The sequence below is a fragment of the Streptomyces candidus genome, from assembly GCF_014207445.1.
Lineage (GTDB): Bacteria > Actinomycetota > Actinomycetes > Streptomycetales > Streptomycetaceae > Streptomyces > Streptomyces candidus.
The window spans coordinates 115,343-172,666 of sequence record NZ_JACHEM010000006.1 but is presented as its reverse complement, the minus strand read 5'-3'; the positions used below and the strand labels follow the sequence as shown (position 1 = coordinate 172,666).

Genomic DNA, 57,324 nt, shown 5'->3' with positions numbered 1-57,324 from the left:
CCCGTCGCAGGGCCCTTCGCCCTGGGCGCACCACCCCCGGACCGCCCCGGTGCAACCGGCGGCGCCGGCGGCTCCGCCCGTAGAGCCGACCGGGTCCGGGCAGGTGCACGAGCCGCAGCCGACCGCCCCGCAGACCGGTGTCCAGACCGCCGCGGGCGTCCAGCAGATGCAGGTAGCGCCGGTTCCGGCGCAGGCCCAGCCGCAGGACCGGTCGCAGGGCGGCGCGGAGGGCGCGGTCGCGCAGGCGACCTCCGACCAGGCCGCCCCCGCGCAGGCGGAGACGCACCTGCAGAACGGGATGCAGCCCGGTGCCGTGCCGCCGCAGGCCCAGCCGCCTCAGAACTCGCAGGGCTCCCCGGCCCCACAGGACGCGCAGAGCCCTCAGGGTGCCGCAGCAGAAACGGTCGTTCCGGAGGTAGGCATTCCGGATCAGGGTGTTCCGGGGCAGGTTGCGCCGGAATACGCCGCTCCGGATGCGGGCGCGTCGGCAGCGCTCCCGGCTGAGGCCGTGCCGGATACGGGAACGGCCGAGGTGCCGGAAGCTGCCCACCAGGCGGTTGCTCACCACGCGGTTGCCCACCAGGCGCCGACGGCCCCGGTGGGCACGGCTCCGAAGGCTCACAGCTCGGAGGAGGCCGCTTCGGACGCTCACGCTCCGGTAGCCGAGATTCCGGAAGCCGTCGCAGCAGGAGCGCCCGCGTCGGCAGCCCCGGCAGTGGAATCCCCGCTGGCAGGGGCTGCTGCGCCAACGGTGGTCCCGGCCGGTGCGGACACGGAGGCTGTCGCCACCGAGGGCGCTGCTCAGCAGGACGCGGCCCCGGAGGCCGTGGTGACGGAGGCCGTGGTTGCGGAGGCCGTGGTGACGGACTCTGCGGGGCCGGAGGCCGCAGCGACGGAAGCCGAGACGCCGCACGCCCAGGCCCCTGGCGACGTGACTGCCGAAGCGGAGACTCCCGGTGCCGGACGTTCGGAAGCCGGGGCCCCCGTGACCGTGGCTCCGGAGTCCGAGGGTCCGGTTGTCGCCTCGGGAGGAGTCACCGAGCAGGGCGAGGTGGCGGCACACGCCGCGCCGGAGGCCGCAGTCCCGGCAGAGGCCGGCGCGGAGGCGGCAGTCCCGGCAGAGGCCGGCGCAGAGGCGGCAGTCCCGGCAGAGCCTGTCGCGGACGCCGCTGTTCCGGCGGACATCGCTCCGCAGGGCGTCACGCCCGCGGGCGGCGTCCCGCAGGCGACTGTTCCGGCGGGTGGCGCGCCCGGCATCGCCTCTCCCGGGCATCACGCCCCGGGAGGCGCTGCCGCGACCGCTCCCGTTCCCGAAAGCTCTCCCGAGTCCGCTCCGGGGAGCGCGGCCCCGAGCGCCGCCCCCTGGGCGGGTGCTCCCGCCACTCAGCCCGCCACTCAGCCCGGTCCCGCGCACGTCACCCCGCCCGTGCCGGTACCGGACCCGGCGGCGGCGCCGCTCCAGGGGCAGTCCGTCATGGTGGAGAGGACGGTTCCGGACGGTCCGGTACCGGCGCCGACGGCCGCCGCACCCGCGGTCGAGTCGGCGGCCGCCCCGGCCGAGGCCGTACCCGTACAGCAGGCGGTTCCCGAGCAGGCCGCCGTGTCGGCCAGTGCCGCCGGTGAGGTGCCGGTGGACGACGCTCCTACGGCCGCCGTGCCCGCCTCGCAGCCCCTCGTCACTGTCGAACAGCCGGAACCGGTACAGAACGTGCAGCCCACCCCCCTTCCCGCCGTTGCTCCCGCCACCGGGACGATCGAGCCCGCCGACGTACGGCAGGAGGCGGCGCAGCCCGCTGCTGTCGCGGCCGCGGCTGCCCCGGCCGAGCCGGCAGCCGCTCCGGCCGAACCCGTGGCCACCCCCGCGGAGGCCGAGGGAGCCCACGCCGGGCAGTCCGGCGGCGTACCCCTGGAGCAGTCCGTGCCGGTGCCCGCACCGCGCGACGGGGGCCCGGCCGCACAGCAGGCGCCGTCCCACCCGGAGTCCGAGACCGCCGAGGTCATCGAGACGCCCGCGGAGCCGGAAGCCGCCTCGGACGCCCCCGCGCCCGAGGAGTCCGCCCCGACGGCGGCCGACGGGCCGGCGACCCCCGCGGCAGCCGGGAGGGCGCAGCACACAGGCCCCGCGGCCCCCGGCTACGACGACGCCGAGCGCGAAGCGGTCCTCCGCGTCATGCGTGAACGCCGCGACATCCGCAACGGCTTCCGCAGCGACCCCATCCCGCACGAGGTCCTGCTCCGCGTCCTGGAGGCCGCCCACCACGCCCCGAGCGTCGGCCACTCCCAGCCGTGGGACTTCGTCGTCATCCGCTCGGCCGAGACCCGTCGCGCGATGCACGAACTCGCCGTCCGCCAGCGCGAGGCATACGCCAAGTCGCTGCCCAAGGCCCGCGCGAAGCAGTTCAAGGAACTGAAGATCGAGGCCATCCTCGACACCCCCGTCAACATCGTCGTCACCGCCGACCCGACGCGCGGCGGCCGTCACACCCTCGGCCGCCACACCCAGCCGCAGATGGCGCCGTACTCCTCGGCGCTCGCCGTCGAGAACCTGTGGCTCGCCGCCCGCGCCGAGGGCCTGGGCGTCGGCTGGGTCAGCTTCTTCGACGAGCGCGAGATGGTACGGGCCCTCGGTCTTCCCGAGCACCTCGAAGTCGTCGCGTACCTGTGCGTGGGATACGTCGACGAGTTCCCCGAGGAGCCCGAACTCCTCCAGGCGGGCTGGTCCAAGCGCCGCCCGCTGTCCTGGGTCGTCCACGAGGAGACGTACGGCCGACGCGCCCTGCCCGGCGAGGAGCCGCACGACCTCCTCCAGGAGACGGTCCGGAACATCCGTCCGCTGGACGCCAAGGCGCTCGGCGAGGCGTGGGAGCGCCAGAAGCGGATGACCAAGCCGGCCGGCGCCCTCGGCATGCTGGAGATCATCTCCGCGCAGCTCAGCGGGCTCTCGCGGGCCTGTCCGCCGCCGATCCCGGAGCCCGCGGCCGTCGCGATCTTCGCGGGCGACCACGGCGTCCACGCCCAGGGGGTCACCGCCTGGCCGCAGGAAGTGACCTCTCAGATGGTCGCCAACTTCCTCGGCGGGGGAGCGGTCTGCAACGCGTTCGCCAACCAGGTGGGCGCCGAGGTCTGCGTGATCGACGTCGGCGTCGCGGGCGAACTCCCGGCCACCCCGGGCCTGTTGCCCCGCAAGGTGCGGCCGGGCACGGCCGACTTCACGACCGGCCCCGCGCTCTCCCGGGAAGAGGTCCTGGCCGCGATCGAGGTGGGCATCGAGACCGCCCGCGATCTCGTCGCCGCCGGCAACAAGGCTCTTCTCACGGGCGAGATGGGTATCGCCAACACCACCGTGTCGGCCGCTCTGATCTGCGTGTACACCGGCCAGGACCCGGCCGAGGTCACCGGCCGCGGCACCGGCATCAACGACGAGATGCACGCCCGCAAGGTCGACGTGGTCCGCCGCGCCCTGGACCTCCACAAGCCGGACCCGGCCGACCCCATCGGGGTGCTCTCCGCGGTCGGCGGCCTGGAGCACGCGGCGCTGGTCGGCTTCCTGCTCGGCGGGGCGTCCCTGCGTACGCCGGTGATTCTGGACGGGGTCAGCGCCGGTGCCGCCGCGCTGGTCGCCCGTGCGGTCGCCCCGGAATCCCTCGCGGCCTGCATCGCGGGCCACCGCAGCGCGGAACCGGGCCACGTGGCCGCCCTCAACAAGCTGGGCCTGCGTCCGCTGGTCGACCTGGACCTCCGCCTCGGCGAGGGCACGGGCGCACTGCTCGCCCTGCCGGTGGTGCAGAGCGCGGCACGGGCGATGCACGAGGTGGCGACGTTCGACTCGGCAGGCGTCACCGAGAAGTAAGGCGGAGCGGCCCGCGAGGGAGAAAGCGGAACCTCCCCGCGGCCACCCTGCCCGTAGCCTTCTCGCCCCCCGGCGTCAGCACCCTTGGGCGGCGGACCGGCCCCCCGGGGGGCGAGCGCGGGGTTCCCCTGCACGAGCGAAGCCGAGTGCTCGGGGGAGGGGCGGGCAAGGGGGCGGCCCCCACGCGGAGCGTCCTTGTCCTCCGGCCGTACGCCCCGCCCCGGTCCCGCTCCCGTCCCCCGCCGCACGCCCCTGCCGCGTCCCGCCTCCGCGCCCCCGCCGAACGAAGCCCAGCCCCCCGCACCCCGCCCCGCTCCCTCCCGGCGCCCCCGAGCCGGGGACCCCGAGCGCCCCCCTTGCCACGCCCCGTAAGGTAGCCCCCAGGGCTGAAACACCGCCCCACCAGCGCCGCTCCACCGCCGAAGCGGCCGGCCCCGGCACCCGGCCCGCCCGGTTCGAGACCCTCGGTCCCGAAAACCGGGCCAGGTCCCGCCCGCCCCGGTACGTACATCCCGTAACCGAGGCGGACCCAGGGCCACCCCCGGACAGACGACCCAGCTCGCCCCTCCCGAGGAGCCGCACCCCATGACCGCGCACGCCGCAGGCGACCCGCAAGCCACCGGGACCCCCCCTCCCGCCACCGGGGCCCCCGCACCCGCCGCCCCCGCCACCGGCGGCCCGGACACCCCCGCCTACCCCGTCGGGCTCCGCCTCTCCGGCCGCCGCACCGTGGTCGTCGGCGGCGGCCAGGTCGCCCAGCGCCGCCTCCCCGCCCTCGTCGCGGCCGGCGCGCGCGTCACCCTGATCTCGCCCTCCGCGACGCCCTCCGTGGAGGCCATGGCCGAAGCGGGCGAGATCACCTGGCACCGGCGCCGCTACCAGGACGGCGACCTCGCCGACACCTGGTACGCCCTGATCGCCTCCAGCGACCTCGCCGCCAACGAGGCCGCCTCCGCCGAGGCCGAACGCACCCGCACCTGGTGCGTCCGCTCCGACGACGCCGAGGCCGCCACCGCGTGGACCCCCGCCACCGGCCGCTCCGACGGCGTCACCGTCGCGATTCTGACCGGCCACGACCCCCGTCGCAGCGCCGCCGTCCGTGACGCCGTCGTCGAGGGTCTGCGCGACGGCAGCCTCGCCGCCCCGCGCCACCGTGCGGCAGGCGACGGCACCCCCCGGGTCTCGCTCGTCGGCGGAGGGCCCGGCGATCCCGACCTGATCACCGTCCGCGGCCGCCGTCTCCTCGCCGAGGCCGACGTCGTCATCGCCGACCGCCTCGGCCCGCGCGACCTCCTGGACGAACTCCCGCCGCACGTCGAGGTGATCGACGCCGCGAAGATCCCGTACGGCCGCTTCATGGCCCAGGAGGCCATCAACCAGGCCCTGATCGACCACGCCAAGCAGGGCAAGGCCGTCGTCCGCCTCAAGGGCGGCGACCCGTTCGTCTTCGGCCGCGGCATGGAGGAGGCCCAGGCGCTGGCCGCCGAGGGAATCCCCTGCACGATCGTGCCCGGCATCTCCAGCACCATCAGCGTCCCCGGCGCGGCCGGTATCCCGGTCACGCACCGCGGCGTGGCCCACGAGTTCACGGTGGTGAGCGGCCACGTCGCGCCCGACGACCCGCGTTCCCTCGTCGACTGGGAAGCCCTTGCCAGGCTCCGCGGCACGCTGGTCCTGCTGATGGCCGTCGAGCGGATAGCCCCGATCGCCGAGGCCCTCGTCGCGCACGGGCGCTCTCCCGAGACCCCGGTCGCCATCATCCAGGAGGGCACGATGGCCACCCAGCGCCGCGTCGACGCCACCCTCGCCACGGTCGGCGCGACGGCGAAGGCGGAGAACGTACGACCGCCCGCGGTCATCGTCATCGGCGACGTGGTCGCCGTGAACGCCGGACCGGTCGTCCCCAGCACCGAGCAACCCACCGCGTAACCCGGGGTAACCCGCCCCCGTACTCCCGTTGGCACCGCACCCACGACAAGGCAGTATCACCCTGTGGCCGAACTCATCACGATCGACGACCCCGACGACCCGCGGCTGCGCGACTACACGGGCCTGACCGACGTCGAGCTCAGGCGCCGCCGCGAGCCCGCCGAGGGCCTGTTCATCGCGGAGGGCGAGAAGGTCATCCGGCGCGCCCGGCAGGCCGGCTACGACATGCGGTCGATGCTGCTCTCCGCGAAGTGGGTGGACGCCATGCGTGACGTCATCGACGAGGTCCCGGCCCCGGTGTACGCCGTGAGCCCGGACCTCGCCGAGCGGGTCACCGGCTACCACGTGCACCGCGGCGCCCTCGCCTCCATGCAGCGCAAGCCGTTGCCGGAGGCGGCCGAACTCCTCACCACCGCCCGCCGGGTGGTCGTCATGGAAGCCGTCAACGACCACACGAACATCGGGGCGATCTTCCGCAGCGCGGCCGCCCTCGGCATGGACGCCGTCCTGCTCTCCCCGGACTGCGCCGACCCGCTGTACCGCCGCTCGGTCAAGGTCTCCATGGGCGCGGTCTTCTCCGTACCGTACGCACGCCTCGCCGCCTGGCCCACGGACCTCGCAACGGTTCGCGAAGCCGGGTTCAAGGTCCTCGCCCTCACCCCGGCCGGCCGGGCCCGCTCCATCGACGAGGTGGCCCCGCACGCGATGGAGCGGGTGGCGCTGATGCTCGGCGCGGAGGGCGACGGCCTGTCCGCCCGGGCGCTCAGGGCCGCCGACGAATGGGTCCGCATCCCCATGGCCCACGGCGTCGACTCGCTCAACGTGGGCGCGGCGGCCGCCGTCTCCTTCTACGCGGTGACCACGGGCCGCCCCCGGGTCTGACCCGGGGGCTCACCGGCCGCCACGCCCGCCCGCGTCCCTCGGACCGGCCCCCATGCCGCCCCGCACGCTCCTGCCCGACGGGCACGCCCGCACACCCAGGACCGACCCGCCCGCCCGCACCCCCCGTTCGCACGTACGAGGGCGCGCGGGCACCTGAGCGAGTGAGGTGCCCGCGCGCCCTCGTACGTTGCGCCCCGTTCAGATCCCCGGCTGCCGCATCTTCTCCACCGCCGGTGCCGAGACGCCGGGCGAGGTGCCGTTCCCCAGCCCCCGGGACGGCCCCTGACACCCCTGTGCCGCGGCGATTCCCAGGGCGACCAGCAGCGTCACCACCACGAACACCACCAACCTCTGCCGCAGCAGCCGGGGGTTCGCCGGTCGCAGCCTGCCCCCCGAGGTCGGGCGCGCCCCCGGCCGGGTGCCCTTGCGGGCAGCCGACGAACGGGTGGTGTTGCGCGCCCCGGAAGGCGCTCCGCTGCGGGCGGACGACGCTCCGGTACGGGAGGGACCGCCGCGTGCCGCCTGCGGGGCGGATCCCCGCGCCTCGTGCGAGGACGCGTGCCCCTCCGCCCGCGGTTCACCGGGGCGCCGGGGCTGGGTGGTGCGCTGGGTCCGCTGGTCGACGTACCCGTCGTTCTCCGCGCCGCGCTGGGCGGGCGGACGCTTGTCGGAACCGCCCCCCTGGGCCTCGCGTGCCGCGATCTCCTTGAGTCGCATCGACAGCTGGAGCGTGCTGGGACGTTCCTCCTGGTCCTTGGCGAGGCAGGCCCGCACCAGCGGGGCCAGCGCGTCCGGCACCCCGCCCAGCAGCGGCTCCTCGTGCACGACCCGGTACAGCATGACCTCGGAGCTGCCCTGCCCGAACGGCGAGTCGGCGGTCGCCGCGTACGCCAGCGTCGCCCCCAGCGCGAACACGTCCGTCGCCGGGGTGACGGTTGCGCCCCGCACCTGCTCGGGAGCCAGGAACCCCGGGGAGCCGACCGCCGTGCCCACGTGGGTCAGCGTGCTCGCCCCGGTCGCCCACGCGATTCCGAAGTCGATGATCCGCGGGCCCTTGGGGGAGAGGAGGATGTTGGACGGCTTGAGGTCCCGGTGCACCACGCCCGCCTCGTGGACCGCCACCAGGCCCTCCGCGAGCGCGGCTCCGATCGAGGCGACCTCCGCCGCGATCAGCGGACCCTCCTCGGCCACCCGGTCGTGGAGCGAGGGCCCGGGCACGTACTGCGTCGCGAACCACGGCCGCTCCGCGTCCAGGTCGGCGGCCACCAGGCGGGCCGTGCAACCGCCCCTGATCCGCCGTGCCGCCGACACCTCGCGCGCGAAGCGTGACCTGAACTCCTGATCCTCCGCCAGGTCCGGCCGGATCACCTTGAGCGCGACCCGCTGGCCCCGCCGGTCGGAGCCCAGGTACACGACGCCCATGCCGCCCGCGCCCAGCCGTCGGTGAATCCTGAACGAGCCGACGACACGCGGGTCCTCGCGCCGGAGCCGCATCATCGCCATGTCCGTCCCCTACCTCCGGTGGGGCCTCCCCCACCCCACTGCTGACCGGTCCGTTCGACGTGGCCCAGCTTACGTACCCGCGGCGCGGTGTGCTCATAGGCCACACCCGCTCGAAGCGACGCGTTGCCGGCGCCGGGCGGGAAACGTGAAGGACGGTCAGGGACAGCACGCTCCGGCCTCCCTGACACGTGCTCATTCCCAACGGGCCGACGCAGCAGGGCCTTTGGATCACCGCAGGGCCGTCGGGTCGGGAGAGAGGCGGACGCCCGGGGCACCACCCGGACGCACGAAAGCGTGGCCGACAGGGCCGACCGGAGGGCCTGGACGGCGGTGCGCAGAGCGGCGGCCGAAGTGAGTGAAGTCACCCTGTCCCGTACCCGAACGGCCTCGAACGGCGCCCCGCCGGGGAGCGGCCCCCGGGACCCCGCCCCGGCTACCCGCCGTGCGACCCCTCCGGGAAGTCCCCCAGCCCTCCAGCCGCCTCTCCACCCAGGGGAGTACACCGTCACCCGGTGGCTCATCCTCGGGGAGGCCGGGCAATAGGTACGAGGGCATGACGACCGGGCGCGCACCCGCCCCTAATCTTGAAATCAAGCGGTGGGTGCAGCACTCGTCCCCCGAGGTCAGACACCCACCGCTTACCAGACGACAGGAGAGGGACCATGGCGGACACGGCATCGAGGACGATGATCCGCACGCACGCGATCCGTATCCACGGGCGCCGTGCGCTCGCGGTGTTCGGCGGACGCAACTCCGGGCCGCGCCACCCACTGGTGGCGACGGCCATGGTCCTCCCCCTGGCGGCCCTGCTCCTCTTCCTCTTCGGAGGATGGGAAGCGGTGGTCACGCAAGCGTCGTCCGTGGGCGTGGTGCTGGGGCGCTGAGCGGCGCCGCCGGCCCGGAAGAGCGGTCCGGACCGGAACAGCACCAGGCCCCTCAGCCCCGTGGGGACGGGGGTGCGGCGGACGGCTGAGTTTGCCCGGACAGCTGGGGAGCTGTCCGGGCAAACGTGCGTCCGAAGCCCACCCGCGTCCGAGCCCGCGCACGACTGCGGTCCGCGCACGAGGGAGGCCCGCGCACGACCGCGGCCCGCGCACGAGGCAGGCGCACACGACCGGGGCACGCATACGAACCGGAGCGCACGAACGACGAAGCCCCCGGCCGAGAACGGCCGGGGGCTCAACTGCGGTGCGCGATACTGGGATTGAACCAGTGACCTCTTCCGTGTCAGGGAAGCGCTCTCCCGCTGAGCTAATCGCGCGGGACGGTCCATACGAACCGGATCTTGCCTCTTACTGCGTGCGCGATACTGGGATTGAACCAGTGACCTCTTCCGTGTCAGGGAAGCGCTCTCCCGCTGAGCTAATCGCGCGGGTCGATCCATGCGGACCGGATCTGTTCAGTTGTTCTGCGTGCGCGATACTGGGATTGAACCAGTGACCTCTTCCGTGTCAGGGAAGCGCTCTCCCGCTGAGCTAATCGCGCTTGGAGGTGGAGACGGGATTTGAACCCGTGTAGACGGCTTTGCAGGCCGTTGCCTCGCCTCTCGGCCACTCCACCAGGAGTGTGCAGCAAGGGTACCGGGAAGATTCCCCCACTATCGAGCGGACGACGAGATTCGAACTCGCGACATCCACCTTGGCAAGGTGGTGCTCTACCAGCTGAGCTACGTCCGCTTGTCTGTTCCGCTCCACTTGCGTGCCGCGGCGACGTGTTGAACTCTAGCGGATTCCTGGGCCAGTACAAAAACGCGTTTGTGCAGCGTGCTGCGCTGTCCTCGGCGCCCACGCGTGCCCAGGTGGCGGCGCTGTCCCCGCCATAGACTCGACGGTGTGTCCGACCTCCCCTCCCTGGCCCGCTTCGGCGGCCTGCTCGCCTCCGATCTGCGCGACGTGACCAGCGATCCCGCGGCCCTCGACTCCGCCGGCTTCTGGGCCGTCGCCGCCGACTTCGAGGGCCGCCTCGTCTGCGCACGCTTCGGCGACGTCCGAAGGCAGCCGGTGCCCGCCCCCGTCCCCGGCGCCTGGCGGGGGCCCGCCGCCGGCGACTGGACGTCCTCGCTGGACCGCGCCGCGTACACGGCAGGGGTACGCCGCATCCGTGAGCACATCGCGCGGGGCGAGGTCTACCAGGCCAACCTCTGCCGCGTGCTGAGCGCTCCCGTGGACCGTGCCGCCGACGTCGACGCCCTCACCGCGCTCCTGGCCCGCGGCAACCCCGCTCCGTACGCAGGAACGATCCGGCTGCCCGCGCACGGCGTGGAGATAGCCACCGCTTCCCCCGAGCTGTACCTGCGCCGCGCGGGACGCACCGTCGAGTCGGGGCCCATCAAGGGCACCGGGAGGACGGCCGAGGACCTCCTCGACAAGGACCACGCCGAGAACGTGATGATCGTGGACCTGGTCCGCAACGACCTCGGCCGCGTCGCCGTCACCGGCTCCGTGACCGTCCCGGAGCTGTGCGCCGTCGAGCAGCACCCCGGCCTGGTCCACCTCGTTTCCACCGTGCGCGCCGAACTGGCCCCCGGCGCCGGCTGGGCCGGCCTCCTCGCGGCGACCTTCCCGCCCGGCTCCGTCACCGGCGCCCCGAAGCCGAGCGCACTGAAGATCATCGAAGCGCTGGAGGCCTCCCCGCGCGGCCCGTACTGCGGAGGCATCGGCTGGGTGGACGCCGACCGGGGTACGGGGGAGCTGGCCGTCGGCATCCGCACGTTCTGGATCGACCGCACGGCGGCGGGCGGCCCCGTCCTGCGCTTCGGCACGGGAGCGGGCATCACCTGGGGCTCCGACCCCGAGCGGGAATGGGCGGAGACCGAACTGAAGGCGTCCCGGCTGCTCGCGGTAGCGTCGGGCGCCTACGAAGCGACAGTGAGAGAGAGGGCCGTGTCATGAAGCTCTGGGTCAACGGGGAACTGCTCGACGCCGACGCGGCCCGGGTCTCCGTCCTCGACCACGGAATCACCGTGGGCGACGGCGTCTTCGAGACGATGAAGGCCGTGCACGGACGGGCCTTCGCCGTCACCCGCCACCTCGACCGGCTCACCTCCTCGGCCCGCGGCCTCGGCCTCCCGGCGCCCGACCTCGACGAGGTGCGCCACGCCTGCGCCACCGTGCTCGACGCCAACCCGATGCCGTTGGGCCGCCTGCGGATCACCTACACCGGTGGGGTCTCTCCGCTCGGCTCGGACCGCGGCGACGCCGCCCCCACCCTGATCGTCGGCCTCGGCGAGACCACCCGCCGCCCCGACTCCACCGCCGTCGTCACCGTCCCCTGGACGCGCAACGAGCGCGGCGCGCTCACCGGACTGAAGACCACCTCGTACGCCGAGAACGTCGTGGCGCTCGCCCGGGCACGCGAACACGGCGCCACCGAAGCCCTGTTCGCAAACACGGTGGGACAGCTCTGCGAAGGCACCGGCTCCAACGTCTTCGTCGTCCTCGACGGAGAACTCCTCACCCCGCCCGTCGCCTCCGGCTGCCTGGCCGGAATCACCCGGGCGCTCACCGTCGAGTGGACCGGCGCCCGGGAGAGGGAGCTGCCACTGGACGTGCTGGAGCGGGCCGACGAGGTCTTCCTGACCTCCACCCTGCGCGACGTGCAGGCGGTCCACCGGGTGGACGGGTGCGACCTGCCCGCCGTGCCGGGGCCCGTCACGGCGAAGGCCATGCGCGTCTTCGACGAGCGCTCCGGGGACGACCTGGACCCCTAGGACCGGCCCCGCGGGACCCGTCGCGGCCCGCGCGCATGATGACGGGAGGGTCCGGGGCGGGTACAACTCCCTTGATGACAACGACTCTGCGGCCGACCGCGCCGCTCCGGACCAGCGCCGACGGCGCGCGCTCGCGCACGTACGAAGTGTGCGTGAACAGCCGTCCCGTCGGCACCGCCGAGATCGAGACCGTGTCCGACTTCGGGAACCGGGCGGGCCGGATCCGCTCGCTGCGGATCGATGAGGCGGACCGCCGCCGGGGGCGCGGCACGGTCGCCGCCCTCGCCGCCGAGGAGGTGCTGCGCGGCTGGGGCTGCGACCATGTCACCGTCTCCGTGCCGGCGGACGCCGGGCCCGCGCTGCGCATGGTGACCGCCCTCGGGTACGTCGAACGCAGCCGCAACATGGCCAAGGACCTGCCGACGGAGCCGCCCGCCCTCCCCGCGCACGTCTCGGCCCGCCCGATGACCCAGCGGGAGTACGAGGCCTGGCGACGCCATTCCGCCGAGACGTACGCACAGAGCTGGATCGACCAGGGCGTGACGCCCGAGCAGGCGCGGGCCAAGGCGGAGGCGAGCCACCGCACGTTCCTGCCCGAGGGGCTCGCCACCCCGCACACCTGGATCAACCACCTGGTCCACGACGGCGCACCGGTCGGCTTTCTGTGGGTCGGCCGGCACGAGGTCGAACCCGGCGTGCCGGTCGCCTTCGTGTACGACGTCGAGGTCGCCGAGGAACAGCGCGGCAGGGGGTACGGGCGCGCGCTGATGACGTTCGCCGAACGCGTCGCCCTGCGGGCCGGCGAGAGCCGGATCGCCCTGCACGTCTTCACCGGGAACACCCCGGCGCTGCGGCTGTACGAGTCGCTGGGCTACCGCACCACGCACCTCAACAGCTACAAGCAGCTGCTCTAGCGGCGCGCGCTCCCGTGCCTCAGCCCTGTGCGGCGAGAAGGCGGTCGGCGATCTCCTCGATGCGCGCCCGCAGGCCGCTCTGGTCCTTGCTGCCGTCGAGGAGCTGCCCGCCGATCTCGTACGTCGGCGTGCCCGTCACCTTGATCGCCCTGCCCTCCGCCTGGTCGGCGTCCACGATCAGCAGGTGCCGGCCGTCGATCAGGGCGGTGTCGAACTCCTCGACGTCCAGGCCCAGTTCACGCGCCACGTCCAGCAGCAGCGGCTGTCCGCGCTCGCCCAGTTCCGCGGTACGGCCGAGCACGGCCTCCACGTACGCCCAGCCGTTGCCCTGCTGGAACGCCTCCTCGGCGGCCTGCGCCGCGTCGTAGGCGTGACGGTGCTTCTCCAGCGGGAAGTGCCGCAGTCGCACGTCCAGCCTGTCGCCGTAGCGGGCGCGCAGTGCGGCGAGGTCGGTGAGGGCCGTGTGGCAGTCGGGGCACTGGAGCTCGCACCAGACGTCCAGGACGACGGGGGAGACGGGGGAGGGGTTGCTCATGGGGCCAGTCTCCCAGTCGTAGGCGCGCGGCCCCAACCGGGACCTGGGGAGGAGCCGGACCCCGGAGTTCTCCCTGAGACGGGGGCCGGGGATGGCCGGGCCGGGGGTGGGGGGTGCAGGATGGGAGGGAACCGCACTTCCCACCGCTGGAGGACCGATGCTGCTGGTAGAGACCGTCTGCTCCGCGGTGTCCGCGGCCGGCCTGGGCATCGCCGCCATCACCGCGTACCGGAAGCGCTTCCTCACCGCGACGCGGCTGGCCGCCTACTCGCTGATCCCGGTCGGCCTGGTGATGATCGGGGCGGTGGGCTGGCTGTCCGACATCGTCTTCAAGCCGATGGTCTGGGCGGGCTTCGGCGTGCTCGGCCTCGCCTGGCTGCTGTTCGTGACGACCCGGGCCGTCGAACGGCGTACCGGCGGCGCCCGCAAGGAACGCAGGGCCGCGAAGGCCGCCCGGCGCGAGGTGGTCGCCCCGGGGGCCTCGGCACCCTCGCTGGGGCGCGGACGCACCGCGGCGGAGCCCGCCGCGGCGTCGGCCCCCGCTCCCGCACAGCCGAAAAAGGCCCAGCCGGACGAGGACTTCTCCGACATCGAGGCCATTCTGAAAAAGCACGGCATCTGAGCGCCGCGTTCCGCCGTCCGTACCCCGAAAGCCTGGGGACTCGGACAGCCAAACGATTGTGCATTTGCACGGAATTCGGCGAACTACGCCCGACAGTGGGCGTGTTGGTCATTCCGTACCACCGGACTGCGTCATCATCAGCCGGAGATGCTGCAGACCTCCTCGGACGAAGTCCCGGTGCCCGCCCCCGCCGAAGAAGCGCGCGGGTGCCTCTTCGCGCTTTCCCAGCCGCCCCTGATGATCTTCCTCGGGCTGATCGGCACGCTGCTCATGATGGGAGCGATCCATGACCTGTACCTGGACTGACACGGCCCGGGGCGACAGGGGCCGGATCCCTGTGGTCACGGCCGGCGGGTCCCGGCCGGGTGCTCAGCCCGAGGCTTCCTTGCGCCGGGCCCGGTACGCCGCCACGTGCAACCGGTTCCCGCAGGTACGGCTGTCGCAGTAACGGCGCGAACGGTTCCGGGACAGGTCGACGAACGCGTGCCGGCAGTCCGGCGCCTCGCAGCGCCGCAGCCGCTCCTGCTCGCCCGAGGTCACGATGAACGCCAGCGCCATCCCGCAGTCCGCGGCCAGATGCTCCGCCATGGAGGCGCCGGGCGCGAAGTAGTGCACGTGCCAGTCGAAGCCGTCGTGGTTGGTGAGGCGGGGCGTGGTTCCGGCGGCGGCCACCAGCCGGTTGATCAGTTCGGCCGCGGCCTCGGCGTCGGGTGCCGCGAACACGTCCGCGAAGCGCGCCCGTACGGCCCGTACGGCCCGCAGATCGGCCTCGCCGAGCGTGCCCACGTCGCTCACGTCGTGGATCCGTGCGAAGGCGCTCAGCGCTTCGACGTCCGCGAGACGGTCGTGGGGCTCGCTCTCCGGCGCCGTGTTCACCAGATCGACGACGACATCGAGGGCTTTCCGGGTGTCGTGGGGGATCAGCACGCTTTCGCTCCCTGGCCTGCTGCGGGCCGGTGCCCGCGCTGCTGGCCGACTCTAGCCCCTGGTGGTCACGGGACTTCGGACCGTGTCCGCCGGGCGCCGGGGCGCCCGGTCGCGGAACGCGCAACGGCGCCGTCGCCGCGGTGGTTTCCGCGACGACGGCGCCGTTGACGGGCTTATGAAGTTGTCCCTATGGGGGTGTCCGTCCCGCGCCGTCGCCCCGAGTCGGACGGCGATGAACGACTCTCGACCTGGCTCAGTTCTCCGCCAGGATGTGAGAGAGCTCCGTGTCGAGGTCGAAGTGCCGGTGTTCAGTGCCGGGTGGCACTGCGGCATCCGTCCTCTTCAGGAACGACTCAAGCGCCCGCGCCGGGGCTTCGAGCAGGGCCTCGCCCTCCGGTGAGCTCAGGGCGATGCAGACAACGCCCTGACCGTGGCTCCGGGACGGCCAGACTCGGACGTCGCCGGTTCCGGTGGGCCGGTGCAGGCCCTCGGCGAGGAGATCGCGGGCGAAGACCCACTCGACCGTTTCCTCGGCTCCGGTGTGGAAGGTGGCATGCACGGCATAGGGATCGGCCGTGTCGTACCGCAGGCCCGCGGGTACAGGCAGTGATGACTCGCTCGACACAACGAGGCGCAGGTGCAGCTCGCAGCTGACCGTGGTGTTCATAAGCGCCAGGGCCTTTCGCTCAGTGTGCGCTCGGGGATTCGCACGTCGGCGAATTCGACATGCCACCTACAGTGCCGTTGTAAACCCTTATGAGTGTTTTGAGTCTCTTGATGTCGCTCGTACGGCCGAGTCGGGGGTTGACCCTTGCGGCTATTCCGGTGAAGGGCCGCGCTCGGGTAAGTTGGCGCCCATGAACGCGGAGAGTGACGGACGGGACGAGGTTGTCGCCACGACGACGGCCGACCCCGCCACGGGGGGCGCAGACGACGAGCGAGAGCTCGGATCGCGGGCGCCGCAGTACATCCAGGCACGCAGAACGCTCCACCTCAGCTGGCAGGTCGGTGTCTTCGTCGTCGGCCTCGCGGTGGTGATCACGGGCATCATCATGCTGCCGCTGCCGGGGCCCGGCTGGGTCGTGATCTTCGGCGGCATGGCGATCTGGGCGACCGAGTTCGTGTGGGCGCAGCTGGTGCTGCGCTGGACGAAGCGCAAGCTCACCGAGGCCGCGCAGCGGGCACTCGACCCCAAGGTGCGCCGACGGAACCTCATCCTGACCACGGTCGGGGTCGTGATCGTCGCCGTCCTGCTGGGGATCTACCTCTGGAAGTTCGGCCTCGTGATGCCGTGGAAGATCACCGAGTGAGTGCCGGGCGATGACCTCGCGGCGACCGGAAAAGTGGTCGGGGGCACGCGCTGACATGCGGTAATGTTCTGCGTGTGCCCGGGCGATTAGCTCAGTGGGAGAGCACTTCGTTCACACCGAAGGGGTCACTGGTTCGAACCCAGTATCGCCCACCCGGGATCAGAGGCCCGAGAGACTGCGACAGTCTCTCGGGCCTCTGTCGTTCCCCGGGATCCGCGGGGTGCGGCGGACGCCCTCACCCGAGGCGGGTCAGCCGCTCCCGCAGCCTGCGGGCCTCATGCAGCCGCCGCTCGTACGTCGCTCCGACGGCGAGCAGGAACAGTCCGGCCAGCGCCGGGGGCAGCCAGCGCGGCAGCACGCCCACCACCTGGACGACGTACGGGGCCAGCTCGTGCAGCGCGACCAGGGACAGGACCACGGAGCCGAGCAGCAGCGGCGCGCCGAGCCGGTACCGGGCGCCCAGCAGCGTCACCACGAGCGACGCGCAGCCCAGCAGGAGCGGCCGCGGCCAGTACGGGTCCGCCCAGACGGCGACCAGGCTCGGCAGCAGCGTCACGGCCAGCCCCGCGCCGTACGCCGTCCAGGACGACGTCCCGGGTGCGCCGCGGCGGCGCAGGTGACCGGCGGCGAGCGCCAGGACGGTCACGGGCAGCGTGTAGGCCTCGGGCTCCTCGACCTGCCAGGCCGCCAGCCGCACCCAGGCGGCCAGCAGGAACAGCACCGCGGCCGCCCAGCCCGCGTGCCGGCGGTCGGGGCGCGCGGCGGTACCGGCGACGATCGCCGCGCACAGACCGAGGACCGTGGCCAGTGCCGGGAGGTCTCCCACGACGAGGCCGACGGCGAGGAGCGCGGCCCCGGCGGCGGCGATCTCGGCGGGGAGAACCGTGGAACCCGGGAGACGCGGGACGAGAGCCGCGAGCAGGGCGACAGAGACGGGAACCGTGAGGACCAGCGCGGCGGCCTGCAGCGGCGTCGCGTCGAGGACCGCGGCGGACGCGCCGGCGAGACCGGTGGCACAGCCGACGGCGGCGACCGCGCCCACCACCCGCAGGACCGGAGCCGGGCCGCGCGCGCCGAGGACGCCGAAGACGGCCAGCAGCGCACCGAGGACCCCGAACGTGGAGCTCCGCGAAGCGAGCGCGAGGCAGGACACCGCGCCGGCGGCGACCAGCCCGGCGGCGAGGGCGGAGTGCGCCGCGGCGGTGCGGGAGCGCGCGGACGGCGAGCCCGCCGGTGCCGTCGACGCGACGGCCGGGGAGGCCGGGGACGCGAAGGCAGCCGGGAGGGTGGGCGGGAAGGCGCGGGCTGCCAGGAGCAGGGCGGCGGTCGCCGTGGCGACGTGGAGGGCCAGTGCGGCGACGTACGGGAGGTTCAGGGCGGCCGGGACCAGGAGGAGGGCGGCGCTGCCCGTCAGGACCGCACCGGCGGCCGCGGCGGGGTGCGGCGACCTGCGGTGAACGGCGACGAATACCGAGGCGACGGTGAGCAGGACCAACGGAGCCGTCGACATCGTCTGCCAGGGCACGTCCGAGCCGCTGCCGACCGTCTCGCGGACCGTCGCGGGCAGGCCGTGCCACGGAGCGACGGCTCGGGACAGCGGGCCCGCGAGCACCGACAGCGCCAGCGCGGGCAGCGTCGTCAGGACCGCCCCGCCGCCGACGGCCGCGGCCGCCCCGCGCAGGCCGTGCCGGACGGCACGGGGAAGGCGCGGACCGGGTACGGACGCCGACACCAGCACCGCCAGCGCGCACAGCAGGTACGCGGGGACCACCCACGCGACGGGCAGCGCCGGGCGTACCGCTCCGGCCGTCGCGGCGACGAGTGCCAGTCCCGCCACCACGGCGGTCGCGGTCTGCGGGCGGCGCAGGGAGACCGCCAGGGCGAGAGCGGCACCCGCCAGGAGGATCCCGGAGGGCCGGACGGCCTCGGCGGTGGTCGACGAGGCCACGGAGAACGCGAGGCCTGCCAGGAGGGCGAGGCCGCCCGTGGCCCAGGCGCAGAACGCGGCGAGGGCGCCCACGGGGGCGAGGGAGTGGCCGGACCCGGCGGCACGGGGTGTGTGCGGCCCGGCGTCCGGGAGCGCGGCGCCGGGCGTCAGCGGCGCGCTGGATCCGGACCTACCGGACGTGCCGGCGGGCGACCCGGGACCGGTGGACGCGTTGGCGGGAACGGCAGGGTCGGCTGCGGGGCCGGTTGAGGCGGAAGTGCCCGCCGGGGAGGTGCTGTCCGTGGAGGCGGCGGCGGGGCGGGCGCCGGACGCGGACCCGGTGGCAGCGGCCGGGCGGCGCAGCAGCCGGACGGCCACGGCGGCGTTCAGGGCGGCGGTGGCCAGCAGGGCCCAGAGGAACGGGAGTTCGGTCGTGGAGTGGGTGGCGGCCCAGAGGGGGAGGGGAAGCTGGGCGGCGAGGAGAGCCGCCGGGAGCGGACTGCGCAGGCGCGGCAGGAGGAGACCGTACGCGGCCCAGAGCGGGGCGAGGACGGCCGCGGCGAGCGCCGTGTACGCCGTGCCGTCGACCGCCGGGAAGGCGACCTCGTACAGCGCATAGGCGTCCAGGGTGGTCAGGATCAGGCCCACCACGCCCACCGATTCGGCGGTGGCGGTCAGGCCGCGCCGTACCAGAAGTGCGGGGGCCGCCAGTGCGCCGAGCGTCACCACGGCCAGGACGGCGGCCCGGCCCGCGATGCCCAACTGACCCCAGCCGACCAGCGTGAAGGCCAGGGCCGCGACCGCGAGCAGGATCCCGCCGAGGGTCAACAGCACGTTCTGCGCACCGGGGGCGGACGAGGCGGAAGGAACCGCAGCCGGTTGCCACGAGGGGTGCGGCGGGGTGACCCGCGGGCCCAGGACGGTCAGCAGCCAGGCGCGGCGGAGCAGCAACTGGTGTCTGCGAGCGTCGAGTCGGGCCAGCTCGCCGTCGATGACGACCAGCTCTTCGGCCGGGGCGAGTGGTGGAGTGTCGCTCATGAGAGGCAGTCTGGGGGCGGGGGACGCGGCCCGGGATGGGCGTGCGTACTCAAAGCCGTACTCAGGGTGGGGATGAGTACCGGCGTGTACAGGCAGACTTGGCTCATGGACTGGTGCCACTACCGCTTCCGCAGCATCTGGGAACTGCCCGCCCCGCCCTCCGTCGTCTACGCAGCCCTGGAACGCGCCGAGGACTATCCGCGCTGGTGGCCACAGGTGCGCGAGCTGGCCGCCGAGGACGGGCGGAGCGGAACCGCGCGCTTCCGGTCCTTCCTCCCGTACGACCTGGTGGTCGACGCGCGCGAGCGACGGCGCGACCCGGACGCCGGAGTCCTGGAGATCGGCATGACCGGGGACCTGGACGGCTGGATGCGCTGGACGGTCCGGCCGCACGGCACGGCCGGCACCCGGGTGTTCTACGAGCAGGTGGTGGACGTGCGCAAGCCGCTGCTGCGGTACTTGGCGGTCCCCGGACGGCCGGTCTTCCGCGCCAACCACGCGTGGATGATGCGGTCCGGCCGGCGCGGGCTGGCCGCCGCGCTCGCGGGCCCGTGCCCCGCGGACTGACACGGCGGGTTTGAACCACACGCGAAAAGCCCTGTATGGTTCAACCCGTTCCCGGGCGATTAGCTCAGTGGGAGAGCACTTCGTTCACACCGAAGGGGTCACTGGTTCGAACCCAGTATCGCCCACCCCGGGAAAAGCCGGTCCGTCACCGACGGACCGGCTTTTCCGTGCCCGGATCGCGCGCACGGCGGTGCCGTCGGGTGTACCTGGCACCACCTTCGTCCGGGGGCGGGGACCCTCGTCCCTGACCCGGGAACTCCTTAGCGTGGTCGGCGTACGGAAATCCGTACGTGACGCGAGCGAGGGGAACCGTCCCGATGGACACCATGGTCAAAGCGATGCTGTGGATGCTGCTGGCCGTCGCCGTGGCCGCCAACGTCCTCCTCGGACTCGGGTCGGTGGGGGACGGCGCCCTGCGGATCGTGCTCAGTGCGCTGACCGGGGCCGTAGCCCTGGCGGCGGTGACCGGCCTGGTGGTCGTGCGACGGGCGGCCAGGACCTCCTGAGGACCTCGGCCACGGGTACGCGCGGCGGTGCTGCCCGTGCTCAGGCGGCCTGGGCCCGCAGCTCCGGGCGCAGCGGCCAGGCCGGATCGACTGCCTCGTCCGAGCCGTTGCGGGCGAACCACGCCTGGAGACCGCGTGCCTGCGCCGCGTGCCACACCGCTTGCAGCGTGTGCAGTTCGGCGGGGGACAGGTGCGCCAGGCGGGCCGGGAAACGCTTGCCCACCGCCCGTACGAGCTGCAGCGAAGCCGTCGCGTCGGCCACCGCGTCGTGCGCCCCGTCCAGCTCCACGCCGTAGTGCGCGCACAGGTCGGTGAGGGTGCGACGGCCCTTGCGGTACCGGTCCAGGTGTTTGTCCAGCACCCTCGGGTCGACGACGTGCAGCGGCCTGGCCTCCAGGTAGCGGGAGAGCGACGAGGCGCGGTGCCGCCTCAACTCCCGGTCCAGCATGGTCAGATCGAACGGCGCGTTCATGATGACCAGCGGCCGGTGCGCCGCGCACTGCTCGGCGAGCGCCCGCGCGACCTCCTCCATCACCGGTGCCGGCCAACGCCCGTAGCGCTGCAGGTGCTCGTCGGTCAGGCCGTGCACCTCCGTGGCCCCGGCCGGCACCGGGACGCCCGGGTTGACCAGCCAGCGGGTGGCCCGGAACCGTCCTCCCGCCGCGTCCTGCACCACGAGGGCCGCCGACACTATTCGGTCGCCCTCCACGTCCACGCCCGTGGTCTCCGTGTCGAAGGCCGCCAACGGTCCTTCGTACCAGCACGTCATAGGTCCCCACTCCTCTTGCTCGAAACGGCAGATGGCGTGCTTCACGGAACGTCCGGTGCGCTTTCTGCCCGAAGCGGTGATACCCGGGCCGTTTACGGCATAAGCCGTACGGAGACAACACAAGGGACAGCCGCGGAAGTTGACGGCCCGTCGAGCACTTCGCACAGCAACCGACCGACACAGCCGCAGAGCAACTGATCGGCACAGCCCGGAAGGCACACGTCAGCCATGGCGCTCGCCCAGCCCGAACCGGGCGGGCTGCTGCCCCAACGGTCCTCCCCACCCGATCCACCGGACCGTCCGCTGCGGGGCGCACTCGCCACCACCGCCTGCATGGAGACACTCCAGGTGGGCTATCTCCACGCCGTCGCGGCAGCCGCCGGCTGCTCGCTCTCCCAGCCCTTCCCGGACAACGGCATCGACTGGCACGTCAGCCACGGTTCCCCCGCGCACACCATCGACGACGAGATCACGATCAAGGTGCAGCTCAAGTGCACCTACCAGGTCGCCCCGCGCCCGCCGGGCTCCGCGTTCTCCTTCACCCTCGACAACGACCACCTGGTGAAACTGGCCCGCACTCCCGTGGCGGTGCACAAGATCCTGGTGGTCATGCTGGTTCCCAGGAGCCGCGACGACTGGCTGCGCGCCGACCACGACCGGCTCGGCCTGCGGCACTGCTGCTACTGGCTCAACCTGGCCGGACACCCGGTGACCGGCAGGCACCGGACCAATGTGCGGGTACCCACCGCGCGGATCTTCGACGACCGAGCCCTCTGCGAGATCATGACCCGCGTCGGCGCGGGAGGGAGGCCCTGATGCACCGGTACCGGCCCATCGACGAGTCCGGACGGGAGCACCCGAGCGAGATCCCGGGCAGCTGGGGCGGCGGGGGACCCCAGACGGACCAGGTGGACCCGGCGGTCCTGGGCGCGCTGCTCGCCAGGCACGGGTGGCGGCGGCGCGGGGGTGCGGCCGGGCGGTACGCACGGTGGACGCCGCCGGGGAGCGGCGGAACCAGCCTCCTGGTACCGGAATCACGGGCGTTCCCCGACAGCGAGGACCTGCTGGGGGAGGCGCTGGGAGCGCTGGAACGGTGCCCGGCGCCGTCGGCGCGCGAAGTGCTGGTCCAGCTCGCGGTGCCGAGCGACGAGGTGCGGTGGTGGCGGGACGTGCCCGAAGCGGTGACGGGCGCGGCGGCCTGGCCCGCCGAGGAGCAGCTGCGGTCGGCGGCCCGGCGGATGCTCCTCGCGGCGGCCCTCGCGGCGCGCGGACGGGCCGGGTACTACGGCGGACGGCACCGGCGGCAGGCCCGGTCGGCGCTGGACGGCGTGCTCGTGGGCACCGGGGCCGGTGGACGCAGGCTGACTGCTTTCGTGCCGGTGGCAGGTGGGCGGAGCACCGTCGTGCGGCTGCACCATGCCCTGCACGCGGCCCGGGAAGCCGTCGACTACCGGCGGGCCACGGGCGGCATGGAGGCCTTCGACACGGCGGTCGAGGCCGGGGTGAGTCATGAACTGGCCGCAGCGGTGGTGGCGTTGGTGCAGGGGACCGAGGGGGCGCGGATCGCGCTCGACTGGGCCCCGTCGACCGGCGCGCCGCCCGGGTGCGCGGTGCGGCCGGAGACGGTGGAGTTCTCCCCCGGGGACCTGCCCGCGCTGCGGGAGGCGGCGGAGAGGTACCTGCGGGAGGAGCCGGCGGTGCCGGTGCGGATCACCGGCGCTGTCGTACGGATGCGCAGGTCGGCGCCGCGCGGCGGGGGAACGGTGCGGCTGCGGGTCCTGACGGGGGCGGAGGTGCCGTACGTACGGATGACGCTGGGAGAGGAGGCGTACCGGATCGCGGGCCACGCCCATCTGGTGGGCCTGCCGATCCGGGTCGGGGGACGGCTGGAGCGCAGGGGCGGCTTCCGGCGGCTGACGGGGGCGTGGGGGGTGGTGCCCGTACAGGTCGACGAAGCGGAACGGGACCGGCTGATGAAGGCGCTGCACGAGAACCTGGACTTCTTCGAGGAGGCGTGCAGCGGGGAGGAGTGAGGGGGAGTGCCGGGGGAGGCCTTAACCGTTTCGCGTGCGGGGCCGGTCGCTCGGTACGATTCGGGATGCGCGCCGCTTCCAGGCGCGTACCCCCTCAGTCAGGAGAGACCGGTGTCAGATGTCCGTGTGTTCATCCAACGCGATTCCGAGCGGGAAGAGCGCGTGGTGACGACGGGCACTACGGCAGCCGAGCTCTTCGCCGGTGAGCGCTCGATCGTCGCCGCCCGGGTCGCGGGCGAGCTGAAGGACCTCAGCCACGAGGTTCAGGACGGCGAGGAGGTCGAGCCCGTCGAGATCACCTCCGAGGACGGCCTGAACATCCTCCGCCATTCCACCGCGCACGTCATGGCACAGGCCGTGCAGGAGCTGTTCCCGGACGCCAAGCTGGGCATCGGCCCGCCGGTCAAGGACGGGTTCTACTACGACTTCGACGTCGAGAAGCCCTTCACCCCGGAGGACCTCAAGGCGATCGAGAAGCAGATGCAGGTCATCCAGAAGCGGGGGCAGAAGTTCTCCCGCCGGGTGGTCAGCGACGAGGCCGCCCGGGAGGAGCTGGCCGACGAGCCGTACAAGCTGGAGCTCATCGGCATCAAGGGCTCCGCGTCCAGCGACGACGGCGCGGACGTGGAGGTGGGCGGCGGCGAGCTGACCATCTACGACAACCTCGACGCGAAGACCGGCGAGCTGTGCTGGAAGGACCTCTGCCGGGGCCCGCACCTTCCCAGCACCCGCAACATCCCGGCCTTCAAGCTGATGCGCAACGCCGCCGCCTACTGGCGCGGCAGCGAGAAGAACCCCATGCTCCAGCGCATCTACGGCACCGCGTGGCCTTCGAAGGACGAGCTGAAGGCGCACCTGGAGTTCCTCGCCGAGGCGGAGAAGCGCGACCACAGGAAGCTCGGCAGCGAGCTGGACCTGTTCTCCATCCCGGAGCAGATCGGCTCGGGCCTCGCGGTCTTCCACCCCAAGGGCGGCATCATCCGCCGGGTCATGGAGGACTACTCGCGCCGCCGGCACGAGGAGGAGGGGTACGAGTTCGTCTACACCCCGCACGCCACCAAGGGGAAGCTCTTCGAGCAGTCGGGCCACCTGGACTGGTACGCCGACGGCATGTACCCGCCCATGCAGCTCGACGAGGGCACGGACTACTACCTCAAGCCCATGAACTGCCCGATGCACAACCTGATCTTCGACGCGCGGGGGCGCTCGTACCGTGAACTTCCCTTGCGGCTGTTCGAGTTCGGGACCGTGTACCGGTACGAGAAGTCGGGCGTGGTGCACGGACTGACCCGTGCCCGGGGCTTCACGCAGGACGACGCGCACATCTACTGCACCAAGGAGCAGATGGCGGAGGAGCTCGACAAGACGCTCACCTTCGTCCTGGGGCTGCTGCGCGACTACGGTCTGACCGACTTCTACCTGGAACTGTCCACCAAGGACCCGGAGAAGTTCGTCGGCAGCGACGAGATTTGGGAAGAGGCGACCGCGACGCTTCAGCAGGTCGCCGAGAAGCAGGGTCTGCCGCTGGTTCCCGACCCGGGTGGGGCCGCCTTCTACGGGCCGAAGATCTCCGTGCAGTGCAAGGACGCGATCGGCCGTACCTGGCAGATGTCGACCGTGCAGCTGGACTTCAACCTTCCGGAGCGCTTCAACCTGGAGTACACCGGCCCTGACGGCTCGAAGCAGCGTCCCGTCATGATCCACCGTGCGCTGTTCGGGTCGATCGAGCGGTTCTTCGCGGTGCTCCTGGAGCACTACGCGGGTGCGTTCCCGGCGTGGCTGGCGCCTGTGCAGGCGGTCGGCATCCCGATCGGTGACTCGCACATTCCGTACCTCCAGGAGTTCGCCGCGGAGGCGAAGAAGAAGGGGCTGCGGGTCGAGGTGGACGCTTCGTCCGACCGGATGCAGAAGAAGATCCGCAACCACCAGAAGATGAAGACGCCGTTCATGATCATCGTGGGCGACGAGGACATGGCGGCGGGCACGGTGTCGTTCCGCTACCGCGACGGATCGCAGGAGAACGGGATTCCGCGTGACCAGGCGATCGCCAAGCTGGTGGACGTCGTGGAACGTCGCGTGCAGGTCTAGCGCCTGAGTGCGACCGGGGAGGACGGTTCCGTCGAGGAGCCGCCCTCCCCGCTGTCCCCGCAGTTCGTCCGCCTATGCTTTCCGCATGACGACTGAGCCGGAGCAGCAGAGTGGACCGGTGGGTGAACCCGACGGGTTCGGGCGGCTGTGGACGCCCCACCGGATCGCGTACATCCAGGGTGAGAACAAGCCGACCGGGCCCGGTTCCGGCGACGGCTGCCCCTTCTGCGTGGCTCCCGCGCACAGCGACGAGGAGTCGCTCATCGTCGCACGCGGTACGAGTGTTTTCGCGATCATGAACCTGTACCCGTACAACGGCGGCCACATGATGGTCATGCCCTACCGGCACGTCGCCGACTACACCGAGCTGGACGGCCCGGAGACCGCCGAGCTGGCCGACTTCACCAAGCGGGCGATGACCGCGCTGCGCAAGGCGTCCGGCGCGCACGGGTTCAACATCGGGCTCAACCAGGGTGCCGCCGCCGGTGCCGGGATCGCCGCCCACCTGCACCAGCACGTCGTGCCCCGCTGGGGCGGCGACACCAACTTCATGCCCGTCGTCGGGCACACCAAGGTGCTGCCGCAGCTCCTCGCGGACACCCGCAAGATGCTCGCGGACGTGTGGCCCGAGACCCCGTAACGGCCTACGCGTCGTACAGGTCGGCCTTGCGCGGGGCCGGATCCTGGATCATGCCGCTGAGGAACGTGGAGCGGCCGCTGAAGCGGTCGGTGTCGACGCCGTGGTCCTCCAGCACCTTGATGGCGGCCGTGTGCACCACCCGCAGCACCGGCGCGGCCGCACGCATCGCGTCGTCGGCCATGAAGCGGTGCCGCCAGGGCTTCTGCGCCCAGACGTGCCGCAGCCCGAAGGGTTCGGGGAGCGTGAGCTTGCCGCCGAGGAAGTCCAGGACGTTGGGGAACCAGGTCAGGGGTGCGCGGGCGCTGAGTCGCACCACCTCGGTGGTGTCCGTCAGTGGCAGTGCGCGGTCCTTGGTCTCCCAGAACCTGACCGTCTTGTTGACCGTCACGGTCTTCGGGCTCGGCTTCGTGGTGAACAGGGGGTGGACCGGGCCCAGTGCGTGGCCGGTGACCTCGATGCGCAGGGTTTCGTGCAGGACGGTGACCGTGATGAGCATGGTGATGACCAGCTGGCCGTCCCACAGGGTGAACTGGACGCCCAGGTAGTGCCGGTTGCCCGCACCGAACTGCTGCTCGTTGCAGATCCGCTGTATCTCGTGGTTCTTGATCTGGTACGCCTCCACGTCCTGGCCCTCGGGGCGGCTGATCTCGCCCGCGTTCTCGCCGACGGGGGCGACGATCCAGTGCTTGACCGAGGGGGTGGGGAAGCCGCCGGTGTGCAGCGGGCCGCGCTCCAGCATGCGGAGCTGGTCGTGGATGGCGCGGATGACGTCCCAGCTGCGGAAACCGTGGATCTCCTTGCCGGGGTCGGCGCGGTCGAGCACCTCGGCGAGCTGCCAGCTTCCCCAGCGGGTGCCCATGCCGAGTATGCCCTTGGGGCCGGCGTAGAAGACCGAGTTGGACTGCTGCTCGGCGCTGAGCCTGGCGAGGCCCTGGCGGAGGCTCTCGGCGGCGATCTCCCCGGGGCTGCGGGGCACGGCCTCGGGGATCTTGGGGCCGATGCCGCCTCCGGAGAGCAGGGCGGACCAGCGGTCCCGCAGGTCCCTGGCGGCGGCTTCGCAGATCTGCTTGGCCCAGAGCCAGCCGATCACGGGGGCGATGAGCATGGCACGCAGGTAGATGCCGAGGATGCCGTCGAAGGGGAGTTTGACCAGGAAGATGACCAGCAGGCCGCCGACGGCGACCAGCAGGACCGTGCCCAGTGCGCCGGCCCGCTTGTCCTTGGCGCCCGCTATGGTCCGGCGGAGCTGGAAGACGGCCAGCCAGAGCAGGAGTCCGGGGAGGAAGAGCACGCCGAAGACGCCCATCACCAGGGTGAGTCTGGTGTCGCGGGCCTTGCGGATGTTGGTGGCCGCCAGGCAGTGCTCCACCACGGTCTGCGGATCGGTGCCGAAGGACTGGACGAGCGCCTTGCGGGCGCCGCCGAGCATGCGGACCTGGACGGCGCGCGAGAAGGCCTCGCCGAGGTTCGGCTCGAAGAGGGAGAGCTTGCCCTTCTTCACGGCCGACTTGTGCCACTCGCCGTTCGCGTCGAGGATCGCGGTCACCGGGCTGTCGCGGTACGCCGCCGAGGCGAGCGCGTGCGTGGCCGCGGTCTGTCCGGCCGCTCCGGTGAGCGGTACCTGTGCACCGGGTGAGAAGTCGAATCCCGAGTCCGCCACTACCGCCCCCATCGACCGCCACCGTACGACATTGCCTTGCGGCCCTTGCCCAACTGCCGCGTTCCGCACACCTTCTGAGCTGGGATCACATGGTATCGACTGGCACCCTGCTCGTCATGGGAGCGCGGAATGCCGTCCACCGCAAGCGATTTGGGTGAACGGCACCGCCGCATTTCGGTCAACTCAGCTCAACGCGCAATGCGTTGAGTCCGGTTACGAGACCTTTTGTTCGCGTTCACGGAATTTGCCCGCGAGAGGGAGCGGCATGGCCTCGTGTCGGGCGTACGTACGACTGAAGCGGCCGGTGCCGTGCGACACGGAACGCAGGTCGATCGCGTACCGGCCGATCTCGCTCTCGGGGACCTCCGCGCGGATCAGCGTGCGGCCGTGCCCCGTCTGTTCGGTGCCCATGACGCGGCCGCGCCGCCCGGAGAGGTCGCTCATCACCGGGCCGACGTAGTCGTCGGGTACCAGGACGGTGACGGCGGCCACCGGTTCCAGCAGGTCGATGCGGGCGCCCGCGGCGGCCTCGCGCAGCGCCAGCGCCCCCGCGGTCTGGAACGCGGCGTCGGAGGAGTCCACCGAGTGGGCCTTGCCGTCGCGCAGGGTGATCCGTACGTCCACGAGCGGGTGGCCCGCGGCCAGACCCCGGGCGGCCTGCGCGCGTACACCCTTCTCCACGGACGGGATGAACTGGCGTGGCACCGCGCCGCCGACCACCTTGTCCACGAACTCGATGCCCGTTCCCGGCGGCAGCGGCTCCACGTCGATCTCACAGATGGCGTACTGGCCGTGGCCGCCCGACTGCTTGACGTGGCGGCCCCGCCCGGTGGCCCTTTCGCCGAAGGTCTCGCGCAGCGACACCTTGTGGTCGACCGCGTCGACCTGGACGCCGTACCGCGAGCGCAGCCGCTCCAGGGCGACGTCCCGGTGCGCCTCGCCCAGGCACCACAGGACCAACTGCCGGGTGGACGGGTTCTGTTCGAGGCGCATGGTCGGGTCCTCGGCGACCAGCCGGGCCAGGCCCTGGGACAGCTTGTCCTCATCGGCCTTGCTGTGCGCCTGGATGGCGAGGGGGAGCAGCGGGTCGGGCATCGACCAGCCCTCCATGAGCAGCGGGTTGTCCCTGTCGGAGAGGGTGTCGCCGGTCTCGGCGCGGGTGAGCTTGGCCACGCAGACGAGGTCGCCGGCGGCGGCGTGGGTGAGGGGGCGCTGCTGCTTGCCGAAGGGTGAGGAGAGGGTGCCGATCCGCTCGTCGAGGTCGTGGTCCTCGTGGCCGCGGCCGGCGCGGCCGTGGCCGGAGACGTGGACGGTCTCATCGGGGCGCAGGGTGCCCGAGAAGACCCGTACCAGGGAGAGGCGGCCGACGTACGGGTCGGAGGAGGTCTTGACGATCTCGGCGACCAGCGGGCCCGCAGGGTCGCAGCCGATCGGCGGGCAGGGCCTGCCCCGGGGGGTGGTGACGGCCGGCAGTTCGTGTTCGGCCGGGGTGGGGAAGCCGCCGGTGATCAGCTCCAGGATCTCCAGCGTGCCCAGGCCCTGGCGGCTGCCCTCGGGGGCGGGGGCGGCCGCCAGGACGGGGTGGAAGGTGCCGCGGGCGACGGCGCGTTCGAGATCGCCGACAAGGGTCTTGACGTCGATCTCCTCGCCGGCGAGGTAGCGGTCCATGAGGGACTCGTCCTCGCTCTCGGCGATGATCCCCTCGATGAGCCGGTTGCGGGCCTCCTCGATGCGCGGCAACTGGGTGGGATCGGGGAGGAGCTCCCTGCGCTCCCCGGAGGAGTAGTCGTAGATCTTCTGCGAGAGCAGGCCGAGGAGTCCGGCGACCGGCGCGTTCCCGTCCGGACCGTGCTCGCCGTAGAGCGGGAGGTACAGCGGCAGTACGGCGTCCGGGTCGTCGCGGCCGAAGGCCTCGGCGCAGAAGTCGGTCATGGACTCGAAGTCGGCGCGGGCCGCCTCCAGGTGCGTGACGACGATCGCGCGCGGCATCCCGACGGCCGCGCACTCCTCCCACACCATGCGGGTCGCGCCGTCCACGCCGTCCGACGCGGAGACGACGAAGAGAGCGGCGTCCGCGGCGCGCAGACCGGCCCGCAGCTCGCCGACGAAATCCGCGTAGCCGGGAGTGTCCAGAAGGTTGATCTTGATGCCGTCGTGCGTGACGGGGACGAGGGAGAGCTGTACCGAGCGATGCTGCCGGTGCTCGATGTCGTCGTGGTCGGAGACGGTGGTGCCGTCCTCGACGCGGCCCGCCCGGTTCACCGCCCCCGCCGCCAGCGCGAGGGCCTCCACCAGGGTGGTCTTGCCCGATCCGCTGTGGCCGACCAGCACCACGTTCCGTACGGACGAGGGCCGGTCGGCCGTCGCCGCCCTGCCGGCGGCTCCGGGGTGTGTGCTCGTGCGTGTCTTGTCGCCCATGATGTCGCGGCCTCCCGGTCTTCGTGCACGGTGAGGGACGGGCGCGGACATGAGGAGCCGCAACGGCGTGGCGGCACCGGTGACGCCCGCGGTCATTCGAGCTTTCCACTCGGGTCACCGCGCGTCCATACCCCGGCCCGCTGCGGCTCCGGCGGCCGGTGCGGGCGCTCGGGCCACGGCGTGCGCCGGCCGCGCCGCGCCGGGCGGGTGCCGCCATCCGTCGTACGCGAGCCGCGCCCGGCCGGGTGCCCGGCGGTGCGGCCCGGAGGTCGTGGCTACGATGGGCCAGCCGGTGGCCGTAGGGGCCGCTCGGCCCACCGACCCCTCGGGAAGGCCATGCTGAACAAGTACGCGCGTGCATTCTTCACGCGTGTCCTCACACCGTTCGCCGCGTTTCTGCTCCGTCGAGGAGTCAGCCCGGATGCGGTCACGCTCATCGGCACGGCCGGAGTGATGGCGGGTGCGCTGGTCTTCTTCCCTCGCGGGGAGTTCTTCTGGGGCACCATCGTCATCACCCTCTTCGTCTTCTCCGACCTCGTCGACGGCAACATGGCGCGGCAGGCGGGGGTGTCCAGCCGCTGGGGCGCGTTCCTCGACTCGACGCTGGACCGCGTCGCCGACGCGGGCATCTTCGGCGGGCTCGCCCTCTGGTACGCCGGGCACGGCGACGACAACGTGCTGTGCGCTGTCGCCCTGTTCTGCCTCGCGAGCGGCCAGGTCGTGTCGTACACGAAGGCGCGCGGCGAGGCGATCGGGCTGCCGGTGGCCGTCAACGGGCTCGTGGAACGCGCGGAGCGGCTGGTCATCACGCTGGTCGCGGCCGGTCTCGCCGGGCTGCACGCCTTCGGTGTGCCGGGCGTCGACGTGCTGCTGCCCGTCGCCCTGTGGGTGGTGGCCGTCGGCTCCCTGGTGACGCTGGGACAGCGGGTGGTGACGGTGCGCCGGGAATCGGCCGAGGCCGACGCCGCGACCGGGAACGGAGCCGCGTCGTGAGCACGTCCGCCGCAAAAGGGCGGCCGGCCGCGAAGGACAAGCTGGTGGACGGGCTGTACGGGCTCGGCTGGGCGGGCGTCAAGAAGCTTCCCGAGCCGGTGGCCAACGGACTGGGACGTGTCATCGCCGACCGGGTCTGGAAGCGGCGCGGCAAGAGTGTGCTGCAGTTGGAGGCCAACCTCGCGCGGGTCGTGCCGGACGCGGACCCGGCACGGCTGCGGGCGCTGTCCCGCGCGGGCATGCGCTCGTACATGCGGTACTGGATGGAGTCCTTCCGGCTGCCCGCGTGGAGCCGGGAGCGGATCGCGACCGGTGTGGAGATCCAGGACATCCAGCGGTTGACGAAAACCCTGGAAGCGGGGCGTGGCGTGGTCCTCGCCCTGCCGCACATGGCCAACTGGGACCTGGCCGGCGCGTACGCCACCACGCATCTCGGGCATCCCTTCACGACGGTCGCCGAACGCCTCAGACCGGAGTCGCTGTTCGACAGGTTCGTCGCCTACCGCGAGGGCCTCGGTATGGAGGTGGTGCCGCACACCGGCGGCTCCGCCTTCGGAACCCTCGCCAGGCGGCTGCGCGCCGGAGGCCTGGTCTGCCTGGTCGCCGACCGGGACCTCTCCTCGTCCGGCGTCGAGGTCAAGTTCTTCGGCGAGAGCACCCGGATGCCGGCCGGACCGGCGATCCTGGCGCAGCAGACGGGGGCGCTGCTGCTGCCCGCCACGCTCTGGTTCGACGGCACGATGCTGCGGGGGAGGGTGCACCCGCCCGTGGACGTGCCCGAGACGGGCACCCGCGCCGAGAAGTCCGTCGTCATGACGCAGGCGCTGGCGGACGCCTTCGCCGGCGGGATCGCCGAGCACCCGGAGGACTGGCACATGCTGCAACGATTGTGGCTCGCGGACCTGGAGACGCGACCGGGGGAGGGCGCGTGAGGATCGGCATCGTCTGCCCCTACGCGTGGGACGTGCCCGGAGGCGTCCAGTTCCACATCCGGGACCTCGCCGAGCACCTGATCGGGCTCGGGCACGAGGTGTCGGTGCTGGCCCCGGCGGAGGAGGACACGCCGCTGCCGCCGTACGTCGTCTCGGCGGGACGGGCGGTGCCGGTGCGTTACAACGGGTCGGTGGCCCGGCTGAGCTTCGGCGTCCTGTCGGCGGCGCGGGTTCGCAGGTGGCTGCACGACGGCACCTTCGACGTCGTCCACATCCACGAACCCGCAGCCCCCTCCCTGGGCCTGCTGACCTGCTGGGCCGCGCAGGGACCGATCGTCGCGACGTTCCACACGTCGACGGCGCGCTCCCGGGTCATGCTCGCCGCGTACCCGATCCTCCAGCCCGCGCTGGAGAAGATCAGCGCGCGCATCGCGGTCAGCGAGTACGCGCGCCGCACGCTCGTCGAGCACCTGGGCGGCGACGCGGTGACCATCCCCAACGGCGTCGACGTCGACTTCTTCGCCAAGGCCGAACCCAAGGCCGAGTGGCAGGGCCAGACCCTCGGCTTCATCGGCCGCATCGACGAACCCCGCAAGGGGCTGCCGGTCCTGATGCGGGCGCTGCCGAAGATCCTGGCCGAGCGCCCGGACACCCGGCTGCTCGTCGCCGGCCGCGGCGACGAGCAGGAAGCGGTCGCCTCGCTGCCCCAGGAGATGCGCGCGCGGGTGGAGTTCCTCGGCATGGTCAGCGACGAGGACAAGGCGCGGCTGCTGCGCAGTGTCGACGTGTACGTGGCGCCGAACACCGGCGGGGAGAGCTTCGGGATCATCCTCGTCGAGGCGCTGTCGGCGGGCGCGCCGGTGCTCGCCAGCGACCTGGACGCGTTCGCGCAGGTGCTGGACCAGGGCGGGGTGGGCGACCTGTTCGCGAACGAGGACGCGGACGCGCTGGCGGCGGCCGCCCTGCGTCTCCTCGGCGACCCCTCGCGGCGAGCGGGCCTGAGCGAGCGGGGCGCACTGCACGTGCGGCGGTTCGACTGGTCGACGGTCGCCGCGGACATCCTCGCGGTGTACGAGACGGTGATGGACGGGGCGGCGTCGGTGGTCGCGGCGGAGGACGCGCGGCCCGGGAGGGTGGCGCGGGTGCGGGCGCGGATGGGGCGGGAGCAGTAGGGGGTAACGGGGGAGGCGGGCGTGGGGGTACGGGGTACGGACGGGGCGTCGTGGCCGTGGGGGTACGGGCGGTGGCGGGCGGGGCGTAGGGCGGGGGCCGGTAGCCTCGGCGGGTGACCGTAACCCTCATCTGGATCGTCGTCGCCCTCCTCGCCATCGGCCTCTACCTCAGCTGGACCGCAGGCCGCCTCGACCGCCTGCACGCCCGTATCGACGCCTCCCGCGCCGGCCTGGACGCGCAGCTCCTGCGACGGGCTTCCGTCACCCAGGAGTTGGCGACGTCCGGCGTGCTCGACCCGGCGTCGTCGATCGTGCTGTACCAGGCCGCGCACGACGCGCGGCAGGCCGAGGAGGAGCAGCGGGAGGTCGCGGAGAGCGAACTCAGCCAGGCGCTCCGGGCGGTGTTCGGCGAACCTGAGCAGGTGGAGGCGCTGAAGGAGGCCCCGGGGGGCGAAGAGGCCGCGGGAGAACTGGCCGCCGCGGTGCGCCGGGTGCCCATGGCCCGTCGCTTCCACAACGACTCCGTACGCGCGGCCCGCGCCCTGCGCCGGCACCGCAAGGTGCGCTGGTTCCGGCTGGCGGGGCACGCCCCCTTCCCGATGGCGTTCGAGATGGACGACGAGCCGCCGGTGGCCCTCGCCGACCGCCCCGGCACGTAACGCCACTCCAGGAAAACGAGCCACCGGCTCCTCATTGGCCCTTGCAGTGGACTGGTCCCAGGCTGTTCTCTCGGAAGTGCCAGAACTTTCAGCACCGAGTGAGGTCCCCGTGTCCAGCAAGTCCTCGAAGTCCTCGAAGTCCTCCAAGGCAGGCAAGTCCGCCGAGAAGACCGAGGTTCGGCAGTCCGCGCCTGCCACCGGCACCGACCGCGTCAAGCGCGGCATGGCCGAGCAGCTCAAGGGCGGCGTGATCATGGACGTCGTCAACGCCGAGCAGGCGAAGATCGCCGAGGACGCGGGCGCCGTCGCCGTCATGGCGCTGGAGCGGGTGCCCGCCGACATCCGCAAGGACGGCGGCGTGGCCCGGATGTCCGACCCCAACATGATCGAAGAGATCATCGAGGCCGTCTCCATCCCGGTCATGGCCAAGTCCCGCATCGGTCACTTCGTCGAGGCCCAGGTCCTCCAGTCGCTCGGTGTCGACTACATCGACGAGTCCGAGGTGCTGACCCCGGCCGACGAGGTCAACCACTCCGACAAGTGGGCGTTCACCACCCCCTTCGTCTGCGGTGCCACCAACCTCGGCGAGGCCCTGCGCCGCATCGCCGAGGGCGCGGCGATGATCCGCTCCAAGGGCGAGGCCGGCACCGGCAACGTCGTCGAGGCAGTCCGGCACCTGCGCCAGATCAAGAACGAGATCGCCAGGCTGCGCGGCTACGACAACAACGAGCTGTTCGCCGCCGCCAAGGAGCTCCGCGCCCCGTACGAGCTGGTCAAGGAGGTCGCCGAACTCGGCAAGCTCCCGGTGGTGCTGTTCTCCGCCGGTGGTGTCGCCACCCCGGCCGACGCCGCGCTCATGCGCCAGCTCGGCGCCGAGGGCGTCTTCGTCGGCTCCGGCATCTTCAAGTCCGGCGACCCGGCCAAGCGTGCCGCCGCCATCGTCCGCGCCACCACCTTCTTCGACGACCCGAAGATCATCGCGGACGCCTCCCGGAACCTGGGCGAGGCCATGGTCGGCATCAACTGCGACACCCTCCCCGAGTCCGAGCGCTACGCCAACCGGGGCTGGTAACTCCGATGAAGAGCAACCCCGTTGTCGGCGTCCTGGCTCTCCAGGGCGACGTACGGGAGCACCTGATCGCCCTGGCCGTGGCCGACGCCACGGCCAGGGAGGTCCGGCGTCCCGAGGAGCTCGCCGAGGTCGACGGGCTGGTCATCCCCGGCGGCGAGTCCACCACCATCTCCAAGCTGGCCTCCCTCTTCGGCCTGCTGGAGCCGCTGCGCACCCGCATCGCCGACGGCATGCCCGTGTACGGCACCTGCGCCGGGCTGATCCTGCTCGCCGACAAGATCCTCGACCCGCGTTCGGGCCAGGAGACCCTCGGCGGCATCGACATGATCGTCCGCCGCAACGCCTTCGGCAGGCAGAACGAGTCCTTCGAGACCGGCGTCGACATCGAGGGCGTCGAGGGCGGCCCGGTCGAGGGCGTCTTCATCCGCGCACCGTGGGTGGAGTCGGTCGGGGCCCAGGTCGAGGTGCTCGCCGAGCACGGCGGCCACATCGTCGCCGTTCGGCAGGACAACGCGCTCGCCACGTCGTTCCACCCCGAACTCACGGGCGACCACCGCGTGCACGCGATGTTCGTGGACATGGTGCGGGCCGCAAGCTGACGCGCTCCCGGTAGGATCTCTGCCGAACGCAGCAGAATTGGTTACGCGAAGGAGACAGGCAGATGTCCGGCCACTCTAAATGGGCTACGACGAAGCACAAGAAGGCCGTGATTGACGCCAAGCGCGGCAAGCTCTTCGCGAAGATGATCAAGAACATCGAGGTCGCGGCGCGCACGGGCGGCGCGGACGTCGCGGGCAACCCGACCCTCTTCGACGCCATTCAGAAGGCCAAGAAGAGCTCGGTCCCGAACAAGAACATCGACTCGGCCGTCAAGCGCGGCGCCGGCCTGGAAGCCGGTGGCGCCGACTACGAGACGATCATGTACGAGGGCTACGGTCCCAACGGTGTCGCCGTGCTCATCGAGTGCCTCACCGACAACCGCAACCGCGCCGCCTCCGACGTGCGCGTCGCGATGACCCGCAACGGCGGTTCGATGGCCGACCCGGGCAGCGTCTCGTACCTTTTCCACCGCAAGGGCGTCGTCATCGTCCCCAAGGGCGAGCTCACCGAGGACGACGTGCTGGGCGCGGTCCTCGACGCCGGTGCCGAAGAGGTCAACGATCTCGGCGACACCTTCGAGGTGCTCAGCGAGGCCACCGACCTGGTCGCCGTCCGCACCGCGCTCCAGGAGGCGGGCATCGACTACGACTCGGCCGACGCCAACTTCGTGCCGACCATGCAGGTCGAGCTGGAGGAAGAGGGCGCGCGCAAGATCTTCAAGCTGATCGACGCGCTGGAGGACAGCGACGACGTGCAGAACGTCTTCGCCAACTTCGACGTCAGCGACAAGGTGATGGCCGCGCTCGACGCGGAGTAGCCGGCAGTGGCGGTACGACGGCGGGCCGGTAGGGGACACACCCCTACCGGCCCGACGCGTTGTCAGAGGTGGCCGTTAGCCTGTGGGCCTCAGCCAGCGAACGAGAAAACACGACGGTGACCGGCCACCTCCGCGCGAGCGGAGGCGCTTCAGCCGCACAGAGGGGCAGGGGGCACGGTGCGTGTACTGGGAGTGGACCCGGGGCTGACCCGGTGCGGCGTCGGGGTGGTCGAGGGAGTGGCCGGAAGGCCGCTGACCATGTGCGGGGTGGGCGTCGTCCGCACGCCCGCCGACGCAGAGCTGGGAATGCGCCTGCTCGCCATCGAGCGGGGCATCGAGCAGTGGCTCGACGACTACCGCCCCGAAGTCCTCGCCGTGGAGCGCGTGTTCAGCCAGCACAACGTGAGCACGGTGATGGGCACCGCCCAGGCGAGCGCGGTGGCCATGCTGTGCGCCTCCCGCCGCGGCATCCCCGTCGCCCTGCACACCCCCAGCGAGGTCAAGGCCGCCGTCAGCGGCAGCGGGCGCGCCGACAAGGCACAGGTCGGGGCGATGGTGACCCGGCTGCTGCGGCTCGACGCCCCGCCGAAACCGGCGGACGCGGCCGACGCCCTCGCCCTCGCCATCTGCCACATCTGGCGGGCCCCCGCGCAGAACCGGCTCCAGCAGGCGGTAGCCGCCCACAAGTCCCGTACCACCCGAGCAAGCGCTCCGAGCGCGTCGCGTACCGCTCGTCCCGCAGGGAAAGGCCGCACCTCATGATCGCCTTCGTCAGCGGCCCGGTGGCCGCACTCGCCCCGACCACCGCCGTCATCGAGGTCGGCGGCATCGGCATGGCCGTGCAGTGCACGCCGAACACGCTCTCCACGCTCCGCATGGGCCAGGACGCCAAGCTCGCCACCTCCCTGGTCGTACGGGAGGACTCGCTCACCCTCTACGGGTTCGCGGACGACGACGAACGCCAGGTCTTCGAACTGCTCCAGACCGCGAGCGGCGTCGGCCCCCGCCTCGCCCAGGCCATGCTCGCCGTGCACAGCCCCGACGCGCTGCGCCTCGCGGTGTCCACAGGGGACGAGAAGTCCCTCACCGCCGTCCCCGGCATCGGCAAGAAGGGGGCGCAGAAGCTCCTCCTCGAACTGAAGGACCGGCTCGGTGAACCGCTCGGCACCGGCGGTCTCGCCGGCACCCGGCGCAGCACCGCGTCCGGCCCCGCCCCGTGGACCGAGCAGCTCAGCGCGGCACTGATCGGACTCGGCTACGCCTCCCGCGAGGCGGAGGAAGCGGTCGCGGCCGTCACCCCGCAGGCCGAGGCCGCCCTGGCCGGCGGCACCCAGCCGCCCGTACCGCAACTGCTGCGTGCCGCGCTCCAGACCCTCAACCGCACCCGCTGACCCGCCCCCGCTGACCCGCCCCCGCCGACCCGGCCTCCTGACGTACCGCAGCCGACCCGAGAGATCCGCACATGAACTGGGACGAGACCGGACCCGACACCGCCGCCGACCCGAGGCTGGTGGACTCCTCCGCCGACGGCGAGGACCAAGCCGTCGAGGCCGCGCTGCGCCCCAAGGACCTGGAGGAGTTCGTCGGCCAGGAGAAGGTGCGCGAGCAGCTCGACCTCGTCCTGCGCGCGGCCCGCGCCCGCGGTGCGACCGCCGACCACGTCCTGCTCTCCGGTGCGCCGGGACTCGGCAAGACCACCCTCTCCATGATCATCGCCGCGGAGATGGGTGCCCCGATCCGCATCACCAGCGGCCCGGCCATCCAGCACGCCGGTGACCTCGCCGCGATCCTCTCGTCCCTCCAGGAGGGTGAAGTCCTCTTCCTCGACGAGATCCACCGGATGTCCCGTCCGGCGGAGGAGATGCTCTACATGGCGATGGAGGACTTCCGCGTCGACGTCATCGTCGGCAAGGGCCCCGGCGCCACCGCCATCCCGCTGGAGCTGCCGCCCTTCACCCTCGTCGGCGCGACCACCAGGGCAGGGCTGCTGCCGCCGCCCCTGCGCGACCGCTTCGGGTTCACCGGACACATGGAGTTCTACGAACCCTCCGAACTGGAGCGCGTCATCCACCGCTCGGCCCGCCTCCTGGACGTCGAGATCGGCGCCGACGGAGCAGCCGAGATCGCCGGACGCTCCCGCGGCACCCCCCGCATCGCCAACCGGCTGCTGCGCCGGGTCCGGGACTACGCCCAGGTCAAGACCGACGGCGGGATCATCGACAAGGACGTCGCCAACGCCGCCCTCAAGGTCTACGAGGTGGACCCGCGCGGACTGGACCGGCTCGACCGGGCCGTGCTCGGCGCCCTCCTCAAGCTCTTCGGCGGCGGGCCGGTCGGCCTGTCGACGCTCGCGGTCGCCGTGGGGGAGGAGCGGGAGACCGTCGAGGAGGTCGCCGAACCGTTCCTCGTACGGGAGGGCCTGCTGGCCAGAACACCGCGTGGCCGGGTCGCCACCCCCGCCGCGTGGGCGCATCTGGGACTCGTACCGCCGCAGCAGGGTTCGGGGAAAGCCGGACAACCGGGTCTGTTCGGGACGTGACGGTGCGGGAAGCTCGCCGGGCCAGGAACCACGGTGCGATGCTGGGCGTTGTTCCATTGACGCGGACTCGCTTAGACTCCGCCGATGCCGACCTCTCCGGCCGGCATACCCGCCCCCGTATATATGAGGCCGCTGCTGAGCGGTCGTGCGAAGGAAGTTCCGTCCCGTGAGTATCGTGACCCTCCTCCCCTTCATCGTGCTCATCGGGGCCATGTTCCTGATGACCCGGTCCGCCAAGAAGAAGCAGCAGGCCGCTGCGCAGATGCGCAACGAGATGCAGCCCGGCACCGGTGTGCGCACCATCGGCGGCATGTACGCCACGGTCAAGGAGGTGCACGACGACACGGTCCTTCTTGAGGTCGCCCCCGGCGTCCACGCCGTGTACGCGAAGAACGCCATCGGTGCGGTCCTCTCCGACGAGGAGTACAACCGCATCGTCCACGGCGAGGAGATCGCCGGTGACCTGGACTCCGACGCCCCCGTCGTCCCGGACGACGCCTCGTCGCTGACCGGTTCGGACGACCCGGACGTGGCCCGCATCGACCTCGGCAAGAAGCCCGAGACGGACGAGCCGGCCACCGACGCCGACGCAGCGCCGAAGGACAAGAAGGCCGACGGCGAGAGCGACGCGAAGTAGCCACTGCCACGGTCCGCGGTGACGCCCACCGGCGCACCGTGGTCCGTGGACCGTGCCGAGGTCCTCGGGGGCAGGCCCCCACAACACTTCGTGGCCGCATCGGCGCACATCCCGCGCGTGCGGTTGGACAGGGAGAAACGAGAAGGTGGCAGCACCGAAGAAGGGCCGCAAGGCCCCGGGGGCCCCGGGCAGGCCAGGGCGCGCCCTGGCCCTGATGACCATCGTCATCCTCGCCCTCGTGGGCGGGATGTTCGCGTCGGGGCACACCACCCCGCGCCTGGGCATCGACCTCGCCGGCGGTACGAGCATCACGCTCAAGGCGCAGAACGAGCCGGGTCAGCCCAACGCGATCAACAAGACCAACATGGACACCGCGGTCGGCATCATGGAGCGCCGTGTCAACGGCATGGGCGTCTCCGAGTCCGAGGTTCAGACCCAGGGCAACGACAACATCATTGTCAACATCCCCAAGGGCACGAACTCCCAGCAGGCCCGTGACCAGGTCGGTACCACCGCCAAGCTCTACTTCCGGCCCGTCCTGGCGGTGACGCAGGGGGCACCGCTGCCCGACCCGGGCAAGACGCCCGCGCCGAACCCGTCCGCCACGGGCAAAGACCAGCCCGCGGCCAAGGACCCGAAGGACAAGGGAACCGCGTCCCCGACGGCCCCTCCGACGTCGACCGCCACCTCGCAGGGCCGCGCCGTCACCGACGCGCTGAAGGCCCCGACGCCGACCCCGAACCCGACGGGCGGCACGAGCGGCACCCCGGACCCGCAGAAGACGCCGCCGCCCGCACAGGACCCGGCCACCGCCAAGCTGGAGAAGGCGTTCGCCGCCCTCGACTGCAACGACCCCAAGCAGCGTGAGAAGGCCGGCGACGGCTTCAAGCCCAGCGAGACCACGATCGGCTGCGGCCAGTCCCCGGACGGCAAGAGCTGGGACAAGTACATCCTCGGCCCGGCCGAGCTCGAAGGCACCGACGTCAAGAAGGCCAGTGGAACGTTCGACACCCAGCGCGCGCTGTGGAAGGTCGACATGGAGTTCACCAAGGCCGGCTCCGACAAGTTCGCCAAGACGACCGCCAAGCTGATGAAGCAGCAGTCGCCGATGAACCAGTTCGGCATCGTCCTCGACGGCAACGTCGTCTCCGCGCCCTCGGTCAGCTCCGTCCTCAGCGGCAACGCCGAGATCACCGGCAGCTTCAACCAGGAGTCCGCGCAGGAGCTCGGCAACATCCTGTCCTACGGCTCGCTGCCGCTGACGTTCAAGGAGGAGACCGTCACCACGGTCACCCCCGCGCTCGGCAGCGACCAGCTCGAAGCCGGTCTCATCGCGGGCGCGATCGGCCTCGTACTCGTCGTGATCTACCTGGTGGTCTACTACCGCGGACTCTCGTTCGTCGCGCTGCTGAGCCTCCTGGTGTCCGGCATCATGACGTACACGATCATGGCGTTGCTCGGCCCGGCCATCGGCTTCGCGCTGAACCTGCCCGCGGTCTGCGGTGCCATCGTCGCCATCGGCATCACAGCCGACTCGTTCATCGTGTACTTCGAACGGATCCGGGACGAGATCCGCGAGGGACGCACGCTGCGGCCCGCCGTGGAACGTGCCTGGCCGCGTGCCCGGCGCACCATCCTGGTGTCGGACTTCGTGTCGCTGCTCTCCGCCGTCGTGCTGTACATCGTGACCGTCGGCAAGGTGCAGGGCTTCGCGTTCACGCTCGGCCTCACCACGCTGCTCGACGTCGTCGTGGTGTTCCTCTTCACCAAGCCCCTGATGACGCTGCTCGCCTCGAAGACGAAGTTCTTCGGCAACGGCCACAAGTGGTCCGGCCTCGACCCGAAGCGGCTGGGCGTGCAGCCCCCGCTGCGCCGCACCCGCCGCGTGTCCACTCCGACCGAACCCAAGGAGGCGTGAGATGTCGCGACTCGGCAACATCGGCGCCAAGCTCTACCGCGGCGAGGTCGGCTACGACTTCGTCAAGAACCGGATGATCTGGTACGGAATCTCCGTCCTGATCACCGTCCTCGCTCTCGCGGGCCTCGGGTTCAAGGGCCTGAACATGGGCATCGAGTTCCAGGGCGGCGCCCTCTTCACCACGCCTCCCACCTCGGTCTCCGTCCAGCAGGCGAAGGAGGACGCGGAAGAGGCCTCCGGGCACGACGCGATCGTCCAGAAGCTCGGCAACGGCACCCTGCGCATCCAGGTCGGCGGGCTGGACACCTCCACCGCCTCCCCGGTCACCAAGAAGCTCGCCGAGGACCTGAACGTCCCCGCCGACAAGATCAACACCGAGCTGGTGGGCCCCAGCTGGGGTGCGCAGATCGCCAACAAGGCATGGACCGGCCTCGCGGTCTTCATGGTCCTGGTGGTGGTCTACCTGGCCCTCGCCTTCGAGTGGCGGATGGCCGTCGCCGCCCTCATCGCCCTCATCCACGACCTCACGATCACCGTGGGCGTCTACGCCCTGGTGGGCTTCGAGGTCACCCCGGGCACCGTGATCGGTCTGCTGACCATCCTCGGCTACTCCCTCTACGACACCGTCGTCGTCTTCGACGGTCTCAAGGAGGGCGGCAAGGACATCACCAAGCAGTCCCGCTACACCTACAGCGAGATCGCCAACCGAAGCCTCAACGCGACGCTGGTGCGCTCCATCAACACCACCGTCGTCGCCCTGCTGCCGGTCGCCGGTCTGCTGTTCATCGGCGGCGGCGTGCTCGGCGCGGGCATGCTCAACGACATCTCGCTGTCGCTGTTCGTCGGCCTCGCGGCCGGTGCGTACTCCTCGATCTTCATCGCCACTCCGCTGGTCGCCGACCTGAAGGAGCGCGAACCGCAGATGAAGGCCCTGAAGAAGCGCATTCTCGCCAAGCGGGCTGCCGAGGCCAAGAGTGAGTCGGGCGACGGTTCCGACGACCCGCAGGACGCCGTGCCGGCGGCCGCCGGAGTCGTCGGCCAGCGCCCCGGCCGTGGCCGCCCGACCCAGGGGAAGCGCCGATGACCACCGTGGACACCACCCGTGAGCTGCTGCTCAGCCGCATCAGGGACGTGCGGGACTACCCGAAGCCGGGCGTCGTCTTCAAGGACATCACGCCCCTGCTGGCCGACCCCCGGGCCTTCGGCGCCCTCACCGACGCCCTCGCGGACCTGTGCGTGAAGCACGGCGCCACGAAGGTCGTCGGCCTGGAGGCGCGCGGCTTCATCCTGGCCGCCCCGGTCGCGATCCGCGCGGGTCTCGGGTTCATCCCGGTCCGCAAGGCCGGCAAGCTCCCCGGCGCGACGCTCTCGCAGGCGTACGAGCTGGAGTACGGCACCGCCGAGATCGAGGTGCACGCCGAGGACCTGAACGCGGGAGACCGCGTCATGGTCATTGACGACGTCCTCGCCACCGGCGGCACGGCGGAAGCCTCCCTGGAGCTGATCCGGCGGGCCGGCGCCGAGGTCGCGGGCGTCGCGGTCCTCATGGAGCTCGGCTTCCTGGACGGCCGTGCCAAGCTGCAGCCGTCGCTCGCGGGCGCTCCGCTGGAGGCCCTGATCACCGTCTGACCGTGGCCCCGAACCGACAGCCCGGCCCATCCGCCGCGCACCGTCGGACCAGGCACGGAACACCGGCACGAGGCGGGTCCCGGGAACACCCCGGGGCCCGCCTTTCCCACGTATCGACTTCTCTCCCAGGGAGAACGTGGGGCCAAGGCTCGATACCATGGGCTTTCCGGACCCGTACGAGGAGCGCTCTTGCCTGACGAGGCCCAGCCAGTCGCCACCCCGCAGCCGGACGAGGCCGCAGCGGGTGGCGCCACGCCCCCGAAAGCCCCGGTCGCCCCGGCTGACAAGCCCAAGCCGCCGGTGGCTGTGGAGCGCGCCAACGGTCCCGCGCCCGCCTCCGCCGTGCGCCCCGCCGCCCCGGCCGGCGCCACGGCCCGCACCGGAGGCTCCTCCAACCGGGTCCGCGCCCGGCTCGCCCGGCTCGGCGTGCAGCGCCAGTCCCCGTACAACCCGGTCCTCGAACCGCTGCTGCGGATCGTGCGCAGCAACGACCCCAAGATCGAGACGGCGACGCTGCGCACCATCGAGCGCGCCTACCAGGTCGCCGAGCGCTGGCACCGCGGGCAGAAGCGCAAGAGCGGCGACCCGTACATCACGCACCCGCTGGCCGTGACGACGATCCTCGCGGAACTGGGCATGGACCCGGCGACGCTGATGGCGGGCCTGCTGCACGACACCGTCGAGGACACCGAGTACGGCCTGGACACCCTGCGCCGCGACTTCGGGGACCAGGTGGCGCTGCTGGTCGACGGCGTGACCAAGCTCGACAAGGTCAAGTTCGGCGAGGCCGCGCAGGCGGAGACCGTGCGCAAGATGGTCGTCGCCATGGCCAAGGACCCACGGGTGCTGGTCATCAAGCTCGCCGACCGCCTGCACAACATGCGCACCATGCGCTACCTCAAGCGGGAGAAGCAGGAGAAGAAGGCCCGCGAGACCCTGGAGATCTACGCGCCGCTCGCCCACCGCCTGGGCATGAACACCATCAAGTGGGAGCTGGAGGACCTCGCCTTCGCGATCCTCTACCCCAAGATGTACGACGAGATCGTGCGCCTGGTCGCCGAGCGCGCCCCCAAGCGCGACGAGTACCTGGCCATAGTGACCGACGAGGTGCAGAGCGACCTGCGGGCCGCGCGCATCAAGGCGACCGTCACCGGGCGGCCCAAGCACTACTACAGCGTCTACCAGAAGATGATCGTCCGCGGCCGGGACTTCGCGGAGATCTACGACCTGGTGGGCATTCGCGTACTCGTCGACACCGTCCGGGACTGCTACGCCGCCCTCGGCACCGTGCACGCGCGATGGAATCCGGTCCCCGGCCGGTTCAAGGACTACATCGCGATGCCGAAGTTCAACATGTACCAGTCCCTGCACACGACGGTCATCGGACCCAACGGCAAGCCCGTCGAGCTGCAGATCCGCACCTTCGACATGCACCGCCGCGCCGAGTACGGCATCGCCGCGCACTGGAAGTACAAGCAGGAGGCCGTCGCCGGGGCCTCCAAGGTCCGTACCGACGTGCCCCGGCACAAGGACGACGCCGTCAACGACATGGCGTGGCTCCGGCAGTTGCTGGACTGGCAGAAGGAGACCGAGGACCCCAGCGAGTTCCTGGAGTCGCTGCGTTTCGACCTCTCCCGCAACGAGGTCTTCGTCTTCACCCCCAAGGGCGACGTCATAGCGCTCCCGGCAGGGGCGACGCCGGTCGACTTCTCGTACGCCGTGCACACCGAGGTCGGGCACCGGACCATAGGAGCGCGGGTCAACGGGCGGCTCGTCCCGCTCGAATCGACCCTGGACAACGGCGACCTGGTCGAGGTCTTCACCTCCAAGGCGGACGGCGCGGGGCCCTCCCGCGACTGGCTCGGCTTCGTGAAGTCGCCGCGCGCCCGTAACAAGATCCGTGCCTGGTTCTCCAAGGAGCGCCGCGACGAGGCCATCGAGCAGGGCAAGGACGCCATCGCGCGCGCCATGCGCAAGCAGAACCTGCCCATCCAGCGCATCCTCACCGGGGACTCGCTGGTCACCCTCGCGCACGAGATGCGCTACCCGGACATCTCGTCCCTGTACGCGGCGATCGGCGAGAACCACGTCACCGCGCAGTCCGTCGTGCAGAAGCTGGTCCAGGCGCTCGGCGGCGAGGACGCCGCCAACGAGGACATCGCGGAGAGCTCGCCGCCCTCGCAGAGCCGCAGCAAGCGCCGGGCCAACGCCGATCCCGGCGTGGTCGTCAAGGGCGTCGACGACGTGTGGGTCAAGCTGGCGCGGTGCTGCACACCCGTGCCGGGCGACCCGATCATCGGCTTCGTGACGCGCGGCAGCGGCGTCTCCGTCCACCGCGCGGACTGCGTCAACGTCGATTCGCTCTCGCAGCAGCCCGAGCGGATCCTGGAAGTCGAGTGGGCGCCCACCCAGTCGTCGGTCTTCCTGGTCGCCATCCAGGTCGAGGCCCTCGACCGGTCCCGGCTGCTCTCCGACGTCACCCGTGTCCTGTCCGACCAGCACGTCAACATCCTGTCGGCGGCCGTCCAGACCTCCCGCGACCGGGTGGCCACCTCCCGCTTCACCTTCGAGATGGGCGACCCGAAGCACCTGGGGCACGTGCTCAAGGCGGTACGAGGGGTCGAGGGGGTGTACGACGTCTACCGCGTGACGTCGGCACGCAGGCCGTAACGCCGGACCGGAGCCGTCACGCCCACACGCAGGCGTCACGCCCGCACGCGAACGGGGCCCCGGACTTCACGTCCGGGGCCCCGTTGGTACGCACCGGCCGCCGACGGCCGTGGCGGCCTGTCTCAGCCCCCGAACTCCTCCAGGCCCTTCATCGCCTGGTCGAGCAGCGCCTGACGGCCCTCCAGCTCACGCGCCAGCTTGTCGGCCTTGGCGTTGTTGCCCGCCGCGCGTGCCGCGTCGATCTGCTTGCCGAGCTTCTCGACGGCGTCCTGGAGCTGGCCCGTCAGACCCGCGGCTCGGGCCCGCGCCTCCGGGTTGCTGCGCCGCCACTCGGCCTCCTCGGCCTCCTGGATCGCCCGCTCGACGGCCTGCATCCGGCCCTCGACCTTGGGACGCGCGTCCCGGGGCACGTGACCGACGGCCTCCCAGCGCTCGTTGAGCGACCGGAACGCGGCGCGCGCGCTCCTGAGGTCCTTGACCGGCACCAGCTTCTCGGCCTCGGCGGCGAGTTCCTCCTTCAGCTTGAGGTTCTCGCCCTGCTCCGCGTCCCGCTCGGCGAAGGTCTCGCCCCGCGCCGCGAAGAAGACGTCCTGGGCGCCGCGGAAGCGGTTCCACAGGTCGTCCTCGAACTCGCGCTGCGCGCGGCCCGCGGCCTTCCACTCCGTCATCAGCTCGCGGTAGCGCGCCGCCGTGCCGCCCCAGTCGGTCGACTTCGACAGCGACTCGGCCTCCGCGACCAGCTTCTCCTTGGCCTTGCGGGCCTCCTCGCGCTGCGCGTCCAGCGACGCGAAGTGCGCCTTGCGGCGCTTGGAGAACGCCGAGCGGGCGTGCGAGAACCGGTGCCACAGCTCGTCGTCGGCCTTGCGGTCGAGGCGGGGGAGACCCTTCCAGGTGTCCACCAGCGCCCGCAGCCGCTCGCCGGCCGAGCGCCACTGGTCGCTCTGCGCCAGCTCCTCGGCCTCGGCGACCAGCTTCTCCTTGGCCGCCTTCGCCTCGTCGGCCTGCTTGGCCTTCTCCGCCTTGCGCTCCTCGCGGCGCTTGTCGACCGTCGTCACCAGGGCGTCGAGACGCTTGCCCAGTGCGTCGAGGTCACCCACCGCGTGGTGCTCGTCCACCTGGGTCCGCAGGTGCTCGATCGCGGTCTGCGCGTCCTTGGCCGACAGATCGGTGGTCTTCACCCGCTTTTCGAGGAGGCCGATCTCGACCACCAGGCCCTCGTACTTGCGCTCGAAGTAGGCCAGGGCCTCCTCGGGAGAGCCCGCCTGCCAGGAACCGACGACCTTCTCGCCCTCGGCCGTACGCACGTACACGGTGCCCGTCTCATCGACGCGGCCCCACGGGTCGCTGCTCACAGCGCCTCCTCCACATGATGTCCGCAAGAGGTCGTGACCCCCGGGGCATCGTCCACACGTTTTTCAACGTCCACAGTCTGATCGCGGGGCGGAAGACGCCCTGCACACCGCCAACATAGGCGACGTGCGGGGCGGCTGTCCGCATCCCGCACTTCCCGGTTTACTTGGTGACGGTCGCCTTGTCGATGACCACGGTGGCGTTCGGCGCCCCGTCGCCCTGCCCGCTCGACTCACCCGCACCGGCGATCTTCTCCAGTACGTCCTGGCCGCCCGTGATGGTGCCGAACGGCGTGTAGTTGGGCGGCAGCGGGCTGTCCTTGTAGACCAGGAAGAACTGGCTGCCGCCGGTCCCCGGGCCCGCGTTGGCCATCGCCACCGTGCCCGCCGGGTACGTGCCGCCCGCCACCTTCGGGTCCTTGAGGTTCTCGTCGGGGAGCTTGTACCCGGGAGTGCCGCTTCCGGCCGCCGTCGGGTCGCCGCACTGCAGGACGTGGATGCCCTGCGTGGTGAGCCGGTGGCACTTGGTGTGGTCGAAGTACCCCTTGCCCGCCAGGAAGTGGAAGGAGTTGACCGTGCGCGGGGCCTTCTGCGCGTCCAGCTGCAGATCGATGTCGCCACACGTGGTCCGCAGCTTCATCGCGTACTTCGCCGACTTGTCGACAGTGAGCGGCGGCTCCTTGTCGAAGGACAGCTTTGCCGGCTGCCCCGGCGCGGGCGCCTTGCACGGGTCGGCCTTCTTCGACGGAGCGCCGGGGGCCGCGTCGACGACCTTGCCGTCCTCGCCGTTCTTGGACTCGAAGAGCCCCGTCGCGCAGGCGCTCGCGGTACCTGCGACGACAACGGCAAGGGCCGCGCCGATTACCGCGGTGCGCCGCCGGTTCCTGCGCTGCCGCTCGGCACGCCGCTGCTGCTGACGCTCGAACTTTTCCCTGGCGAGCTGGCGCCGCCGCTGATCGTTGTTGACCACCGGGTCTTCTCCTCGTACGTGTCGACTGCTGCCGGACGCCCGTCCGGCCGGGCCCGAGCTAGCCGTACCGTATATGGGTTCGCTGTGGAACGAAGAGCGCCGGTAGGCTCTCTTTCCATTGCAGGCGCAATGCAAAGCGCTGCGACAAGCCGCTGACGGACGACACACACCGAGGACCATCGTGCTTATTGCCGGGTTCCCCGCCGGAGCCTGGGGGACCAACTGCTACCTGGTCGCCCCCGCCGCAGGCGAGGAGTGCGTGATCATCGACCCGGGCCACGAGGCCACCCAGGGTGTCGAGGAAACGCTGAAGAAGCATCGGCTGAAGCCCGTCGCCGTCGTGCTCACCCACGGACACATCGACCACGTGGCCTCCGTCGTACCCGTCTGCGGGGCCAAGGACGTACCCGCGTGGATCCACCCCGAGGACCGCTTCATGCTCAGCGACCCGGAGAAGGCCCTCGGCCGTTCCCTGGGCGCACAGCTCATGGGCGAGCTGACGGTGGGCGAACCGGACGACCTCAAGGAGCTGCACGACGGGGCGGAGCTGCAACTCGCCGGTCTGGACCTCACCGTGTCGCACGCGCCCGGCCATACCAGGGGGTCGGTGACCTTCAGGCTGCCCGAGGCCGCGGACATTCCGCAGATCCTCTTCTCGGGCGACCTGCTGTTCGCCGGCTCCGTCGGACGCACCGACTTCCCCGGTGGCTCCCACGACGAACTCCTCGCCTCGCTGGCCCGTGTGTGCCTGCCGCTGGAGGACTCGACCGTGGTGCTGTCCGGGCACGGCCCCCAGACCACCATCGGCCAGGAGCGCGCGACCAACCCGTACCTGCGGGACCTGGGCGCCGCGCCCGCCCCTCGACGAGGAATGTGAACCACCTCCCGTGAGCACTTTTCAGGCCCCCAAGGGCACGTACGACCTGCTTCCGCCCGTCTCCGCGACGTATCTCGCCGTGCGTGAGGCCATCGCCGCACCGCTGCGGAACTCCGGCTACGGCTACATCGAGACGCCCGGCTTCGAGAACGTCGAGCTGTTCGCGCGCGGCGTCGGCGAGTCCACCGACATCGTCACCAAGGAGATGTACGCCTTCGAGACCAAGGGCGGCGACCAGCTCGCGCTGCGCCCCGAAGGCACCGCCTCCGTTCTGCGCGCCGCCCTCGAAGCCAACCTGCACAAGGCCGGCAACCTGCCCGTCAAGCTCTGGTACTCCGGCTCCTACTACCGCTACGAGCGCCCGCAGAAGGGCCGCTACCGCCACTTCTCGCAGGTCGGTGCGGAGGCCATCGGCGCGGAGGACCCCGCCCTCGACGCCGAGCTGATCATCCTGGCGGACCAGGCGTACCGCTCGCTCGGCCTGCGCAACTTCCGCATTCTGCTCAACTCGCTCGGCGACAAGGAGTGCCGTCCCGTCTACCGGGAGGCCCTCCAGTCGTTCCTGCGCGGCCTCGACCTCGACGCGGAGACCGTCCGCCGCGCCGAGATCAACCCGCTGCGGGTCCTCGACGACAAGCGCGCCGACGTGCAGAAGCAGCTGGCCGGCGCGCCCGCCCTGCGCGACTACCTGTGCGACGCGTGCAAGGCGTACCACGAAGAGGTGCGCGCGCTGATCACGGCGGCCGGCGTCGCCTTCGAGGACAACGAGAAGCTGGTCCGCGGGCTGGACTACTACACCCGCACCACCTTCGAGTTCGTCCACGACGGTCTCGGCTCGCAGTCCGCGGTGGGCGGCGGCGGCCGTTACGACGGCCTGTCCGAGATGATCGGGGGCCCCGCGCTGCCGTCCGTCGGCTGGGCGCTCGGCGTCGACCGCACGGTCCTCGCGCTGGAGGCCGAGGGTGTCGCCCTCGACATCCCGGCCGTCACCGCCGTGTACGCGGTGCCGCTGGGCGAGGAGGCCCGGCGGGTGCTCTTCGCCAAGGTCGTCGAGCTGCGGAAGGCCGGGGTCGCCACGGACTTCTCGTACGGCGGCAAGGGCCTCAAGGGCGCCATGAAGAACGCCAACCGCAGCGGCGCGCGCTACGTCGTCGTCGCGGGCGAACGCGACCTGGCCGACGGTCAGGTCCAGCTCAAGGACATGGAGACCGGCGAGCAGGAGCCGGTCGCCCTGGACGCGATCGTCGCCGAGATCCGGCGCCGGCTGGCCTGACCGGTTCCGCACGTGCGTACGTGCCGTCCCGCTCAGGGAGGGCGTGCGCGCGCGGGGCGGGTGTGAGCAGCGGGCAAGGGCCCGGAACCCCCGGGTTCCGGGCCTTTCCTTATGTCCGGCGAACGCCCTTTGGCCATCCCCCGTACGGCACAATGAGCCTCCCAAGCCAAGGCCACAGCAGCGACGGAACGGCGATATGACGACGACAGCGGTTGACGAGGTGTCGGGGGAGCGGGAAGCCCCGGACGGAGCGGGCGGGTTCGGAGCCGGCCGGGCGTTCGCCTGGATGCTGATCATCACCGGGGCGGCCGGCCTGCTCGCCGCCTGGGTGATCACGCTCGACAAGTTCAAGCTGCTCGAAGACCCGAACTTCACCCCGGGATGCAGCCTCAACCCGGTCGTCGCCTGCGGCAACATCATGAAGAGCGACCAGGCGTCCTTCTTCGGGTTCCCCAACCCGATGCTCGGCCTCGTCACCTACGGCATGGTGATCGCCATCGGCGTCGCCCTCCTCGCCGGCGCCCGCTACAAGCGCTGGTACTGGCTGGGCCTCAACGCCGGCACCCTCTTCGGCGTCGCCTTCTGCACGTACCTCCAGTACCAGTCCCTCTACACGATCCGCTCGCTGTGCCTCTGGTGCTGCCTGGCCTGGGTCGCCACCATCGTGATGTTCTGCTACGTCACGGTCCACAACCTCAAGCACCGCATCCTGCCGTCCCCCCGCTGGCTCCGCAGCGGCCTCGTCGAGTTCCACTGGGTGCCGCCGGTGCTCTGGATCGGCATCATCGGCATCCTCATCCTCACCAACTGGTGGAGCTTCTGGACCAGCTGAGCCCGGCCCCGAAGCGCTCGCCGGACGGCATTGTCGGTGGCCTGACCTAGGCTTCGGGTTGTGGAGCCCGATCTCTTTACCGCAGCCGCAGAAGAACGCCAGGCCACCGACCCGTCCAGCAGCCCCCTGGCCGTCCGGATGCGCCCGCGCACCCTCGACGAGGTCTTCGGACAGAAGCACCTCCTCAAGCAGGGCTCACCGCTGCGCCGCCTGGTGGGAGAGGGTGCCGGCGGGCCCGCCGGGGCATCCTCGGTGATCCTGTGGGGTCCGCCCGGCACCGGCAAGACGACCCTGGCGTACGTCGTCAGCCAGGCCACCCAGAAGCGGTTCGTCGAACTTTCCGCCATCACCGCCGGAGTGAAGGAGGTGCGGGCGGTCATCGAGGGCGCCCGCCGCGCCTCGGGGGGCTACGGCAAGGAGACCGTCCTCTTCCTCGACGAGATCCACCGCTTCAGCAAGGCCCAGCAGGACTCCCTGCTGCCCGCCGTGGAGAACCGCTGGGTCACCCTGATCGCGGCGACCACCGAGAACCCGTACTTCTCGATCATCTCCCCGCTCCTCTCGCGCTCCCTGCTCCTCACCCTCGAATCCCTCACCGACGACGACCTGCGCGGACTGCTGCACCGCGCGCTCACCGAGGAACGCGGGCTCGGCGGCGCGGTCACCCTGCCGCAGGACGCCGAGGACCACCTGCTGCGCATCGCGGGCGGCGACGCCCGGCGCGCGCTGACCGCCCTGGAGGCGGCGGCCGGAGCGGCGATCGCCAAGGGGGAGGAGGAGATCACCCTGGAGACGGTCGAGGAGACCGTCGACCGGGCGGCCGTGAAGTACGACCGGGACGGCGACCAGCACTACGACGTCGCCAGCGCCCTCATCAAGTCCATCCGCGGCTCGGACGTGGACGCCGCCCTGCATTACCTGGCCCGGATGATCGAGGCCGGTGAGGACCCCCGGTTCATCGCCCGGCGGCTGATGATCTCCGCCAGCGAGGACATCGGCCTCGCGGACCCGACCGCCCTGCCCACCGCCGTCGCCGCCGCGCAGGCCGTCGCCATGATCGGCTTCCCGGAGGCGGCGCTCACCCTGAGCCACGCCACCATCGCACTGGCCCTCGCCCCGAAGTCCAACGCCGCCACCCTCGCGATCACCGCCGCGCGGGCGGACGTCCAGAAGGGCCTGGCGGGAGCCGTCCCCGCGCACCTGCGCGACGGTCACTACAAGGGCGCCGCCAAGCTCGGGCACGCCCAGGGGTACGTCTACCCGCACGACGTCCCCGGCGGGATCGCCGCCCAGCAGTACGCCCCGGACGAGGTGCACGGCAGGCAGTACTACACACCCACCCGGTACGGCGCGGAAGCGCGGTACGCGGACGTGGTGGAGAAGGTGCGCGAGCGGCTGAACGGTCAGGGCTGAGCGCCGGAGCCGCGTCCCGGAGGCCCGGTCCGCACCATCGTGCCGGGCCTAGTACAATCGACCGAAGCGCTGCGTCCCGTGTCCGGTCCCGTACCGGCACCACCAGATCGGGACATCCAGCCGGGACCCCCTCCGGGGGCGTTCCAGGAGCGTCGCGCACCGTTGAAGGTGTCGCGGGCAGCCCATCATCCTGCACGGATTGATGGGCCACTCGCGTGCTGCACATAGTGCCCAGACCAGGGAGCGGCTGCCCGTCCAGCGATGGAGGGGTTTCCCAGGCTGCGGATGCGACCTCCCTTAACCCTGGTGAAGCCGTATCCATTCAGATAGAGAGGTTGGTTCGTGCCGAACCAGTCCCGCCCCAAGGTCAAGAAGAGCCGCGCGCTCGGCATTGCGCTGACGCCGAAGGCCGTCAAGTACTTCGAGTCGCGCCCCTACCCGCCGGGCGAGCACGGCCGTGGCCGCAAGCAGAACTCGGACTACAAGGTCCGTCTGCTCGAGAAGCAGCGTCTGCGCGCCCAGTACGACATCAGCGAGCGCCAGATGGCGCGCGCCTACGACCGCGCCAAGAAGGCCGAAGGCAAGACGGGTGAGGCGCTGGTCGTCGAGCTCGAGCGTCGCCTCGACGCCCTGGTCCTGCGTTCGGGCATCGCCCGCACCATCTACCAGGCCCGCCAGATGGTCGTGCACGGTCACATCGAGGTCAACGGCGGCAAGGTCGACAAGCCGTCGTTCCGCGTCCGTCCCGACGACGTCGTGATGGTCCGCGAGCGCAGCCGCGAGAAGGTCCCGTTCCAGGTCGCCCGCGAGGGTGGCTACGACACGGACGGCGAGACCCCGCGCTACCTCCAGGTGAACCTGAAGGCCCTGGCCTTCCGCCTGGACCGCGACCCGAACCGCAAGGAAATCCCGGTCATCTGCGACGAGCAGCTGGTCGTCGAGTACTACGCCCGCTGATCAGGCCGTAGTCCTCACGCACGCGCGTGCACTGCCCGCCGTCCTCCCGCTCTCTCATGGAGCGGGAGGACGGCGGGTTTGCGCGTTGCGGGACGGGGGACCCGGCGCGGGATATGCGGTACGGAGTCCCGGCCCCGGCGCGATAGGCTCGCGGGACGACTTTGACGTAACGAAGATTTTCTCACGCAGGGAGCGCAACGTGTCCGGTGGAGAGGTGGCCGGCATCCTGGTGGCGGTCTTCTGGGCGATCCTCGTCTCCTTCCTCGCCGTGGTGCTGGTGAGGCTGGCGCAGACGCTCAGGGCGACGACCCGGATGGTGGCCGAAGTGACGGAGCAGGCCGTTCCGCTGCTGTCCGACGCCTCCGCGACCGTGCGCTCGGCGCAGACCCAGCTCGACCGGGTCGACGCGATCGCCTCCGACGTGCAGGAAGTCACCTCCAACGCTTCGGCGCTCTCCTCCACCGTCGCCTCCACCTTCGGCGGCCCGCTGGTCAAGGTGGCCGCCTTCGGGTACGGCGTACGGCAGGCGATCGGCCGCAAGAAGACCCCGGAGCCGCCGGTTCCGGACCGCCGAACCGTGATCGTCGGCCGGACGCTGCCCTCCGCGCGGCGGACGAAGCGGAACGGCCGGAGTTCCCGCGGAAATAAGGACTGACGCTGCGATGTTCCGCCGTACGTTCTGGTTCACCGCAGGCGCCGCAGCCGGCGTGTGGGCCACTCAGAAGGTCAACCGCAAGATCAAGGCGCTGACGCCCGAGAGCCTCGCCGCGCAGGCCGCCGACAAGGCGGTCGAAGCGGGCCACCGGCTCAAGGAGTTCGCGCTCGACGTGCGGGCCGGCATGGTCCAGCGCGAGGCCGAACTCGGCGACGCGCTCGGTCTCGACGCGGCCCCCGACGACGCGCGGGCGCTTCCCCCGCAGCGCCACGTCGCCGCGCTCGACAACCAAACCAAGCCCCCGCACGGCAATTCGTACAACCGGAATGAGGACCACTGATGGAGTCGGCAGAAATTCGTCGCCGCTGGCTGAGCTTCTTCGAGGAGCGCGGTCACACCGTTGTCCCTTCGGCGTCGCTCATCGCGGACGACCCGACTCTGCTCCTGGTCCCGGCCGGCATGGTGCCCTTCAAGCCCTACTTCCTGGGTGAAGTGAAGCCGCCGTGGCAGCGCGCCACCAGCGTCCAAAAGTGCGTCCGCACCCCGGACATCGAAGAGGTCGGCAAGACCACCAGGCACGGCACGTTCTTCCAGATGTGCGGCAACTTCTCCTTCGGGGACTACTTCAAGGAAGGGGCCATCCGCTTCGCCTGGGAGATCCTGACCAAGTCCCTGGACGAGGGCGGCTACGGTCTCGACCCGGAGAAGCTCTGGATCACCGTCTACCTCGACGACGACGAGGCCGAGGAGATCTGGCGGGAGAAGATCGGCGTCCCCGCCGAACGCATCCAGCGCCTGGGCATGGGCCCCAACTTCTGGTCGATGGGCGTCCCCGGCCCCTGCGGCCCGTGCTCGGAGATCAACTACGACCGCGGCCCCGAGTTCGGTGTCGAGGGCGGTCCGGCCGTCAACGACGAGCGCTACGTGGAGATCTGGAACCTGGTCTTCATGCAGTACGAGCGCGGCGCCGGCACCGGCAAGGAGGACTTCGAGATCCTCGGCGACCTCCCGTCGAAGAACATCGACACGGGTCTGGGTCTTGAGCGTCTCGCCATGATCCTCCAGGGCGTACAGAACATGTACGAGACCGACACCCTGCGCGTCGTCATGGACAAGGCCACCGAGCTGACCGGTGTCCGCTACGGCGCGGCCCAGGGCAGCGACGTCTCGATGCGCGTGGTCGCCGACCACATGCGCACCTCCGTCATGCTCATCGGCGACGGTGTCACCCCCGGCAACGAGGGCCGCGGCTACGTCCTGCGCCGCATCATGCGCCGCGCCATCCGCAACATGCGTCTCATGGGCGCCAACGGCCCCGTCGTCCAGGAACTGGTCGACACTGTCGTCGACACGATGGGCCAGCAGTACCCCGAGCTCATCACCGACCGCCAGCGCATCCTGGGCGTGGCCCTCGCCGAGGAGGCCGCCTTCCTCAAGGCCCTCAAGGGTGGCACCAACATCCTGGACACCGCCGTCAGCGAGACCAAGGCCGCCGGCGGCCAGATGCTCTCCGGCGACAAGGCGTTCCTGCTGCACGACACCTGGGGCTTCCCGATCGACCTCACCCTCGAAATGGCCGCCGAACAGGGCCTTTCGGTGGACGAGGACGGCTTCCGCCGCCTGATGAAGGAGCAGCGGGACCGCGCCAAGGCCGACGCCCAGGCCAAGAAGCACGGCCACGCCGACATGTCCGGCTACCGCGAGATCGCGGACGCCGCCGGCGAGACCGACTTCATCGGCTACACCTCCACCACCGGCGAGTCCCGCGTCGTCGGCATCCTCGTGGACGGCGTGCCCTCGCCCGTCGCCACCGAGGGCGACGACGTCGAGATCGTCCTGGACCGCACCCCGTTCTACGCCGAAGGCGGCGGCCAGATCGGCGACACCGGCCGCATCAGGCTCGACAGCGGCGCCATCATCGAAATCCGCGACTGCCAGAAGCCCGTACCCGGTGTGTACGTCCACAAGGGCGTCGTCCAGGTCGGCGAGGTCACCGTCGGTGCCCAGGCCCAGGCGATCATCGACGTGCACCGTCGCAACGCCATCGCCCGCGCCCACTCCGCCACGCACCTCACCCACCAGGCGCTGCGCGACGCCCTCGGCCCGACGGCCGCCCAGGCAGGATCCGAGAACCAGCCCGGCCGCTTCCGCTTCGACTTCGGCTCCCCGGCCGCCGTGCCCGGCGCCGTCCTGACCGACGTCGAGCAGCGGATCAACGAGGTCCTCTCGCACGAGATGGACGTCCGCGCCGAGGTCATGTCGATCGACGAGGCCAAGAAGCAGGGTGCCATCGCCGAGTTCGGCGAGAAGTACGGCGAGCGCGTCCGCGTCGTCACCATCGGCGACTTCTCCAAGGAGCTGTGCGGCGGCACGCACGTCCACAACACCGCCCAGCTCGGCCTGGTCAAGCTGCTCGGCGAGTCGTCCATCGGCTCGGGCGTGCGGCGCATCGAGGCCCTGGTCGGCGTCGACGCGTACAAGTTCCTGGCCCGTGAGCACACGGTCGTCGCCCAGCTCCAGGAGCTGGTCAAGGGCCGCCCCGAAGAGCTCCCGGAGAAGATCTCCGCCATGCTCGGCAAGCTGAAGGACGCCGAGAAGGAGATCGAGAAGTTCCGCGGCGAGAAGGTCCTCCAGGCCGCCGCCGGACTCGTCCAGGAAGCCAAGGACGTCAAGGGCGTCGCTCTGGTCACCGGTCAGGTGCCGGACGGCACGTCCGCCGACGACCTGCGCAAGCTGGTCCTCGACGTGCGCGGCCGCATCCAGGGCGACCGGGCCGCCGTGGTGGCCCTGTTCACCACCGCCAACGGCCGCCCGCTGACCGTCATCGCCACCAACGAGGCCGCACGTCAGCGCGGACTCAAGGCCGGTGACCTGGTCCGTACCGCCGCCAAGACCCTCGGTGGCGGTGGCGGCGGCAAGCCGGACGTCGCCCAGGGCGGCGGCACCAGCGTCGAGGCCATCGGCGACGCCATCGACGCCGTTGAGCGCCTCGTCGGGGAAACCGCCTGATGCGACGCGGACGCCGGCTCGCGATCGACGTCGGGGACGCCCGGATCGGGGTCGCCTCGTGCGACCCCGACGGGGTCCTCGCCACGCCGGTGGAAACCGTCCCGGGACGCGACGTCCCGGCCGCCCACCGGCGGTTGCGCCAGCTGGTCGAGGAGTACGAACCCCTCGAAGTAGTCGTCGGTCTCCCTCGCTCCCTCAACGGGGGCGAGGGGCCGGCCGCGGCCAAAGTGCGAGTCTTCGCACAGGAGTTGGCGCGTGGCATCGCCCCGGTCGGTGTCCGGCTCGTCGACGAGCGGATGACGACGGTGACGGCCACTCAGGGGCTGCGCGCCTCCGGAGTGAAGTCCAAGAAGGGGCGTTCCGTCATCGATCAAGCCGCTGCGATCGTCATTCTTCAGAACGCGCTTGAGGCCGAACGGGTGTCGGCAGAGCCCCCCGGCGAGAACGTCGAAGTGGTTGTCTGATCGCGATACGGTAACGTTCCGCGCGACGTGGCGGCTATTCGAACAGTCGCCGCACAGGAA

50 protein-coding genes and 7 tRNA genes (1 of these 57 running past the window's edge) are annotated in these 57,324 nt (G+C 71.5%); 42 read left to right on the top strand and 15 right to left on the bottom strand.

The window, feature by feature from the left end; genetic code table 11:
• The 3 genes from cobT to HNQ79_RS13865 all read left to right on the top strand — a co-directional run.
• On the top strand, positions 1-3,850 hold the 3' portion of the coding sequence (cobT, locus tag HNQ79_RS13875; protein ID WP_185030697.1) for a nicotinate-nucleotide--dimethylbenzimidazole phosphoribosyltransferase. The gene continues 632 nt to the left of window position 1, outside the view; the window shows 3,850 of its 4,482 coding nt (coding positions 633-4,482); its start codon lies off the left edge, out of view; it ends in the stop codon at positions 3,848-3,850.
• Positions 3,851-4,435: 585 nt separating this feature from the next.
• Complete coding sequence (gene cobA, locus HNQ79_RS13870) at positions 4,436-5,779, top strand: uroporphyrinogen-III C-methyltransferase (protein WP_185030694.1); 1,344 nt, start codon at positions 4,436-4,438, stop codon at positions 5,777-5,779.
• A gap of 63 nt (positions 5,780-5,842) precedes the next feature.
• On the top strand, positions 5,843-6,661 hold the full coding sequence (locus HNQ79_RS13865) for a TrmH family RNA methyltransferase (RefSeq protein ID WP_185030692.1): 819 nt from the start codon (positions 5,843-5,845) through the stop codon (positions 6,659-6,661).
• A 198-nt stretch (positions 6,662-6,859) separates the two neighbouring features.
• Here the strand turns inward: HNQ79_RS13865 and HNQ79_RS13860 are convergent, their stop codons facing one another.
• On the bottom strand, positions 6,860-8,164 hold the full coding sequence (locus tag HNQ79_RS13860; RefSeq protein ID WP_185030690.1) for a serine/threonine-protein kinase: 1,305 nt from the start codon (positions 8,162-8,164) through the stop codon (positions 6,860-6,862).
• Positions 8,165-8,826: 662 nt separating this feature from the next.
• On the opposite strand from HNQ79_RS13860, the gene HNQ79_RS13855 reads away from it, so the two are divergent.
• A complete protein-coding gene (locus tag HNQ79_RS13855; RefSeq protein WP_185030688.1) occupies positions 8,827-9,048 on the top strand; it encodes a hypothetical protein in 222 nt (73 codons plus the stop codon).
• A gap of 305 nt (positions 9,049-9,353) precedes the next feature.
• Here the strand turns inward: HNQ79_RS13855 and HNQ79_RS13850 are convergent.
• The 5 genes from HNQ79_RS13850 to HNQ79_RS13830 form a co-directional block, all read right to left on the bottom strand.
• Positions 9,354-9,425, bottom strand: a tRNA-Val gene (locus HNQ79_RS13850).
• A 39-nt stretch (positions 9,426-9,464) separates the two neighbouring features.
• Positions 9,465-9,536, bottom strand: a tRNA-Val gene (locus HNQ79_RS13845).
• Between the two features lie 41 nt (positions 9,537-9,577).
• A tRNA-Val gene (locus tag HNQ79_RS13840) sits at positions 9,578-9,649 on the bottom strand.
• 1 nt (position 9,650) lies between these two features.
• Positions 9,651-9,724: transfer RNA gene (locus tag HNQ79_RS13835), tRNA-Cys, on the bottom strand.
• A gap of 43 nt (positions 9,725-9,767) precedes the next feature.
• Positions 9,768-9,840 (bottom strand) — tRNA-Gly (locus HNQ79_RS13830).
• A 156-nt stretch (positions 9,841-9,996) separates the two neighbouring features.
• On the opposite strand from HNQ79_RS13830, the gene HNQ79_RS13825 reads away from it, so the two are divergent.
• The 3 genes from HNQ79_RS13825 (at position 9,997) to HNQ79_RS13815 (ending at position 12,787) form a co-directional block, all read left to right on the top strand.
• On the top strand, positions 9,997-11,055 hold the full coding sequence (locus HNQ79_RS13825) for a chorismate-binding protein (protein ID WP_185030686.1): 1,059 nt from the start codon (positions 9,997-9,999) through the stop codon (positions 11,053-11,055).
• Positions 11,052-11,873: an aminotransferase class IV gene (locus HNQ79_RS13820; RefSeq protein ID WP_185030683.1), complete on the top strand. Its 822-nt coding sequence runs from the start codon at positions 11,052-11,054 to the stop codon at positions 11,871-11,873. The genes HNQ79_RS13825 and HNQ79_RS13820 overlap by 4 nt, the downstream gene beginning before the upstream one ends.
• 74 nt (positions 11,874-11,947) lie before the next feature.
• Positions 11,948-12,787: a GNAT family N-acetyltransferase gene (locus HNQ79_RS13815; protein WP_185030679.1), complete on the top strand. Its 840-nt coding sequence runs from the start codon at positions 11,948-11,950 to the stop codon at positions 12,785-12,787.
• Between the two features lie 19 nt (positions 12,788-12,806).
• On the opposite strand, the gene HNQ79_RS13810 is transcribed toward HNQ79_RS13815, so the two are convergent.
• The gene (locus HNQ79_RS13810) at positions 12,807-13,322 is read right to left on the bottom strand and encodes a DsbA family protein (RefSeq protein WP_185030677.1); all 516 of its coding nucleotides are present in this window, start codon (positions 13,320-13,322) and stop codon (positions 12,807-12,809) included.
• 160 nt (positions 13,323-13,482) lie between these two features.
• Here HNQ79_RS13810 and HNQ79_RS13805 point away from each other — a divergent pair, with 160 nt between their 5' ends.
• A complete protein-coding gene (locus tag HNQ79_RS13805; protein WP_185031112.1) occupies positions 13,483-13,944 on the top strand; it encodes a hypothetical protein in 462 nt (153 codons plus the stop codon).
• A gap of 147 nt (positions 13,945-14,091) precedes the next feature.
• Positions 14,092-14,250, top strand: a complete 159-nt coding sequence (locus HNQ79_RS13800) for a hypothetical protein (protein WP_185030675.1) — start codon at positions 14,092-14,094, stop codon at positions 14,248-14,250.
• Between the two features lie 63 nt (positions 14,251-14,313).
• Here the strand turns inward: HNQ79_RS13800 and HNQ79_RS13795 are convergent, their stop codons facing one another.
• Together HNQ79_RS13795 and HNQ79_RS13790 are read right to left on the bottom strand one after the other, a co-directional pair.
• Positions 14,314-14,871 carry a CGNR zinc finger domain-containing protein gene (locus HNQ79_RS13795; protein WP_185030673.1) on the bottom strand — a complete coding sequence of 186 codons (558 nt, stop codon included), beginning with the start codon at positions 14,869-14,871 and terminating at the stop codon, positions 14,314-14,316.
• 253 nt (positions 14,872-15,124) lie between these two features.
• Positions 15,125-15,538 (bottom strand): SsgA family sporulation/cell division regulator, encoded by a 414-nt coding sequence (locus HNQ79_RS13790; RefSeq protein WP_003987206.1) that lies wholly within the window; start codon positions 15,536-15,538, stop codon positions 15,125-15,127.
• A 190-nt stretch (positions 15,539-15,728) separates the two neighbouring features.
• On the opposite strand from HNQ79_RS13790, the gene HNQ79_RS13785 reads away from it, so the two are divergent.
• Positions 15,729-16,181, top strand: a complete 453-nt coding sequence (locus tag HNQ79_RS13785) for a TIGR02611 family protein (RefSeq protein ID WP_185030671.1) — start codon at positions 15,729-15,731, stop codon at positions 16,179-16,181.
• Between the two features lie 80 nt (positions 16,182-16,261).
• Positions 16,262-16,333: transfer RNA gene (locus HNQ79_RS13780), tRNA-Val, on the top strand.
• A gap of 83 nt (positions 16,334-16,416) precedes the next feature.
• Here HNQ79_RS13780 and HNQ79_RS13775 read toward each other — a convergent pair.
• Positions 16,417-19,146 carry an SCO7613 C-terminal domain-containing membrane protein gene (locus tag HNQ79_RS13775; protein WP_185030669.1) on the bottom strand — a complete coding sequence of 910 codons (2,730 nt, stop codon included), beginning with the start codon at positions 19,144-19,146 and terminating at the stop codon, positions 16,417-16,419.
• Between the two features lie 105 nt (positions 19,147-19,251).
• Here HNQ79_RS13775 and HNQ79_RS13770 point away from each other — a divergent pair, with 105 nt between their 5' ends.
• From HNQ79_RS13770 to HNQ79_RS13760, 3 genes are all read left to right on the top strand, one after another.
• Entirely contained in the window at positions 19,252-19,713 is a 462-nt protein-coding gene (locus HNQ79_RS13770; protein WP_185031110.1) for an SRPBCC family protein, read from the top strand.
• Positions 19,714-19,766: 53 nt separating this feature from the next.
• Positions 19,767-19,838, top strand: a tRNA-Val gene (locus HNQ79_RS13765).
• Positions 19,839-20,030: 192 nt separating this feature from the next.
• Positions 20,031-20,219, top strand: coding sequence for a hypothetical protein (locus HNQ79_RS13760; RefSeq protein ID WP_221507686.1), 189 nt, complete (start codon positions 20,031-20,033; stop codon positions 20,217-20,219).
• A 40-nt stretch (positions 20,220-20,259) separates the two neighbouring features.
• Here HNQ79_RS13760 and HNQ79_RS13755 read toward each other — a convergent pair whose 3' ends face one another.
• Entirely contained in the window at positions 20,260-20,988 is a 729-nt protein-coding gene (locus HNQ79_RS13755) for a 3'-5' exonuclease (RefSeq protein WP_185030665.1), read from the bottom strand.
• A gap of 228 nt (positions 20,989-21,216) precedes the next feature.
• On the opposite strand from HNQ79_RS13755, the gene HNQ79_RS13750 reads away from it, so the two are divergent.
• The 4 genes from HNQ79_RS13750 (at position 21,217) to HNQ79_RS13735 (ending at position 25,749) form a co-directional block, all read left to right on the top strand.
• Entirely contained in the window at positions 21,217-21,804 is a 588-nt protein-coding gene (locus HNQ79_RS13750) for a DUF4365 domain-containing protein (RefSeq protein WP_185030663.1), read from the top strand.
• Positions 21,804-23,021 carry a hypothetical protein gene (locus tag HNQ79_RS13745; protein WP_185030661.1) on the top strand — a complete coding sequence of 406 codons (1,218 nt, stop codon included), beginning with the start codon at positions 21,804-21,806 and terminating at the stop codon, positions 23,019-23,021. Before HNQ79_RS13750 ends, HNQ79_RS13745 begins: the two co-directional genes overlap by 1 nt.
• Before the next feature lie 111 nt (positions 23,022-23,132).
• Positions 23,133-25,109 carry a threonine--tRNA ligase gene (gene thrS, locus HNQ79_RS13740; protein WP_185030660.1) on the top strand — a complete coding sequence of 659 codons (1,977 nt, stop codon included), beginning with the start codon at positions 23,133-23,135 and terminating at the stop codon, positions 25,107-25,109.
• 85 nt (positions 25,110-25,194) lie between these two features.
• The gene (locus HNQ79_RS13735) at positions 25,195-25,749 is read left to right on the top strand and encodes an HIT family protein (RefSeq protein WP_185030658.1); all 555 of its coding nucleotides are present in this window, start codon (positions 25,195-25,197) and stop codon (positions 25,747-25,749) included.
• 4 nt (positions 25,750-25,753) lie between these two features.
• Here the strand turns inward: HNQ79_RS13735 and HNQ79_RS13730 are convergent, their stop codons facing one another.
• Positions 25,754-27,409, bottom strand: coding sequence for an AbeC-like domain-containing protein (locus tag HNQ79_RS13730; RefSeq protein WP_185031108.1), 1,656 nt, complete (start codon positions 27,407-27,409; stop codon positions 25,754-25,756).
• Between the two features lie 213 nt (positions 27,410-27,622).
• Positions 27,623-29,827 (bottom strand): elongation factor G-like protein EF-G2, encoded by a 2,205-nt coding sequence (locus HNQ79_RS13725; RefSeq protein WP_185030656.1) that lies wholly within the window; start codon positions 29,825-29,827, stop codon positions 27,623-27,625.
• A gap of 336 nt (positions 29,828-30,163) precedes the next feature.
• On the opposite strand from HNQ79_RS13725, the gene pgsA reads away from it, so the two are divergent.
• From pgsA to HNQ79_RS13650, 15 genes are all read left to right on the top strand, one after another.
• On the top strand, positions 30,164-30,820 hold the full coding sequence (gene pgsA / locus HNQ79_RS13720) for a phosphatidylinositol phosphate synthase (RefSeq protein ID WP_185030654.1): 657 nt from the start codon (positions 30,164-30,166) through the stop codon (positions 30,818-30,820).
• Positions 30,817-31,752 (top strand): phosphatidylinositol mannoside acyltransferase, encoded by a 936-nt coding sequence (locus tag HNQ79_RS13715; RefSeq protein WP_185030652.1) that lies wholly within the window; start codon positions 30,817-30,819, stop codon positions 31,750-31,752. Before pgsA ends, HNQ79_RS13715 begins: the two co-directional genes overlap by 4 nt.
• The gene (locus tag HNQ79_RS13710; protein WP_185030650.1) at positions 31,749-32,924 is read left to right on the top strand and encodes a glycosyltransferase family 4 protein; all 1,176 of its coding nucleotides are present in this window, start codon (positions 31,749-31,751) and stop codon (positions 32,922-32,924) included. The genes HNQ79_RS13715 and HNQ79_RS13710 overlap by 4 nt, the downstream gene beginning before the upstream one ends.
• Before the next feature lie 113 nt (positions 32,925-33,037).
• Positions 33,038-33,583 carry a hypothetical protein gene (locus tag HNQ79_RS13705; RefSeq protein WP_185030648.1) on the top strand — a complete coding sequence of 182 codons (546 nt, stop codon included), beginning with the start codon at positions 33,038-33,040 and terminating at the stop codon, positions 33,581-33,583.
• A gap of 109 nt (positions 33,584-33,692) precedes the next feature.
• The gene (gene pdxS / locus HNQ79_RS13700; protein WP_268253570.1) at positions 33,693-34,655 is read left to right on the top strand and encodes a pyridoxal 5'-phosphate synthase lyase subunit PdxS; all 963 of its coding nucleotides are present in this window, start codon (positions 33,693-33,695) and stop codon (positions 34,653-34,655) included.
• 5 nt (positions 34,656-34,660) lie between these two features.
• Positions 34,661-35,254 carry a pyridoxal 5'-phosphate synthase glutaminase subunit PdxT gene (gene pdxT, locus HNQ79_RS13695; RefSeq protein ID WP_185030644.1) on the top strand — a complete coding sequence of 198 codons (594 nt, stop codon included), beginning with the start codon at positions 34,661-34,663 and terminating at the stop codon, positions 35,252-35,254.
• Positions 35,255-35,316: 62 nt separating this feature from the next.
• On the top strand, positions 35,317-36,072 hold the full coding sequence (locus HNQ79_RS13690) for a YebC/PmpR family DNA-binding transcriptional regulator (protein ID WP_185030642.1): 756 nt from the start codon (positions 35,317-35,319) through the stop codon (positions 36,070-36,072).
• Between the two features lie 177 nt (positions 36,073-36,249).
• Positions 36,250-36,834: a crossover junction endodeoxyribonuclease RuvC gene (gene ruvC, locus HNQ79_RS13685; protein ID WP_185030640.1), complete on the top strand. Its 585-nt coding sequence runs from the start codon at positions 36,250-36,252 to the stop codon at positions 36,832-36,834.
• Complete coding sequence (gene ruvA / locus HNQ79_RS13680) at positions 36,831-37,463, top strand: Holliday junction branch migration protein RuvA (protein ID WP_185030638.1); 633 nt, start codon at positions 36,831-36,833, stop codon at positions 37,461-37,463. Before ruvC ends, ruvA begins: the two co-directional genes overlap by 4 nt.
• A 71-nt stretch (positions 37,464-37,534) precedes the next feature.
• Positions 37,535-38,611 carry a Holliday junction branch migration DNA helicase RuvB gene (gene ruvB / locus HNQ79_RS13675; protein WP_185030637.1) on the top strand — a complete coding sequence of 359 codons (1,077 nt, stop codon included), beginning with the start codon at positions 37,535-37,537 and terminating at the stop codon, positions 38,609-38,611.
• A gap of 166 nt (positions 38,612-38,777) precedes the next feature.
• The gene (yajC, locus tag HNQ79_RS13670) at positions 38,778-39,248 is read left to right on the top strand and encodes a preprotein translocase subunit YajC (protein WP_185030635.1); all 471 of its coding nucleotides are present in this window, start codon (positions 38,778-38,780) and stop codon (positions 39,246-39,248) included.
• Between the two features lie 145 nt (positions 39,249-39,393).
• The gene (gene secD, locus HNQ79_RS13665) at positions 39,394-41,166 is read left to right on the top strand and encodes a protein translocase subunit SecD (protein ID WP_185030633.1); all 1,773 of its coding nucleotides are present in this window, start codon (positions 39,394-39,396) and stop codon (positions 41,164-41,166) included.
• 1 nt (position 41,167) lies between these two features.
• Positions 41,168-42,250, top strand: coding sequence for a protein translocase subunit SecF (gene secF / locus HNQ79_RS13660; RefSeq protein WP_185030632.1), 1,083 nt, complete (start codon positions 41,168-41,170; stop codon positions 42,248-42,250).
• A complete protein-coding gene (locus HNQ79_RS13655; RefSeq protein ID WP_185030631.1) occupies positions 42,247-42,795 on the top strand; it encodes an adenine phosphoribosyltransferase in 549 nt (182 codons plus the stop codon). The genes secF and HNQ79_RS13655 overlap by 4 nt, the downstream gene beginning before the upstream one ends.
• A gap of 189 nt (positions 42,796-42,984) precedes the next feature.
• The gene (locus tag HNQ79_RS13650; protein ID WP_185030630.1) at positions 42,985-45,465 is read left to right on the top strand and encodes a RelA/SpoT family protein; all 2,481 of its coding nucleotides are present in this window, start codon (positions 42,985-42,987) and stop codon (positions 45,463-45,465) included.
• 122 nt (positions 45,466-45,587) lie between these two features.
• Here the strand turns inward: HNQ79_RS13650 and HNQ79_RS13645 are convergent, their stop codons facing one another.
• Entirely contained in the window at positions 45,588-46,817 is a 1,230-nt protein-coding gene (locus HNQ79_RS13645) for a DUF349 domain-containing protein (protein WP_185030629.1), read from the bottom strand.
• A gap of 160 nt (positions 46,818-46,977) precedes the next feature.
• Positions 46,978-47,784, bottom strand: a complete 807-nt coding sequence (locus HNQ79_RS13640; protein ID WP_185030628.1) for a peptidylprolyl isomerase — start codon at positions 47,782-47,784, stop codon at positions 46,978-46,980.
• 181 nt (positions 47,785-47,965) lie between these two features.
• Between HNQ79_RS13640 and HNQ79_RS13635 the strand changes: the two genes are divergently transcribed.
• The 9 genes from HNQ79_RS13635 to ruvX all read left to right on the top strand — a co-directional run bounded on the left by HNQ79_RS13635 (position 47,966) and on the right by ruvX (position 57,264).
• Positions 47,966-48,661, top strand: coding sequence for an MBL fold metallo-hydrolase (locus HNQ79_RS13635; protein WP_185030627.1), 696 nt, complete (start codon positions 47,966-47,968; stop codon positions 48,659-48,661).
• A 10-nt stretch (positions 48,662-48,671) separates the two neighbouring features.
• Entirely contained in the window at positions 48,672-49,934 is a 1,263-nt protein-coding gene (hisS, locus tag HNQ79_RS13630; RefSeq protein WP_185030626.1) for a histidine--tRNA ligase, read from the top strand.
• Between the two features lie 196 nt (positions 49,935-50,130).
• Positions 50,131-50,766, top strand: coding sequence for a vitamin K epoxide reductase family protein (locus tag HNQ79_RS13625; protein WP_185030625.1), 636 nt, complete (start codon positions 50,131-50,133; stop codon positions 50,764-50,766).
• Between the two features lie 60 nt (positions 50,767-50,826).
• Positions 50,827-52,179, top strand: a complete 1,353-nt coding sequence (locus HNQ79_RS13620) for a replication-associated recombination protein A (RefSeq protein WP_185030623.1) — start codon at positions 50,827-50,829, stop codon at positions 52,177-52,179.
• Between the two features lie 342 nt (positions 52,180-52,521).
• On the top strand, positions 52,522-53,136 hold the full coding sequence (gene rpsD / locus HNQ79_RS13615; RefSeq protein WP_185030621.1) for a 30S ribosomal protein S4: 615 nt from the start codon (positions 52,522-52,524) through the stop codon (positions 53,134-53,136).
• 214 nt (positions 53,137-53,350) lie between these two features.
• Positions 53,351-53,791 (top strand): DUF948 domain-containing protein, encoded by a 441-nt coding sequence (locus HNQ79_RS13610; RefSeq protein WP_185031107.1) that lies wholly within the window; start codon positions 53,351-53,353, stop codon positions 53,789-53,791.
• Between the two features lie 7 nt (positions 53,792-53,798).
• Complete coding sequence (locus tag HNQ79_RS13605; RefSeq protein WP_185030619.1) at positions 53,799-54,131, top strand: DUF6167 family protein; 333 nt, start codon at positions 53,799-53,801, stop codon at positions 54,129-54,131.
• Positions 54,131-56,800, top strand: a complete 2,670-nt coding sequence (alaS, locus tag HNQ79_RS13600) for an alanine--tRNA ligase (RefSeq protein WP_185030618.1) — start codon at positions 54,131-54,133, stop codon at positions 56,798-56,800. Before HNQ79_RS13605 ends, alaS begins: the two co-directional genes overlap by 1 nt.
• Positions 56,800-57,264 carry a Holliday junction resolvase RuvX gene (gene ruvX / locus HNQ79_RS13595; protein WP_185030616.1) on the top strand — a complete coding sequence of 155 codons (465 nt, stop codon included), beginning with the start codon at positions 56,800-56,802 and terminating at the stop codon, positions 57,262-57,264. The genes alaS and ruvX overlap by 1 nt, the downstream gene beginning before the upstream one ends.
• Positions 57,265-57,324 lie beyond the last annotated feature (60 nt).

Excerpts from the sequence above, each read along its gene's own strand:
- cobA (WP_185030694.1), top strand. The coding sequence starts at position 4,436 with ATGACCGCGCACGCCGCAGGCGACCCGCAAGCCACCGGGACCCCCCCT.
- HNQ79_RS13860 (WP_185030690.1), bottom strand. The coding sequence starts at position 8,164 with ATGGCGATGATGCGGCTCCGGCGCGAGGACCCGCGTGTCGTCGGCTCG.
- HNQ79_RS13855 (WP_185030688.1), top strand. The coding sequence starts at position 8,827 with ATGGCGGACACGGCATCGAGGACGATGATCCGCACGCACGCGATCCGT.
- HNQ79_RS13820 (WP_185030683.1), top strand. The coding sequence starts at position 11,052 with ATGAAGCTCTGGGTCAACGGGGAACTGCTCGACGCCGACGCGGCCCGG.
- HNQ79_RS13815 (WP_185030679.1), top strand. The coding sequence starts at position 11,948 with ATGACAACGACTCTGCGGCCGACCGCGCCGCTCCGGACCAGCGCCGAC.
- HNQ79_RS13810 (WP_185030677.1), bottom strand. The coding sequence starts at position 13,322 with ATGAGCAACCCCTCCCCCGTCTCCCCCGTCGTCCTGGACGTCTGGTGC.
- HNQ79_RS13800 (WP_185030675.1), top strand. The coding sequence starts at position 14,092 with ATGCTGCAGACCTCCTCGGACGAAGTCCCGGTGCCCGCCCCCGCCGAA.
- HNQ79_RS13790 (WP_003987206.1), bottom strand. The coding sequence starts at position 15,538 with ATGAACACCACGGTCAGCTGCGAGCTGCACCTGCGCCTCGTTGTGTCG.
- HNQ79_RS13785 (WP_185030671.1), top strand. The coding sequence starts at position 15,729 with ATGAACGCGGAGAGTGACGGACGGGACGAGGTTGTCGCCACGACGACG.
- HNQ79_RS13775 (WP_185030669.1), bottom strand. The coding sequence starts at position 19,146 with ATGAGCGACACTCCACCACTCGCCCCGGCCGAAGAGCTGGTCGTCATC.
- HNQ79_RS13770 (WP_185031110.1), top strand. The coding sequence starts at position 19,252 with ATGGACTGGTGCCACTACCGCTTCCGCAGCATCTGGGAACTGCCCGCC.
- HNQ79_RS13760 (WP_221507686.1), top strand. The coding sequence starts at position 20,031 with ATGGACACCATGGTCAAAGCGATGCTGTGGATGCTGCTGGCCGTCGCC.
- HNQ79_RS13755 (WP_185030665.1), bottom strand. The coding sequence starts at position 20,988 with ATGACGTGCTGGTACGAAGGACCGTTGGCGGCCTTCGACACGGAGACC.
- HNQ79_RS13750 (WP_185030663.1), top strand. The coding sequence starts at position 21,217 with ATGGCGCTCGCCCAGCCCGAACCGGGCGGGCTGCTGCCCCAACGGTCC.
- HNQ79_RS13745 (WP_185030661.1), top strand. The coding sequence starts at position 21,804 with ATGCACCGGTACCGGCCCATCGACGAGTCCGGACGGGAGCACCCGAGC.
- HNQ79_RS13735 (WP_185030658.1), top strand. The coding sequence starts at position 25,195 with ATGACGACTGAGCCGGAGCAGCAGAGTGGACCGGTGGGTGAACCCGAC.
- HNQ79_RS13725 (WP_185030656.1), bottom strand. The coding sequence starts at position 29,827 with ATGGGCGACAAGACACGCACGAGCACACACCCCGGAGCCGCCGGCAGG.
- pgsA (WP_185030654.1), top strand. The coding sequence starts at position 30,164 with ATGCTGAACAAGTACGCGCGTGCATTCTTCACGCGTGTCCTCACACCG.
- pdxT (WP_185030644.1), top strand. The coding sequence starts at position 34,661 with ATGAAGAGCAACCCCGTTGTCGGCGTCCTGGCTCTCCAGGGCGACGTA.
- HNQ79_RS13690 (WP_185030642.1), top strand. The coding sequence starts at position 35,317 with ATGTCCGGCCACTCTAAATGGGCTACGACGAAGCACAAGAAGGCCGTG.
- ruvA (WP_185030638.1), top strand. The coding sequence starts at position 36,831 with ATGATCGCCTTCGTCAGCGGCCCGGTGGCCGCACTCGCCCCGACCACC.
- ruvB (WP_185030637.1), top strand. The coding sequence starts at position 37,535 with ATGAACTGGGACGAGACCGGACCCGACACCGCCGCCGACCCGAGGCTG.
- secF (WP_185030632.1), top strand. The coding sequence starts at position 41,168 with ATGTCGCGACTCGGCAACATCGGCGCCAAGCTCTACCGCGGCGAGGTC.
- HNQ79_RS13655 (WP_185030631.1), top strand. The coding sequence starts at position 42,247 with ATGACCACCGTGGACACCACCCGTGAGCTGCTGCTCAGCCGCATCAGG.
- HNQ79_RS13625 (WP_185030625.1), top strand. The coding sequence starts at position 50,131 with ATGACGACGACAGCGGTTGACGAGGTGTCGGGGGAGCGGGAAGCCCCG.
- HNQ79_RS13605 (WP_185030619.1), top strand. The coding sequence starts at position 53,799 with ATGTTCCGCCGTACGTTCTGGTTCACCGCAGGCGCCGCAGCCGGCGTG.
- alaS (WP_185030618.1), top strand. The coding sequence starts at position 54,131 with ATGGAGTCGGCAGAAATTCGTCGCCGCTGGCTGAGCTTCTTCGAGGAG.
- ruvX (WP_185030616.1), top strand. The coding sequence starts at position 56,800 with ATGCGACGCGGACGCCGGCTCGCGATCGACGTCGGGGACGCCCGGATC.